Source organism: Streptomyces sp. NPDC052079 (genome assembly GCF_040680275.1).
Lineage (GTDB): Bacteria > Actinomycetota > Actinomycetes > Streptomycetales > Streptomycetaceae > Streptomyces.
In genome coordinates, this window is record NZ_JBFAWL010000001.1 from 654,137 (window position 1) to 710,301 (window position 56,165).

Below are 56,165 nucleotides of genomic sequence, written 5' to 3' on the forward strand. Positions count from 1 at the left end.
GGGCCGGTCCGTGTGAACGGACCGGCCCCCGCAGTCCGTTGGGGCGGACGGCCCGTCCGCCGCGGCGTTGTCGTCCGGGTCAGGCCTGGGCGGCCGGTTCCTCCTCGGTGGGCTCCTCCGGGAGGAACGCCGGGAGCCACTCCTCCAGTTCCTCCCGCAGCCGCACCGTCGCCCCCAACTGGCAGAGCACACCGATGGTGCTCAGGGTCACCCGGTGGATCAGCAGATAGGCCGGGGGAAGGTTGAGCTGCTTGGCCAGTTGGGAGGCGGGGGAACGGGGATCGGCGATCCGGGCCGCCTGGCTCCGCATCCAGCCCCGGCTGAAGGTGAATTCGTCCGCCCGTGCCGGTTCGATGATCGGCATGAGGTACTCCAGGACGGCGTCGGGGTCCAGCTCTATGGACTCCTTGACGAAGCCCTCCGAGCAGAGCATCTCGTAGACGGCCTCGGCCTCGCCGTCCAGCGTCATGCGCAGGGCCTCGCCGATGGGCTCGGGCAGGCCGCCCGGGAGGCGGTCGACCGTGCCGAAGTCCAGTACGCCGAGGCGCCAGTCGTCCTCGCCCTCCGGACCGCCGGGCAGCAGACGGAAGTTGCCCGGATGCGGATCGGCGTGCAGCAGACCGGTGCGGGCGGGGCCGGAGAACAGGAAGCGCGCCAGGAGCTGGCCGGCCCGGTCGCGCTGTGCCTCGGTACCGTCCGAGATGATCTCCGACAGCGGGATGCCGTCCATCCACTCGGTGACCAGCACCTGCTCGCACTGATGGACCACGTCCGGTACGACGACATCGGGGTCCCCGCCGAACTCCTCGGCGTGGGCCCGCTGTGCCTGGGCCTCGAGCCCGTAGTCCAGCTCCTCCGAGACACGGTCCTTCAGCTCCGTGATCAGCGGCTTGACGTCCATGCCGGGGACGAGCGGGCCCAGCAGACGGGCGAAGCGGCTCAGCTGGTTCAGGTCGGACAGCAGGGCCTCTCCCGCGCCCGGGTACTGCACCTTGACCGCCACCTCGCGGCCGTCGTGCCAGACCGCCCGGTGCACCTGGCCGATGGAGGCCGCCGCGGAGGGCTTGTCCTCGAACTCCAGGAACAGCTTCTGCCAGCCTTCCCCCAGCCGCTCGGCGAGCACCGCGTGAACGGTTCGGGTGGGCATCGGAGGGGCCGCCTCCTGAAGCTTGGTCAGCGCCGCGCGATAGGGGCCTGCGACCTCCTCCGGCAGGGCCGACTCGAAGACCGACAGGGCCTGGCCGAACTTCATCGCCCCGCCCTTGAGCTCGCCGAGCACCTTGAAGAGCTGCTCGGCGGTGCGCTGCTGAAGCTCGCGGCCGACGAGTTCCGCGGACTCACCCACGATCCGCTTGCCGAGTCCCCACGTCGCGCGCCCGGCGAAGCCGAGCGGGAGCGCGGCCAGCTTGGCGGTTCGGGTGACCGCCTTCCGCGGAAGATCAGACATGCGCCCTCCAAATACCTGCCGGCCGCTCCGTGTCCGCCAGTCGGCGCACCGTCTCCGACGACCCGTGCACGGCCATTGTGTCGTGCGACCCCCCGCCTCCGGGGGTGTGTTCTCCCTTACCTTTCTCGCGGCTGCGTCCCTCGCCCTGCTCCGCGGCTCGTCCGGCGGCCCCGCATGGGCAGGCGGGATGCGGCCATACCGGCCGTGTACGCCAGTGCAGACCGGGAACGGACACCTCCCAGCGTGCACCGGCGCTGGACGGAACCGCGCCGTCCAGGAAGGCGAGCGCGTGTGCGGCCGCCAGTCCCGCCACCGTAGTGGCCAGTGCCAGATCGCAGGCTCCCACTCTGCGCTGCCGGCCGGAGCGCCACTGGGCGATCAGTCGGGGCCAGGTCGGGTCCCGGTCGGCGCGGTCCTGCTGGAGACAGCCGGCACAGCCCGTTTCGCCGGGCAGCACGAGCGGGCCGACCACACCGGTTCCCTCCACCACACCGACGTGAAGATGCGCAGTTCCCGAGGACACCAGACCTTCGGCGGCGGACGGATCTGGCGCGTACACGGCGACGTCGTCCCGCGGGGCGAGAACCACCAGGGAGAACCCCGGGTCGCTCCCGTCGAGGGGCGACCGGGCGCTCCGGCGCGGCGGCCGGCCGGGTGCGGCCCGGCGCACCGCGCCGCGGGCCGCCTCGTCCCTGAGGTCGCCGACGGCCTCGGCGGGCAGCCCGCCGGGCGCGACGTCCCACGGTTCGACCCGTCCGACGTCCCGCACCTCGACCCCGCCCACTCCCGCTCCCGACATCAGCGCCGCGAGCACCCCGCCCACCCGGCCCGCGCCTCGCACCTGCACGCGCATACTGCGACGCGCCGCCAGCCGGCGCAGCGGATCGCCCGGTTCGGAGGTGGTCAGGGCGAGGGAGGCAAGGTCGGGACGGAGCCGGTCGAGGATCTCGGGCTTCTCGCGCAGGGCGTCGGCGTCCGGCCCGCCGCCCTGGGAGTCGTCCAGGAGCCCGGCCCGCGACAGCCGCCGTACGAGCAGGTCGACATGACCGTCGGGCAGATGCATGCGCCGTCCCTCCTCGCGCAGGAGATCGAGGCCGCGGGTGCCGTCGAGCAGGTCGAGGAAGCTGCCCGTCGCCGTGTCCATCGGGCCCAGCGTCAGCGCGTGGGCCGGAGTCATCCCGAACTGCACGGTGTTGAGATCGCGCCAGCCGCGCCTGAGCGCGGGCTTGACCATCGGATGCATGACAGGCCCCCGTATCTGCTGGATCGTCCGGATCGTTCCCGTGGCCGGCCGGGCCCGGTCGCGCTTCGGCCGACACATGCCAGCATGCCGGGACCCGGCGAAAGCCGCCGAAAGTTGTCCACAGGCGCCCGGATTCGTCGTACAAATCCGGCGCACGGTGGGGGGATCGACAGGGAACCGTCCCGGAGCCAAGACTTCCCCGTGCACAGCGGGTACGGTCGGGGCGTGTCCGCCGACCCACTGCACCGCTCCGGAACGTCACAGCGCAGCACGAGCCAGCCGACGAACGGCTCACGGGCGAGCGCGATCGAGGTCCGCAGGAGCGCCCGTCGGCGCAGAACGGTTTCCGCGTACCGCGAGGGCGATCGCACCGTGGTGCTCATCCCCGCCCGGATGTCCGAGGCGGAGGAGCAGCGCTGGGTGAGCGTCATGCTCGACAAGCTGGCCGCCCAGGAGAGCAAACGCGCGCTCGGGGACACGGAGCTGGCCGAGCGCGCCCGACGCCTGTCGGAACAGTACTTCGACGGACGGGCCAGGCCCGCCTCGGTGCGCTGGGTGACCAACCAGAACACGCGCTGGGGCTCGTGCACCCCGTCCGAGGGCAGCATCCGTCTGTCGCACCGGTTGCAGGGCATGCCCGATTACGTCGTCGACTACGTCCTCTGTCATGAGCTGGCGCATCTGCTGGTGCCCGGGCACGGGCCCCGCTTCTGGCGGCTGCTGGAGGCGTATCCCAGGACGGAGCGGGCCCGCGGCTATCTCGAAGGTGTCGTCGCGGCCGACCGGCTGCCGCACGTGCCGGGTGCGCGCGACGCGTGAGCACCGTACCGGGATGAGCGCACCATAAGGCCCGTGCACGCGTTGTGTACCGGGTCTGTACCGACTTCATCCGGTGCCGGAGTTTGCCGTTAGCCTGGCGCGACGCACTCACATTCGGGATGGGGGACGGTCGTACGTATGGCCAGGGAATTCCAACGCGGCCACAAGGCCAGGATCAGTGATCTCACCGCCGGCACGGATCTGTACGTAGGTGTGCAGATCTCCGGCCCGGGGCTGACCTTCGACATCAGCTGCTTCGGTCTCGACGCCGACGAACGGCTCTCGGACGACCGCTACTTCGTCTTCTTCAACCAGCCGAAGTCGCCCGAGGAGTCCATACAGCTCCTGGGCGCTCAGGCGGGGGACACGGAGTCCTTCCGTGTGACGCTGGACCGGATCCCGCAGCAGATCAAGAAGCTGTCCTTCACGGCGACCATCGACGGCGCCGGGCAGATGTCCCAGGTCGGCCCCGGATACATCCGCATCGTCGCGGGCGGAGAGGAAGTGGCCCGCTACCCGTTCAGCGGATCGGAGTTCTCCACCGAGCGGGCCGTGATGCTCGGCGACTTCTACTTCAAGGACGTCTGGCGGTTCGCCGCCGTCGGACAGGGCTTCGACGGCGGGCTCGACGCGCTGCTGAGGAACTTCGGCGGTGAGGTCGCCGAGGACGAGCCGGCCGCCGCGCAGCAGCAGCCAGGGGCCGGCGGAGCCACGCCCGGCTTCGCGCCCCCCGCCCAGGCCGCCGCGCCGCCCGCCTTCGGCGCGCCCGCCGGTGGCCCCGCGCCCGCCCCGGCCCCCGCGCCCGCTCCGGCCCCCGCGCCCCAGCCCGCCGCACAGGGCTTCGCCCCGCCTCTGGGCGCCACTCCGCCTCCGGCGCCCGCTCCCTCCGCCCCGCCGGTGCACTCCGCGCCGACGATCGTCGCGCCCATGGGCACCCCGCCCGGCGGCTCCCCCGTGCCGCCCCCGGCGCCGGCGCCCGCGCCCCCCGGCCAGCAGCCGCCGTACGGTCAGCCCGCCCCGCCGCCCGGCTACGGGCAGCCGCAGGCACCGCAGGCCCCCGCCCCGCCGCCCGGCTACGGACAGCCGACGCCCCCTCCCGGCTACGGACAGCAGCCCCCGCCCGGACAGGTGCCCCACCAGCAGGCCCCCTACGGCGCTCCCCAGACGGCTCCGCAGGGCATGCCCCAGGGCGCACCGCAGAGCCCCGGCGTCATGGGCGCGCTCCAGCAGTTCAAGGAGACGCCCACCGGACAGCGCTGGACACAGCAGAACAAGAAGCTCGTCCGCGCGGACCTCGGCATCGGCGGGACGCCCGTGCTGGCCCGTCAGGGCAGCATGGTGCTCTACCAGGGCAAGGTCGACTTCAGCTACAAGGGCGCCGGGTTCTCCGGCCGTATCGTGGGCAACGCCACCGGCCAGGAGATGCAGCTGATGCGCTGCACCGGCCAGGGCCAGGTGTTCTTCGCGGAGAACTCCACGATGCTGCACCCGATCGAGCTCCAGGGCGACGCCGTGTGCGTCTCCGCGGAGAACGTCCTCGCCTTCGACGAGACCCTCCAGTACGAGGTCCGCCGCATCGAGGGACATGGCATCCCCGGCGGCGCGCTGTTCACGATGCAGTTCCAGGGCACCGGCACGATCGTCGTGAAGACCCACGGCACGCCCGTGGTGCTGCCGGTCACGCCCACCACGTTCGCCGACTGCAACGCCGTGGTCGCCTGGTCGGCCGCTTCCCAGGTGGTCGTCTCCAGCCAGGTGAGGATGCGCCGCAACGCCTACCCCGGCGACACCGGGGAGAGCGTCAACCTCCAGTTCCGCGGCGCACCAGGAAACTTCATCGTCGTCCAGCCGTACGAGATCTGAGGGAGCCCGTCATGAACCAGCCACTCGCGGGCTACGCCCCCGCCCCCGTCACCGCCCGCATGGAGAACCACGGCAACCACATGCTGAAGGTCGCCATGCAGACCGGCCACGATCTTCTCGCGCGCGTCGGCTCCATGGTCGCCTACGAAGGGTTCGTGCAGTACGAGCCCAACCCGCCGGCCGTCCGCCAGATCGCCAAGGACTGGCTCACCGGTGAGGGCGCGCCCCTGATGAAGTGCTCCGGCGACGGCCTGCTCTACCTCGCCGACTACGGCGCCAACGTCGTCGTGATCAACCTCAACGGCGACGCCATCTCCGTCAACGCCACCAATCTGCTCGCCTTCGACGCCCATCTGACTTGGGGTGTGGAGCGGGTCAAGGGCCTGGCGAAGTTCGCCGGGCAGGGCCTGTGGAACACCAAGATCTCCGGGCAGGGCTGGGTCGCGCTGACCTCGCGCGGCAAGCCGATCGTCGTCGACTGCGGCGGTGGCGAAGACGAGACGTACGTCGACCCTGACGCCCTGGTCGCCTGGTCCCCGAACCTCAAGGTGAAGGGCAAGCGCAGCTTCCGCGCCCAGTCGCTGATCGGCCGCGGCAGCGGCGAGGCCTACCAGATGGCCTTCTCCGGTCAGGGCATCGTCGTCGTCCAGCCCAGTGAGGACAGCACCGACCGTCTCCGGGTCCGGGGCTGAGGGGGAGCAACCACATCATGCAGAGCCCGCTTTTCGCCTTCAACGAACAGCAGACCCAGGATCGCTGGAGCCTGCAGAACCAGCAGATGCTCCGCGTCGGCCTCGAGGGCCACGACGACGTCCTCGCCCGCAAGGGCACCATGGTCGCCTACCAGGGACTCGTCGAGTTCGACGCCGAGTTCCAGAGCAGCAGCGCGTCACGCGCGGGTGCGCACACCGGTGAGGGACTCGACCTGATGCGCTGCCACGGGCAGGGCACCGTCTACCTCGCCAACCTCGCCCAGCGCATCCACATCATGGAGGTGGAGGGGGACGGGCTGACGGTCGACAGCAGCTATGTGCTCGCGATGGACTCCTCACTGCACCACGAGGTCATCGCCGTCGACAGCCTGTACGGCATCTCCGGCTCGGGGAAGTACCAGCTCAACATCACCGGGCGCGGCAAGGTCGCCCTGATGACCTCCGGCATGCCGCTGCTGATGCAGGTGACGCCGGACAAGTACGTCAACTGCGACGCCGACGCGATCGTCGCCTGGTCCACCTCCCTGCGGGTGCAGATGCAGGCGCAGACCCACTCCTCCGGGGTGTGGCGGCGCCGCGGCAGCACCGGTGAGGGCTGGGAGCTGAGCTTCATGGGCAGCGGCTTCGCGCTCATCCAGCCCAGCGAACTGCTGCCGCCGCAGAACGCCCAGATCGGCTCGGGTCTCGCCGCGCAGTACGGCATGGGGCAGCAGGGTGCCCGCGGCCAGAACCAGGGCAACGTCTGGAGCTGACCGGACCGAACCGGGACAGGAGTAAGGGGTGACCGCCAATTGCGGGCACCCCTTACGCGTGTCTCAGACGCCCAGTCTGGCCCGGGTCGCCCCGACCAGCCGGATCACCGACTCGTCGGCCACGTCGGCGACCTCGTCGTAGGGGAACCAGCGCACGTCGAGGGACTCGTCGCTGATCGCGTGCACGGCGTCCGGCGCGGCCACGGCCGCGTACTGGACGTCGAAATGCCAGTGGCAGGGCGGCGGGATCGGATGCCGGTCCAGACGCACGGGTCCACCGGGCAGCAGCGTCAGACCAGGGATGCCCGACTCCTCCGTCGCTTCCCGCAGGGCCGCGGCGGCGAGCGAGGCGTCCCCGGGCTCGCAGTGGCCGCCCATCTGGAGCCACATGCGCAGCTTCCTGTGCAGGGTCAGCAGCACCCGGCCGCGCTCCGGGTCGATCACCAGGGCGCTCGCCGTGACATGTCCGGCGTCACAGGCTTTCCACACGCCGTCCGGATGGGCGGCGAGATGCTCCAGATAGTCCTGACGCAGCTCCGTCTGGTCCTCGTACCCCTTGAGCACGAGGACCGCGTCGTCGTAGAGGCTCACTCGGTGCCGTCGCCCTCGTTCTTGCCCTCGTCCTCGTCCTTCTTCCTGAAATCGGGCTTGTCGGCCGCCTCGCCGAGCATCTTGTCCAGCTCGGAGAAGTCGAGGTGCTCGCGGTGCACGAACCCGTCCGGGTCGTCCAGGTCGGTGGCCGTCGGCAGCATGTCCGGGTGCGCCCACAGGGCGTCCCGGCCGTCGACCCCGGCCGCGTCGGTGAGCGAGGCCCACAGGCGCGAGGCGTCACGGAGCCGGCGCGGACGCAGCTCCAGACCGATCAGCGTGGCGAACGTCTGCTCCGCCGGACCGCCCGAGGCGCGGCGCCGGCGCAGCGTCTCGCGCAGCGCGTCGGCCGACGACAGCCGGGGCTTGGCCGCCGCGTGCACCACCGCGTCCACCCAGCCCTCGACCAGTGCCAGCGCAGTCTCCAGACGGGCCAGGGCCGCCTTCTGCTCCGGCGTGTCCTCCGGCTGGAACATGCCCTGCTGGAGTGCCTCCTGCAACTGCTCGGGGTTCTGGGGGTCGAACTGGCCGACGACGTCCTCGAGCTTCCCGGTGTCGACCTTGATGCCGCGGGCGTAGCCGTCGACCGCGCCGAACAGGTGCGAGCGCAGCCACGGGACGTGCGCGAACAGGCGCTGGTGGGCGGCCTCGCGCAGGGCGAGATACAGCCGTACCTCCTCCTGGGGGATGCCCAGGTCCTTGCCGAAGGTCTCGATGTTCAGCGGTAGCAGCGCGGCCCGGCGGGCCGGGCCCAGCGGCAGGCCGATGTCGGACGAACCGACGACCTCACCGGCGAGCACGCCGACGGCCTGCCCGATCTGCGTGCCGAACATGGCGCCGCCCATGGAGCGCATCATGCCGATCAGCGGGCCGGCCATGGCCTGCATCTCCTCCGGCAGGACCTCGCCCATCGCGGTCCCGACGCGCTCGGCGACCGGGTCGACCAGCTCCCGCCACGCGGGCAGGGTGGCCTCGACCCACTCCGCGCGGCTCCAGGCCACGGCGGAGTTGGCGCCCGACGGCAGCGAGGTGGCGTCGTCCAGCCACAGGTCGGCCAGGCGGACGGCCTCCTCCACGGCCTTGCGGTCGGCCGGGCCAACGCTCGCGTCCTTGGACCCTTCCGCGGTGCCCTGCGAGACGGTCTGCCGGGCGATCTGTTTGGCCATGTCCCAGTTCACCGGCCCGCCCTCGTAGGAGAGCATCTGGCCGAGCTGCTGGAACGCGGCGCCCAGGTCGTTCGGGTTCAAAGACCCGAACATCGCGGCGAACGGATTGTCCCCGCCGCCCGGACCGCCCAAGCCTCCGGCTCCGGGCACGCCGAAACCGAACGGGTTGGCCGGGCCCTGACCACCGCCGCTCTGCGGGTCCTTCTTCTTGCCCTCGTCGCCGTCGTCCGGCTCCTCCGGCGGAAGGCCGAATCCGAATGGGGTGTCACTCACGGGATTCCTCGCGGCTTGTAGGGCCGCCGGTTCTTTCCGGCGGCACGGCTGCCCGACAACACCACCCAGCGTAGACACCTGAAGCGGATCGGGCCTCGGTGCTTCGCCGACAGAAGGCCTGCGGCAGGATGGATGCCACCTGGTACGTACGCGTCGCTCGCGCTCGTACAGAAGACAACCGCTGGAGACGCCCGGTGAGTTCCCCAGATCCGCAGGTTCGCGCAGCGCGAAACAACTCAACCAGTCCCGCGGCGCGCGGGCCCGTCGTAGCGGTCACCGGAGCCGCGTCCGGCGTCGGCGCGCTGCTCACCGCGCGGCTCGCCGCCTCGGAGGAGATCAAGCAGGTCATCGCCATCGACGAGCGGCGCGGCGAGTGCGCCGAGGCGCGCTGGCAGATCCTGGACGTACGGGATCCGGCCATCGCGGAGAAGCTGCGCGGGGCCGACGTGGTGGTCCATCTGGCGCTCGACCTCGATCTGGAGACCGACGGCGCCGCCCGGACGGCCTACAACGTGCGCGGTACGCAGACGGTGCTGACGGCCGCCGCGGCCGCCGGGGTGCACCGCGTGGTGCTGTGCACCTCCACGATGGTCTACGGGGCGCTGCCCGACAACGAGCTGCCGCTGTCCGAGGACGCGGAACTGCGCGCCACGGCGGAGGCCACGGGCGTCGGCGACCTCCTGGAGATCGAGCGCCTCGCGCGCCGGGCGCCGCGCGCGCATCCCGGCCTCAATGTCACCGTGGTCCGCCCGGCCGTGCTGGTCGGCGGCACCGACACGGCGCTGACCAGGTACTTCGAGTCGCCCCGGCTGCTGGTGGTGGCCGGATCGCGGCCCGCGTGGCAGTTCTGCCATGTCGACGATCTGTGCAGCGCGATCGAGTACGCCGTGCTGGAGAAGGTCGACGGCGAGCTGGCCGTCGGCTGCGACGGATGGCTGGAGCAGGAGGAGGTCGAGGAGCTCAGCGGGATCCGGCGGATGGAGCTGCCGTCGGCTGTCGCGCTCGGCGCGGCGGCCCGGCTGCACCGGATCGGGCTCACGCCGTCCCCGGCCGGGGACCTGGCGTACACGATGTACCCGTGGGTGGTGAGCGGGAGCCGGCTGCACGACGCCGGGTGGCGGCCCGCGCACACCAACGAGGAGGTGCTCGCGGAGCTGCTCGAGGAGGTGTCCGGCCGGCACACGGTGGCCGGCCGGAGGCTGGGGCGCAAGGACGCCACGGCAGCGGGCGCCGCGGGCGCGACGGTGGCCCTGCTGGGCGCGGCGGCGGTGGTGCGCCGGGCCCGGAAGGCGCGGCGGCGCATCTAGACCGACAACGAGCACCGGGGTGCCGCCCGGGCGTGTCTTCCACGGATCTGCCACGGATCTGCCACGGATCCAGCACCGAGACGTCCGGCGTTCTGTAGGAGGCTCCGAAGGGCACGCGCGCGTCCCGGGCGATAGCTCTATTCCGCCTTGTCGTCGCGGTGGGGCACGATGGGGGCATGGCATCCACGCACGATCATCCAGGTGAGCAGGCCGCACAGGACCCGATCAAGCTGATCGCGATCCGCGACGCGCCGCTGTCGGTGGACGAGGTCCTCCGCGCGGTCGGCGACGACGCGGCCGGCGGGACGGCGCTGTTCGTGGGGACCGTGCGCAATCACGACGGGGGCGCCGACGTCGACGCGCTCGGCTATTCGTGCCACCCCAGCGCCGAGGACGAGATGCGGCGGATCGCCGAGAAGGTCGCCGCCGAGTTTCCCGTACGGGCGCTCGCCGCCGTCCACCGGGTGGGGGATCTCCGGGTCGGCGACTTCGCCGTGGTCGTCGGCGTGTCGTGCCCGCACCGGGGCGAGGCCTTCGAGGCCTGCCGGAAGCTGATCGACGACCTCAAGCACGAGGTGCCCATCTGGAAGCACCAGCGGTTCGTCGACGGGACCGATGAATGGGTCGGCGCGTAGCGCCGTCGTTGAGGGGCGGTGGTCGGGAGACGGGAGGGCGGGTGGGCGCCTGCTGAACGGCCCGGAACTCCGGTTGCGTAACCGTACCCCTGGCGTGAGCGTTGTCACTGCGGATGGTTAATCTGCTGATCAGTCAATGGTGCGGACGCTCATGGGGTTGGGAGGTCGGCATGGCGGCGCTTGTCTGGTTGCTGATTCCGCTGGTGGCCGCTGTCGGAGCGGGGCTGTGGGGCAGTTGGGCCAACCGGACCCGCAAGGTACCGGGCGATGGTCCCGAACTCACCGGTTACGCCCGGTTCCGCGAGGCCATGGAGAAGCCGCGCTCGGACCGCTGAAGCACGAAAGCAGCAGGTCACGGCGGGGAACGCGAGCAGGGCCGCCCGTCCGGGCGGCCCTGACGGTGCGCTGACAGACCCGTCCCGTACTGTCGAGTCATGCCACGCCGCACCGCGACGATGCTCGCCTCCACCCTGATGCTGATCGCGCTCCTGTGCGCGGGAGTCTTCATTCCCGTGCCTTATGCGGAGATGTCGCCCGGGCCGACGGTGAACACGCTGGGCGAGCACGACGGCGAGCCGGTGTTGCAGATCGCAGGGAAGAATACCTATCCGGCGGACGGCCACCTCAACATGACCACGGTGCGGGTCACCAGCGCCGACTACCGGATGAACCTCGTCGAGGCCGTCTACGGATGGCTCGCGCACGACAACAAGGTCGTGCCGCACGAGACCCTCTACCCCGACGGCAAGACGGAGGAGGAGTCCACCCAGGAGAACGCCGAGGAGTTCAGCCAGTCCCAGGAGAGCGCCAAGGTCGCGGCCCTGAAGGAGCTGGACGTCCCGGTGAAGTCCTGGGTGATCGTCTCCACGGTCGTCAAGGGATCCCCGTCCGAGGGCAAACTGCACGCCGGCGACGTGATCAAGGCCGTCGACGGAAAGCCGGTGAAGAAGCCGGCCGACGTCGCCGAACTGGTGACCGAGCACAAGCCCGGCGAGGGCGTCGTCTTCACGATCGTGCCCGCCAAGGAGCAGGCCGCCGCCGAGAAGGAGAAGCGGACGGCGACGGACACCGAGAAGGTCACGGTCACCACCACGACCTCCGACGACGCCGGCGAGGAGCGCGCCATAGTCGGGATCTCCGCCGGAACCGACCACACCTTCCCGTTCAGCATCGACATCAAGCTCGCCGATGTGGGCGGGCCGAGCGCGGGTCTGATGTTCGCCCTCGGCATCTACGACAAGCTCACGCCCGGCAGCCTCACCGGCGGCGCCTTCGTCGCCGGCACCGGCACCATCGACGACAGCGGCGAGGTCGGCCCGATCGGTGGCATCGAGATGAAGACGGTCGGCGCGCGCAACAAGGGCGCCCAGTACTTCCTCACCCCGGCCGACAACTGCGCGTCCGCCGCCAAGGACACCCCCGAGGGCCTCACCCTGGTGAAGGTGGACACCATCGACGACGCCCTGGGCGCCCTGGCGGACATCCGCTCCGGCGACACCGCCGGCCTGCCGAAGTGCGCGGCCTCCTGACCGGCTCCCCCGCAGGGGCCGCTACTCCGCGAACGTCGCGGTCAGCGCCTCCGCCAGCCCCGGCACCAGGTCGGAACCGGTGAGAACCTCCGTGGGCGAGTCCTTCTCGCGCAGTCGCAGAGCGGACTCGCGGGCGCCGTCGCGCAGCACCGCGACCGTCATCCGGACCTCCTGACGCTCCGGGTGCTCGGCCACCCACTTGGTCAGCGCGGCCTCGTCGAGGTCCTTGGGGACCTGCGCCTCGGCGGACGGCGGCAGCATCAGCCGCTCCACGGTCAGCGCGCAGCCGGCCACCGCCTCGGGCCAGGCGATGGTGCCCAGGAACTCGTCCAGCGGCTTGCCCGTTGGAATCTCGTCCTGCTCGATCGGGGTGAAGGCGGTGGTCTCCTGCTCGCCGTCCGGACCGAGCCGGCCCGCGAGCGAGGGCTGCTCGGCACGCAGCCGGGCGGTGTCGACGAGGGCGAACAGTCGGGCGGGCTGGTCCCAGCCGAGTCCGGCGGCGTACTCGTCGATCTCGAGCACGGCCCGGGTGAGCGGGTTGGCGGCCATGGGTGTGTTGGACATGGTCACAATCCTCTCTCGTTCCTCACTGGAATCGGGAACCGAGTAAAGCGTGAGTAAGTTGCATAGGTGTGGGCCCACGAACACGGGGGGCCACGACGGTCCGTGACACCGCGGGCCCGACGACTCAACAGCGAACTTCGAGGTGCCTACCTTGGCTTTCCAGATGCCGGACCGCGGCGGAGGCCCGACGGGGCCACGGATCAGAGTGGGCCGCCCGTCCCGGCGGGTCCGGACCCTGCTCATGACACTGGGCGTCCTGGCCGTCCTCGGCATGGTGTTCACCATGTTCGCGGGGTTCTGGACCGACTGGCTGTGGTATCGCTCGGTCAACTACTCGTCGGTCTTCACGACGACCCTGTGGACCAAGATCGGGCTGTTCTTCGTCTTCGGTCTGCTGATGGCCTTCGCGGTCGGCTTCAACATCTGGCTGGCCCACCGGATGCGGCCGCCGCTGAGCGCCATGTCCATGGAGCAGCAGAACCTCGACCGGTACCGGATGGGCATCGCCCCGTACAAGAAGTGGCTGCTGCTCGGCATCACCGCTCTGGTGGGCCTGATCGCCGGTGCCTCGGCGTCGAGCCAGTGGCGCACCTGGCTGATGTGGGTCAACGGTGTGTCCTTCGACCAGAAGGACCCGCAGTTCAAGCTCGACGTCTCCTTCTACGCCTTCGACCTGCCCTGGTACCGGTTCCTGCTCGGCTTCGGCTTCGCCACCACGATCCTGGCGCTGATCGCCGCCGCGCTCACCCACTACCTCTACGGCGGGCTGCGCATCACCAGCCCGGGCGCGCGCGCCACGGCCGCGGCCACCGGACACCTCTCGGTGCTCCTCGGGATCTTCGTCGCACTGAAGGCGGTCGCCTACTGGCTCGACCGGTACGGTCTCGCGGTGAAGTCCAGCGACTTCAAGGCGACCGACAGCTGGACGGGCCTCAGGTACGTCGACGCCAACGCCTATCTGCCGGCCAAGACGATCCTGTTCTGCATCGCGGTGATCTGCGCGCTGCTGTTCTTCGCCACCCTGTGGCGGCGCACCTGGCAACTGCCCGTCATCGGCTTCGGTCTGATGGTCCTGTCGGCGATCCTCATCGGCGGCCTCTACCCGGCGATCGTGCAGAAGTTCCAGGTCCAGCCGAACGAGCAGGCCAAGGAAGCGCCGTACGTCGAGAAGAACCTCAAGGCCACGCGTGAGGCCTACGGCATCGACGACGCCGACGTCGCCGAGTACCCGGGCACCAGCCAGACCGGGGACAAGGCCCGGCTGCGGCAGGACGTCTCCGACACGGCGAGCATCCGGATCATGGACCCGAACGTCGTCTCGCCGACGTTCCAGCAGCTCCAGCAGATCAGGAACTACTACGCGTTCCCGACCAACCTGGACGTCGACCGGTACAACAACGACGGCGAGGACCAGGACACGGTCATCGGTCTGCGGGAGCTCAACCTCAACGGCATCCCCAAGCGGAACTGGATCAACGACCACTTCCGCTACACCCACGGGTACGGTGTCGTCGCCGCGGAGGGCACCAGCGTGGGGTCCGGCGGCCGACCGGAGTTCACCGAGTCCGACCTGCCGTCAAAGGGCAAGCTCGGCAGGTACGAACAGCGCGTCTACTACGGCGAGCGGACGACCACGTACTCGATCGTCGGCGGTCCCCAGAAGGAGATCGACTACTCCGACGACAGCGGGGAGAAGACGTACAGCTACGAGGGCGACAGCGGGGTCAACCTCGCCAACCCGCTCAACCGGGCCGCCTACGCGGCCGCGTTCAGCGAGCCGCAGATCCTCTACTCGGGCGCGATCGGCGAGGGTTCGCGGATCCTGTACAACCGCACGCCCAAGGAGCGCGTCGAGGCGATCGCCCCGTGGCTGACCATCGACGGCGACGCCTACCCGGCGGTCGTCGACGGCCGGATCCAGTGGATCGTCGACGCCTACACGACGACCAACGGCTATCCGTACGCGTCCCGGACGACCCTCGGCGACACCACGGCCGACTCGCTGACCGCCACCAACGACCAGCGCGCGGTGGTGGCCCAGCAGAACCAGGTCAACTACATCCGCAACTCGGTGAAGGCGACCGTCGACGCGTACAGCGGCGAGGTCAAGCTCTACCAGTGGGACACGCAGGACCCCGTGCTCAAGACGTGGATGAAGGCGTTCCCGGACACGGTGGAGCCGAGGAGCGAGATCTCCAACAACCTGATGGCGCATCTGCGGTACCCGCAGGACCTGTTCAAGGTGCAGCGCGAACTGCTGACCCGCTACCACGTCAAGGACGCCAACACGTTCCTGAGCGGCAGCGAGGTGTGGCAGGTGCCGGACGACCCGACGAACAAGACGGGCGACGCGGTGCCTCCGTACTACCTGAGCATGAAGATGCCCGACCAGCGGGACCAGGTCTTCTCACTCACCACGACGTTCACCCCCAACGGACGTGACAACCTCAGCGCGTTCATGGCGGTCAACGCCGATCCCGGCACCGACGACTACGGCAAGATCAGAGTGCTGAAACTGCCGACGAGCACCACGGTCGCCGGACCCAAACAGGTGCAGAGCCAGTTCAACTCCGAACAGGACATCGCCGAGTCGATCAGGCTGCTGAGAGGCGGCGACTCGGAGGTCGAGTACGGCAACCTCCTGGCCGTGCCGCTCGACGGAGGACTGCTCTATGTGGAGCCGGTCTATGTACGCGGTGGCGGACTGAAGTACCCGCTGCTGCGGAAGGTGCTGGTGACCTACGGCGGCCAGACGGCGTTCGAGGACACCCTCGAGCAGGCGCTGGACAAGGTCTTCGCCGGTGAGGGCACGCCCGTCGAGCCACCACCCGGCGAGGACGAGGGAACCGGTGAGGACGAGGGCACCGAGCCACCGCCCGCAACCGAGAACCCCACGGTCCAGGAGGCCCTGAACGACGCCCAGAAGGCCTTCGAGGCCGGCCAGGAAGCCCTGAAGAACAACGACTGGGAGGCCTACGGCAAGGCGCAGAAGGACCTCGAGGACGCGCTCCGCAAGGCCGAGGAGGCCCAGGCGGACGCAGGAGGTGGCGGCGCCGGCGGCGGGGAGAACAGTCCCGATCCCGACAAGAGCCCGAGCAGTTAGCAAGCAGGGCAGGTCAGAAGCTCCCCTCGCGCCGTGCTACGGTTGCAGCACAACGGCGCGGGGTGGAGCAGCTCGGTAGCTCGCTGGGCTCATAACCCAGAGGTCGCAGGTTCAAATCCTGTCCCCGCTACTGAAGTCGCGCAGTCGGCGACACCAAAGGCCCGGATTCCTCACGGACTCCGGGCCTTTGTGGTGTGCGAACGCATGTGCCCGGACGCCCGACGGTCGTGCCGCCGACGGGAGTTGGGGGATGTGTGTTTGACTTGTCTCTCTGTGGGCATGTCGACAAAACGCTGTAGTGACCTCACTGACTGCGGTATACCAGGTGTACCCAGGTTGCAGGTGGTGCGACGATGGATGGTATGGGGGACAGGGCAACTCTGTACGAGCCAGGGCGTTTTGTGCAGTCCTCCCGCCGGGAGGAACCTCGCGACGGGGAGGCCGCCGACGAGGCGGCGGAGGAGCTGCGCCGGCGGCTCGCCGCCGAGGCCGGCGACATCGAGGCGATGAGCGTCCTCGGCGCCATGCTGCTGCGCCGCGGTGATCTCGACGGAGCCGAACCCCATCTGCGTGCCGCCACCGCCGCGGGCGACCGCGCCGCCGCCAATAACCTCGGTGTCCTGCTGCATCAGCGGGGCTACCCCGACGAGGCCGCCGGCTGGTGGCGGATCGCCGCCGTGGCCGGTTCCACGGCGGCGGCCCACGCCCTCGGCCGTCACCACCGCGAGCGCGGCGACGAGCCCGCCGCCGAGTACTGGCTGCGCCAGTCCGCCGAGCAGGGCCATGCGCTCGGCGCCTACGCCCTTGCCGACCTGCTGGAACACCGCGGGGACACGGCCGGGACGGAGCGCTGGATGCGGGCCGCCGCCGAGCGGGGGCACCGGGAAGGGGCCTACCGGCTGGCCCGTGCCCTGGACCGCAAGGCCGCGCGGGAGTCCGACGACGACGGCGCCCCCCTGCTCGAGGAGGCCGAGCAGTGGTACCGGCAGGCCGCCGCGCGGGGACACCGCCGGGCCGCGCTGCACCTCGGGGCGATCCTGGAGAAGCGCGGCGAGCTCAAGGAGGCCGGCCGCTGGTACCTGACGTCCGCCAAGGACGGCGAGGCACGAGCGGCCTGCGCGCTCGGCTTCCTGCTGCGCGACGCCGGGGACACCGAGAACGCCGCCGTGTGGTGGCTGCGGGCCGCGCGGGACGGCGACGGCAACGCCGCCAACGCGCTGGGCGCGCTGCACGCCGAGCGGGGCGAGACCCAGACCGCCGAGCGCTGGTACCGGGCCGCGATGGACGCCGGCGACATCAACGGCGCCTACAACCTCGGGCTGCTCTGCGCCGACCAGGGCCGCACGGCCCCGGCCGAGCAGTGGTACCGCCGGGCCGCCTACGCCGGGCACCGCGAGGCGGCGAACGCGCTGGCGATCCTGCTGCTGCGGGCCGGGGACGAGACCGGTGCGGAGCCGTGGTTCTCCAAGGCCGCGGAGGCCGGCAGCGTGGACGCCGCGTTCAACCTCGGCATCCTGCACGCCGGCCGGGGCGAGGAGGAGGCAGCGCTGCGCTGGTACGAGCGGGCGGCGGCGGCCGGGCACACGGAGGCGGCGCTCCAGGTCGGTATGGCGCGGCTGCGGGCCGGCGAGGAGGGCGAGGCCGAGCGGTTCCTGCGGTGTGCGGCGGGCGGCGGAAGCGCCGAGGCCGCGTACCGGCTGGCGACGGTGCTGGACGCCCGCAGGCCGCCGGAGCCGGCGCACGAGTTGGGGGAGCCGGTGAACCGGCGCAGCGAGTGCGAGGAGTGGTACGAGCGCGCGGCCTCGCAGGGGCACCGGCGGGCGCAGGTGCGGGTCGGGATGCTCGCGGCGGCCCGGGGAGACGTCGTCGAGGCGGCGCGGTGGTACCGGGAGGCGGCGGAGGCCGGGTCGCGGAACGGGGCGTTCAATCTGGGGCTGCTGCTGGCGCGGGAGGGGAGCGAGCCGGAGGCGGCGGTGTGGTGGACGCGGGCGGCGGACGCGGGGCACGGGCGTGCGGCGTTGCGGCTCGCGCTGGTGTATGCGCGGCGGGGGGAGCTGGCGGAGGGGCAGCGGTGGGCCGAGCGGGCGGCGGCGCTGGGGCCTCCGGCGGTGACGGAGCGGGCCGCGCGGTTGCGGGACGCGCTGCGGGAGGAGCTGTCGGCGTGACGCTGCGGGGTGTCGGCAGCTACCGAGGAAGAGATTTGCTTCTGTCGCGGGGGTTGACGTAGAGTTTCGTTTGTCGACGCGGGGTGGAGCAGCTCGGTAGCTCGCTGGGCTCATAACCCAGAGGTCGCAGGTTCAAATCCTGTCCCCGCTACTGAAACCGAGGGTCGGAATCCGAAAGGGTTCCGGCCCTCGGTGTTTTCCCTGTGGGAAGCAGCTCGTCCCCGGCCGGCGCGGGCGCCGCCCGGGGATCGTCGACTAGGCCGCCGCGCAGTTCGGGCAGACGCCGCGGTAGGTCACTTCCACGTCGGAGACCGTGAAGCCGAAGCGCTCCGTGTCGGGGAGGTCGGCCAGCGGGTTGCCGGTCGGGTGGACGTCGCGGATCGCGCCGCACTGCGCGCACACCAGGTGGTGGTGGGGGCGGTGGGCGTTGGGGTCGTAGCGCTTGGCCCGCTTGTCCGTGGCGACCTCGAGCACCTCACCGAGCGAGACCAGCTCGCCCAGGGTGTTGTAGACGGTGGCCCGGGAGATCTCGGGCAGCTTGGCGACAGCCCTGGCGTGCACCTCGTCGGCCGTCAGGTGGACGTGTTCGCCGTCGAGGACCTCGGCCACGACACGGCGCTGCGCGGTCATCCGCCATCCGCGTCCGCGGAGTCGGTCCAAAAGGTCGCTCATAGGCACCAGCCTAACAGCAGGGGGAACCAGGTCCCGAACGGGTGTGACTTTGGAGCCTTGCTTGACTTAGACAATGTCCATTGTAGGATCGAGCCCGGCTTTAGCCAAGGGTCAGGTTGGTCAGCACATGGCCTTGGTCAGCAATTCACGCAGGAGGCGTACGTGACGCAGGGACCGCTTACTACGGAGGCCGGTGCTCCGGTTGCCGACAACCAGAACAGCGAGACCGCGGGCGTCGGTGGCCCGGTCCTCGTTCAGGACCAGCTCCTTCTGGAGAAGCTGGCCCACTTCAACCGTGAGCGCATCCCGGAGCGTGTGGTGCACGCCCGCGGCGCCGGTGCGTACGGCACCTTCACGGTGACCGCCGATGTCACGCAGTACACGCGCGCCAAGTTCCTCTCCGAGGTCGGCAAGCAGACGGAGACCTTCCTGCGCTTCTCCACGGTGGCCGGAAACCTCGGTGCTGCGGACGCCGTGCGCGACCCGCGCGGTTTCGCGCTGAAGTTCTACACCGAGGAGGGCAACTACGACCTCGTCGGCAACAACACCCCGGTCTTCTTCATCCGGGACGCGATCAAGTTCCCCGACTTCATCCACACCCAGAAGCGCGACCCGTACACCGGCTCGCAGGAGGCGGACAACGTCTTCGACTTCTGGGGTCTGTCGCCGGAGTCCACGCACCAGGTGACCTGGCTGTTCGGTGACCGCGGCATCCCGGCGTCGTACCGCCACATGGACGGCTTCGGCTCGCACACCTACCAGTGGAACAACGAGGCCGGCGAGGTCTTCTGGTCAAGTACCACTTCAAGACGGACCAGGGCATCAAGAACCTGACCGCCGAGGAGGCCGAGATCCTCGCGGGCAAGGACCCCGACTCCCACCAGCGGGACCTGCGCGAGGCCATCGAGCGCGGCGACTTCCCGTCCTGGACCGTCTACGTCCAGGTGATGCCGGCGGCCGAGGCGGCCACGTACCGCTTCAACCCGTTCGACCTGACCAAGGTCTGGCCGCACGCGGACTACCCGCTGATCGAGTTCGGCAAGCTGGAGCTCAACCGCAACCCGGAGAACATCTTCGCCGAGGTCGAGCAGTCGATCTTCAGCCCCGCCCACTTCGTGCCGGGCATCGGTCCCTCCCCGGACAAGATGCTCCAGGGCCGCCTCTTCGCGTACGGCGACGCCCACCGCTACCGCGTCGGCATCAACGCCGACCACCTGCCGGTGAACCGTCCGCACGCCACCGAGGCGCGCACCCACTCCCGTGACGGCTATCTGTACGACGGCCGTCACAAGGGCGCGAAGAACTATGAGCCGAACAGCTTCGGCGGCCCGTTCCAGACGGACCGTTCGCCGTGGCGGCCCGTCCCGGTCAGCGGTGTCACCGGTGAGTCGGTCACGCCCGTCCACGCCGAGGACAACGACTTCGTGCAGGCGGGCAACTTGTACCGGCTGATGTCGGAGGACGAGAAGGAGCGCCTGGTGACCAACCTGGCGAACGCCATCTCCGGGGTCACGCGCGACGACATCGCCGATCGCGCGATCAACAACTTCCGCCAGGCGGACGAGGACTTCGGCAAGCGACTGGAGGCCGCGGTCCAGGCCCTGCGCGGCTGAGGTCGACGCTGCAGGCCCTTGTCGATCGACGGGCCGGACTCCCCTGAGGGGGTCCGGCCCGTCTCGCATGTCACTACGCCGGTACCCGCTGGGCCGGCTGCCGCTCCGGTGCCCAGCAGCGGATGATGTCGCGCACCGAGACGATGCCGGCGGGCTCGCCCCGGTCCAGGACGATCAGATGGCGGAAACCGCCGTGGGTCATGGCGACCGCTGCCTCCTCCAGGGTCCAGGCCGGGGCGGCGAAGACGACGTCGGTGGTGGTGTGGGCGTGGGCGCGCTCGGCGTCCGGGTCCTGGCCGAGCCCGAGGGAATTGAGGACGTCCCGTTCGGTGAGGATGCCGATGCCGGTGCCGTCGGGATCGAGGACCACGGCTGCGCCCACCCGGCGGGCGGACATCAGGGCGGCGGCCTGTCGGAGCGTGTGCGCGGGGCCGATGGTGAGGACCACGGTGCTCATGGCGTCACGGACGAGCATGGATGGAGCCACCTCCTTCCGGAAAACGCGAGGTCACGGGCGGGGACGCCCGCTCGTTCGCGATTTCACAAATGCACAAGTGGGGGGACTCTCAGAGTGGCAGGCAAAGCGGGGGTCAACAAGAGGGCGTGTGCGGCGGGTTGGGGGCGTGCGCGCGGATCTGCCGCCGCTCAGTAGCGCTGGTTGAGGTACCCCAGCAGCTCGTCGTGGAGCAGCCCGTTCGATGCCGCCGCGTTGCCGCTGTGCGGTCCCGGGCGGCCGTCGAGGCCCGTGAACGTGCCGCCGGCCTCCGTGACGACGATCGAGGTGGCCGCCATGTCCCAGAGCATCAGCTCCGGTTCGGCGCACAGGTCGACCGACCCCTCGGCGACCATCATGTACGGCCAGAAGTCGCCGTACGCGCGCGTGCGCCACACCTCGCGGGTGAGGTCGAGGAAGCCGTCCAGCCGCCCCTGTTCCTCCCAGCCGCTGATCGAGGAGTACGCGAAGGAGGCGTCGGAGATCTTGGAGACGCGCGAGACCTGCAGCCGGGAGGCCGACGACAGACTGCGGCCGGCGAAGGCGCCATGCCCTTGCGCGGCCCACCAGCGCCGGCCGAGAGCGGGGGCGGAGACGACCCCCACGACCGGCTGGAAACCACCCTCACCGGCCTCCATCAGCGAGATCAGCGAGGCCCAGACGGGAACACCGCGGACGTAGTTCTTGGTGCCGTCGATCGGGTCGATCACCCAGCGCCGCGGCCCCGTGCCCTCCACCCCGTACTCCTCGCCGAGGACCGCGTCCCTCGGACGGGCGCGCTGGAGATGGCCGCGGATGAGCTCCTCGGCGGCCTTGTCCGCCTCACTCACCGGCGTCATGTCCGGTTTCGTCTCCACCTTGAGGTCGAGGGCCTTGAACCGGTCCATCGTCGCGGCGTCGGCGGCGTCCGCGAGGACATGGGCGAGACGCAGGTCGTTGAGGTAGTCGGGCATGCAACGAACGGTATCTGCCGAGGTCGGTGCGGGGCTACCGGGGGCGGAGCCCGAGACCCCTTGACAGTGCCGGACGGCGCGTCAAATCTGAACGGCGGGACCGGCCGCTCGCCCCAAGGGAGGCGAAGATGCCTGCAGCGCGGGAATCTCTGCTGGACGCCGCTTACACGGCACTGGCACGCCGGCCGTGGTCCGCGGTCCGCATGGTGGACGTGGCCGCCGCGGCCGGAGTCTCCCGGCAGACGCTGTACAACGAGTTCGGCAGCAAGGACGGTCTCGCCCGGGCCCTCGTCCGCAGGGAGGCCGACGGCTTTCTGGCCGGCGTCGACCGCGCCCTCGCCGGCCACACCGACCCGCGGGACCGCCTGACCGCGACCGCCGAGTGGACGACCTCCAGCGCACGCGCGAATGCCCTGGTCCGCGCCATGCTGACCGGCTGCTGGAGCGAACGCCTGCCGATGCCGGCCCTCGCGCCCGTACCGTCCGGTTCCGTCGTGCCCGCCCAGCGCCGCGCCGACGGCCCGCTGCCCTCACCCGCCGACTTCGTCGCCCTCGTCCGCGACCGCGCCGTCGCCGCCCTGGCCGGCCCCGGCGTCCCCAGGAACGACACCGCCGACCTGGCCCGCTCCTGCGAACTCGTGGTCCGCCTCGCCCTGTCCTGCGTCGCCGCACCACCGGCCGACAACGGTGTCGCCGACCTGGTGCGCGGCGCCCTGCACCGGCAGCCGGTGCCGTAGAAACCGCTGAGACCCCTCGCGGGGGCTAGTGGGCGGACCCCGAAAGCTGCAGTCCGATCACACCGAGGATCACCAAGGTGATCGACACGATCTTCAGCGTCGAGACCAGGTCGCCCAGGAACACCATGCCGTAGATGGCCGTACCCGCCGCGCCGATGCCCGTCCACACCGCGTACGCCGGCCCCACGTCCAGCTTCTTCAGCGCCAGGGTCAGCAGACCGAAGCTGCCCAGCGCGAACGCGCAGAAGGCGATGGTCGGCCACAGCCGGGTGAAGCCGTGCGAAAGCTTCAGGCACACGGCGAAGCCGGTCTCGAGCAACCCGGCCACGATGACCAGCAGCCACGCCATGTGCAGTCCTCCCGCTGTCTCACGTACAGTGACCGCTTCGCCGGGTTCGGCAGGTTCGGGTCCGGCTCGGTGCGATTATGCACTTACCGTCCGCACCCCATGACAAACCCGCGAGGGTCAGTCGCCTTCCGTAGGCTCCCGCGTCGCCAGCAGTCGGCGCAGCGAGTACAGCCGGGCCGGGTCCGCGTGACCCTCGGCCACCCAGGCGTCCAGCGCGCAGTCCGGCTCGTCATGGCTGCACGCGCGCGGACAGCCCTCCGTGCCCGGCTCCAGATCGGGGAAGGCATGGATGACCCGGGACGGGTCGACATGGGCGAGCCCGAACGACCGCACTCCCGGGGTGTCGATCACCCAGCCCTCCGCGCCCGACAGCGGCAGCGCCAGCGCGGAGGTCGTCGTGTGCCGCCCCCGCCCGGTCACCGCGTTGACCAGGCCGGTCGTACGCCGCCGCTCCGGCGGCACCAGCGCGTTCACCAGGGTCGTCTTGCCGACCCCGGAGTGCCCCACGAACGCCGTGATCCGGCCGTCCAGGTGCTCCCGCACCCGGTCCGCGGCCGTGCCGCTCTCCAGCTCCGCACGGCTGGTGACGACATAGGGGATGTCCAGGTCGCCGTAGAGCTCCAGCAGCTTGTCGGCCGGTGCGAGGTCCGACTTGGTGAGCACCAGCAGCGGCTCGAGCCCGCCGTCGAACGCCGCGACCAGACAGCGGTCGATCAGCCGCGGGCGGGGTTCGGGATCGGCGAGGGCGGTGACGATGGCGAGCTGGTCGGCGTTGGCCACGACCACCCGCTCATAGGGGTCGTCGTCATCGGCGGTACGGCGCAGCACCGAGGTGCGCGGCTCGATCCGCACGATCCGCGCGAGGGTGTCCTTCTTGCCGGACAGGTCGCCCACGATCGCCACCCGGTCACCGACCACCGCCGCCTTGCGGCCCAGCTCGCGGGCCTTCATCGCCATCACGGTCCGGCCCTCGACGAGGCAGGTGAGCCGGCCCCGGTCGACGGTGAGGACCATTCCCTCGGCGGCGTCCTCATGCTTGGGCCTGATGTGGGTGCGCGGCCGGTTGCCCCTGCGGTTGGGGCGCGAGCGGATGTCGTCCTCGTCGGTGTGCTTGCCGTAGCGGCGCATGGCGGACCCCTATGCCCCCAGCATCCCGGTCCACAGATCGGGGAAGTCCGGCAGCGTCTTCGCCGTGGTCGCCACGTTCTCGATCTGCACGCCGTCGACCGCCAGGCCGATGACCGCGCCCGCGGTGGCCATGCGGTGGTCCTCGTAGGTGTGGAAGACCCCGCCGTGCAGCCGGCGCGGGCGGATGTGGAGACCGTCGGCGGTCTCCGTGACGTCGCCGCCGAGCTCGTTGATCTCCTTGGTGAGCGCGGCCAGGCGGTCCGTCTCGTGCAGCCGCAGATGCGCCACGCCCCGCAGGGTCGACGGGGAGTCCGCGAGCGCCGCGACGGCCGCGATGCCCGGCGTCAGCTCGCCGACCTCGCCGAGGTCCACGTCGATGCCGTGGATCGACCCGGAGCCGGTGAACACCAGACCGAACTCGGTCAGCTCGCAGGAACCGCCCATCTCCGTGAAGATCTCCCGCAGCCGGTCACCGGGCTGGGTGGTGCGGGCCGGCCAGTCCGGGACGACGACCTTCCCGCCCGTCACCAGGGCTGCCGCCAGGAACGGCTGGGCGTTGGACAGGTCCGGCTCGACGGTCAGGTCCCGGCCCAGCAGGGCGCCCGGGGTGACCCGCCAGACGTTGGGCTCGCCGCCCGACTCCGGGGTGTCGACCTGGGCGCCCACCGCGCGGAGCATGTCGACGGTCATCCGGATGTGCGGCAGGGACGGCAGCGTCGCGCCGGTGTGCCGGACCTCGACGCCCTGGTTGAACCGGGGCGCGGAGAGCAGCAGCGCGCTGACGAACTGGGAGGACGAGGACGCGTCCACCTCCACCGTGCCGCCGTCCAGGGCGCCCCCGCCCTGAACCGTCATCGGCAGCGCGCCGCGGTCGTCGTCGTCGATCCGGGCGCCCAGGTGACGCAGCGCGTCGATGACTCCGTTCAGGGGACGCTCGTACGAGCGGGGGTCGCCGTCGAACCGGACGGGACCGTCGGCCAGCGTGGCGACCGGAGGCAGGAACCGCATCACCGTGCCGGCGTTGCCGACGTCGACGGTGGCCTGGCCGTGCAGACCCGTCGGGAGCACCCGCCAGGCCTCGCCGGTGCCGTCGGGGCCCACGCCTTCCTCGATCTCGATGCCCATGGCCCGCAGGGCGCCCGCCATCAGCAGGGTGTCGCGGGAACGCAACGGGCGGCGCAGCCAGCCCGGCTCGGAGGCGAGGGCGGCGAGCACGAGGGCACGGTTGGTGACCGACTTGGACCCGGGCACGTGGACCGTCGCGTCGACGGCTCCGCTCGCGTGCGGGGCGGGCCAGAGGGCGGTGTGTGCGGGGTTCGGGGCCATGGGGCCCACTTTATAAGGAGGCCCGGGGGCAGGCCGTCCTCCGGATGCGGCTGCGCCGTGAAGAGCTACCGCCCGAACAGCTACAGCTCCAGGAGCCACCTGCCGCCGCCCAGCAGCGCGCACAGCGACACCGCGTGGAAGAGGAACAGCCACAGGCCCGCGGGGACATGCGTCAGCCGCGACAACTGGTCCGCGTCCGAGTCCCCCGCGCCGCCGCGCGCCCGCTTGGCCTGGAGCTCGAACGCCGGGCGCACCCCTCCCAGCAGCAGGAACCACACCACGGCGTACGCGAACGCCGCCTGCACCTGGGGCCCTGCCAGCCAGGACACCAGGACGAACGTGCCGCCCGTGACGAGCAGCGACACCGCGCCGTATGCGTTGCGGATCATCACCAGCATCGCTACGAGCAGCGCCGTGGCCAGCCACAGCAGCAATGTGATGCGCCCCACGCCGAGCAGCGCGGCGCCGCCGAGGCCCAGCAGCGGGGGCGCGGTGTAGCCGGAGGCGGCGGTGAGGATCATGCCGATGCCGTCCGGCTTGCCCCGGCTGACGGTCAGGCCGCTGGTGTCCGAGTGCAGGCGTATCCCCGTCAGGGTGCGGCCGGTGAGCAGGGCCACCAGGCCGTGCCCGCCCTCGTGGGCGATGGTGATGGCGTTGCGGGAGATCCGCCACGGCCCGTGCGGTACGACGACGGCGGCCGCGGCGACCAGTGTGGCGACGACCACCCATATGTCGGGGTCGGGCTGGGTGCCGGAGACCTCGTCCCAGAGGGAGCCGAGCGAGGCGGCCGCGGTGCTGACCATGCTGTCCATGCGTTTCGGATCGCTCCCTCTGGGCGTACGGGGTCCAGCAGTGTTGCACGAATGTACGGTCGATGTCTGAGACGCCGATGGAACGGAGACCGTTCCTGACCGGCAAACGGGCAGGCCAGGGGCGGCGTCCCCGATGCCCTCGGGAGCTCCCGGCCGGCCGCTGGCCCTCAGGAACCCGCCCGCTCGTGATGCCCGCGCACGGCGAGGGCGGCGGTCGGCACGGAGGCGTTGGCGACGCACCCGTCGACGTACGACCCCCTGGTCGGCACCCGCCCGCTGCCGCCGGTCCCGCCGCCGAGCGTTGTGCGCGCCGCGGGGGAGGGCGCTGGTGCCGGACGCCGGCCGGTGCGGACCTCCCTGGCCTCCTACTGCTGGACCGAGGACCGAGGTCGAATTGCGCGCCGCCGCCCGGGTGATCGCCGGCCGGGTCGATCCTCGCGGCAGGCTGCCCGTCCCCAACATTCAGCGGGCCGACGACCCGGCCAAGGTCCGCTCCGGGCGCGGCCTGTCGTACGACGACTGACGGGCGGGACCGGGCCGCGCGCCTGGTCGGCCGCTCAGGCCACGCGTCGCTCGTCCTTGGACACCGCCAGCACCCGCCCGTGCTCGTCCTCCGGCCGGCCGGGACGGGCCCGTCTCGTTCCGCTGCCGGGTCGAGCTGAGGTGCCAGGTCACCGACCCCGCCGCAGTGGTGGCACGGGGCAGCGACATGGGCGCCGCCTGGCACGGCCAGCTCCCCGGTGACCGTACGGGCGTGCAGGGCCCCCCGGTCTGGCGGACGCGACACCGCGCGGGAGGCCGGCGGAGGGGGCATCGCTGGTCTCCTACGTCCCCGGCGGCATACGACCGACCGGCGCCCGCGGCCGGCGCGGCACCCCTCCCCGGTCGCGGCCGACTCGCCCGCGCCGAAAGAGCCCGCGGAACTGCGGCCGGGGAATCGCCGAAGAGGATCGACCGGGTGCGCCCCGCCCCGGGGGAGCAGCCAGCTCGGCGGACCCGGAGGAGACGCCCCGGGCCATAGGGCCGAGGAGGTGCGCCGGCCAGGTGCCGCCCGGGTGCTGCGGCACCCTCCCCGGTTGCGGCCGGTGCGGGATCCTTCCGCGGTTGCGGCCGGTGCGGCACCCCTCCCCGGCCACCGCCGCGCGCGGGACCGGCACCGGGAACACGGCAGCCCCTCGGACCGTTGCGTCGCTTGCGTAGGGTGTGAGGGTCGTTTTACAGGTGTGGACGGGGATGGAGATGTGCGGACGGTACGCGGCGAGTCGTAGGCCCGATGATCTCGCCGGAATCTTCGGGATCGAGAAGTGGGAGCCGGGGGAGACCCTGGAGCCCGACTACAACGTGGCGCCGACCAAGGAGGTCTACGCCGTACTCGACCGTGCCCTGAAGGACGCGCAGGACCCACGCCCGGTCCGCCAGCTGCGGAAGCTGAAGTGGGGACTGGTGCCCTCGTGGTCCAAGACCCCCGAGGGCGGCGCCCGGATGATCAACGCCCGCGCGGAGAGCGTCCATGAGAAGCCGTCCTACCGCCGCGCCTTCTCCTCCCGGCGCTGCATCCTCCCCGCCGACGGCTATTACGAGTGGGTCACCGGCAAGCAAGAGCGGGACCTGGAGGTCGAGGGGAAGAAGAAGCGGCCCCGCAAGCAGCCCTACTTCGTGACGCCGGCCGACGGCTCCGTCTTCGCCATGGCCGGGCTGTACGAGTTCTGGCGGGACCGGACGCTACCGGACGACCACCCGGGCGCCTGGTGGGTGACGTGCTCCGTCATCACCACCGAGGCGGAGACCGGCCCGCTCGCCGTGTCCCCCGCGGACGGCCCGCGCGCCCTCGCCGAGATCCACCCGCGGATGCCGCTGATGCTGACCCCGGACCGCTGGGACGCCTGGCTGGACCCGTCCCGCACGGACACCGACGAGCTTCGCGAGCTGCTCGCCCCGCCGCCCCCCGGCCTGATGCGCGCCTACCCGGTCACCACGGCCGTCAGCAACGTCCGCAACAACGGGCCGGAGCTGCTGAAGGAGCTGGCCGCGCCGGAAGAGGGCACACTCTTCTGACGTGACCCACGACACCACAGAGACGGTCCAGAGCGTCGAGACGGACGCCGGTACCGCCCGCATCACCTGGCACCCTGCCGTGCGCCACGCCCGCCTCGTCCTTGCGCTGAGCCACGGCGCCGGCGGCGGCATCGGCGCCAGGGACCTCCAGGCGCTCGCCGCCGAGCTGCCCGCGCACGGGGTGACCGTCGCCCTTGTGGAACAGCCCTGGCGGGTGGCCGGCAAGAAGGTCGCCCCCGCCCCGAAGACCCTGGACACCGGCTGGCGGGGCATCTGGCCCGCGCTGACCGGCCCGGGCCTGCCGGTGATCGCGGGCGGACGCAGCGCCGGCGCCCGCGTGGCCTGCCGCACCGCCGGGGAACTCGGCGCCCACGCGGTGCTCGCCCTGAGCTTCCCCCTGCATCCGCCCGGAAAGCCGGAGAAGTCCCGGGCCGACGAGCTGCTGGGCGCCGGCGTGCCCACCCTCGTCGTCCAGGGCGGCAACGACCCGTTCGGCACCCCCGGGGAGTTCCCCGAGGGCAGCTGCGAACTGGTGGAGGTGCCCCACGCCGATCATGGTCTCGCCGTGCCCAAACGGGCGGACCTCACGCAGGACGAGGCCCTGGCGGTGGTCACGGACGCGGTCGTGCGCTGGACCGGCACGCTCGGCTGAGGCGCCGGGAATGTCAGGGCAACCTCTGCTGTTGGGAGGGACGTAACTGCCGGTCAACGGCACCACCGTCGTAGGAGAGGAAGTCTGCCGCATGGGTTCCACGTTCTGCCCGAGCCGCAGTCCCCGCGCCGACCTGGACTGGACGGTGCTGCACGCGGCCAGGACCGCCCCGATCCGGGCGGCGGGCGGACCGGATCGTCGTCTATCCTCCGATTCGGGCGAGACCGGTTATGGTCTCGCGACAACATCGGAGGAGGTGGGTCCGGTTCCCGGTACCGACGCAGGGACCGAACACGGCCAGGCGGAGCAGCCCGAGGGCCGGGGCGGCGCGGGCGCGGAGTCGGCCGCGGAGCGCAGCGCGCGCTTCGAGCGGGACGCGCTCGAGTTTCTCGACCAGATGTACTCGGCCGCGCTGCGCATGACGCGCAACCCGGCCGACGCCGAGGACCTGGTGCAGGAGATGTACGCCAAGGCGTACGCGTCCTTCCACCAGTTCCGTGAAGGCACCAACCTCAAGGCGTGGCTGTACCGGATCCTCACCAACACCTTCATCAACTCGTACCGCAAGAAGCAGCGCGAGCCCCAGCGCAGCGCGGCCGAGGAGATCGAGGACTGGCAGCTCGCCCGTGCCGAGTCGCACATGTCCACGGGGCTGCGCTCCGCGGAGTCGCAGGCGCTGGACCACCTGCCCGACTCGGACGTCAAGGAAGCACTGCAGGCGATCCCCGAGGAGTTCCGCATCGCGGTGTATCTCGCCGATGTCGAGGGCTTTGCCTACAAGGAGATCGCGGACATCATGGCCACACCCATCGGTACGGTGATGTCCCGACTGCACCGGGGCCGCCGCCAGCTGCGCGGCATGCTGGAGGGCTACGCGCGTGAGCGCGGACTGGCCCCGGCGGGTGCCGGAGAGTCGAACGAAGCGAAAGGCTCGGGGTCATGAGCTGCGGAGAGCCGCACGAGACGGATTGCAGCGAAATCCTCGATCATCTCTACGAGTTTCTCGACCGTGAGATGCCGGATGACGACTGTGTGAAGTTCGAGCACCACTTCGAGGAATGCTCGCCGTGCCTGGAGAAGTACGGGCTCGAGCAGGCGGTGAAGAAGCTCGTCAAGCGCTGCTGCGGGCACGACGACGTGCCCGGCGACCTGCGCTCCAAGGTCATGGGCCGGATCGAGCTGATCCGTTCCGGCCAGGCCGTGCCCGACCAGGACGTCACGACCTCACCGGCCGCACCGCAGGAGTCCTGACACCTCACGGTGTCGCCGCGTGTCCCCGCCCCTGTCACTCGTACGTGCTAATCCGCGGGTTATCGGCCCGTGGATGCACCTGCCCCCGGCCTAGGCTCCAGAGCCTGGCAGACGGCGGACCGAGTGCCGCGGGCACGGTCGGGGGTGGGGGCTCATGGAGGCGTTACCGGCGCGGGCCAAGGTGTATGTCGCCGGAGTCACCCTGCCGGCCCTGCTCTGTCTGGTCCCGCCGCCGGTACTGGCGGCACCGGGAGCCCTCCCGGACGTCCCCGTCCCCTGGTGGCCGGTCGTCCTGCTCGCCGCGCTGTACGCCGGATGCGAGCGCCTCGCCCGGTCACGCCTCGTCGCCGCCCCGCACCCGGGCGGCACCTTCCACCCCGTCCTGCTCGCCGGGGCCTTCCTGCTGCCGCCGTACGCCGCCGCGCTGGTCGCGCTGCCCGGGGCGCTGCTGCTTCCCGTGGAGCAGCGGCCGTACCCGGCGGCGCGCAGGCTATGGCGGGCCGCTCAGCTGGTGCTCGCCGTCTGGGCGGCTAGCCGCGTCCACACGGCGGCCGGAGGACCCGGCACGGTGGCGGACTGCGACGTACCGGGCGCGCTGGCGACGGCCGGGGCCGCGGTCCTGGCGTTCTGCCTGGTGCTCACCCTGCTCGACGGAGGCATCCCGGCGACGGCGTCCGGCGGGCCCCCGCGCGGACGGCCGACGGCGGCCCCCGCCGCGTGGTGGCGGCACTTCCTGAGGTCGCTGGCGCCGCTCACCGTGCATGGCCTCGCCGGACTCATGATGGCGCTGCTGTGGCGCAGCGCCTACGGCCCCATGGCGGCGCTCCCGGTGCTGCTGCCGATGGGCGTCTCGTGGTGGGCGTTCGCCCAGTACCACCGGGAGCGGGCCGCCCACCAGGCCACGATCCGCGCGCTCGTCCAGGCCGTCGACATCAAGGACGGCTACACGCGCGGACACAGCGAGCGCGTCGGACGGGCGTCCATGATGATCGCGCGGGAACTGGGCCTGGACGACGAACGGGTCGAGGTGCTGCGCTTCGCAGGCATCCTGCACGACGTCGGCAAGCTCGGCGTCCCCACCCGGCTGCTGACCAAGAACGGCCCGCTGACCCCCGAGGAACGCCGGGTGATCGAACTGCATCCCGAGTACGGGCACGAGATGGTGCGGGGGATCTCCTTCCTCGGCGAGGCCCGCGCGGCGGTACTGCACCACCACGAGCGGCTGGACGGCTCGGGCTACCCCTACGGGCTGGCGGGCGGTCAGATCCCCGAACCCGCGCGGGTGGTCGCGGTCGCCGACGCCTTCGACGCGATGACCTCCAACCGCTCCTACAGCAGGGCACGGCCCGTGCCCGCGGCGCTCGAGGAGCTCCGCCGGTGCGCGGGCACCCACTTCGACCCGCGGATGGTCGGCGCGCTGGCCCGCGCCATCGGCCGGTCCGGCTGGCACCCGGCGGTGACCGCCGACGACGACCGCTCCACCGCCCCGCCCGGGCCCGCCGCACCGGTGACCGACCGGTCCGGGGCACGACGGTGAGGCCGCGGCTGCACACCGTCGTGCACCTGTGTGCCGCCGTCCTCGCGACCGGCTCCCTGGGCGGCACCCTCTACCACGGCCTCGAGGAACGGGGCGCCGCCCTGGCGTTCGGGGTGCTGGTCACGGTCGGCGAGCTCACCCGGCGCAACGGGACCCGCATCCGGGAGGCCGCACCCCTGGCCGCCGCGGGCTCCCTGTCGTACGCGCTGCTCACCGAGACCGCGGGGCGGCCCACCCACCACGGCGCCGCCCAGGTCGTCACCGTGGTGCTCGCCGCGTCCCTGCTCGGCAGCGTGCCGCATGTCGGGCGCGGCGACGGGCCGGCCCTCGACCCGGCGGCCCGCCGGGTGCTGACCGTCGGCTTCGTCGCCCTGTGCTTCCAGCCCCTGGACAACCGGGGCGCCTTCGACGACTGGGGCGGCTCCGCCCACGCGCTGCTGCTGCTCGCCCTGCTGTCCCTCACCGCGCTGTGCGACGCCGTGCTCGCCGCCGCCCTGGCGCACTCCCGTACCGGCTGGCCCTTCCTGCCGATGCTGCGCGACGAACTGCGGGCCGTTCCCGGCATCGGGGCCGCCGTCATCGCCACCGGCGCGGTGATGGCGCTCGGGGTCGCGGTCGTGGGCCTGTGGGCGCTGCCCGTCTTCTCCGTGCCCCTGTTGCTCGCCCAGCTGTCCTACCGGCGGTACGCCGCCGTCCGCGCCACCTACCGGCAGACCATCGCCTCCCTCGCGCGGGCCACCGAGATCGCCGGGTACACCCCCGCCGGCCACGCCCGCCGGGTCGCCGCGCTGAGCCAGGCGGTGGGCCGGGACCTCGGACTGACCGAGCCCGAGCTGACCGTGCTGGAGTACGCGGCGCTGATGCACGACATCGGGCAGCTCAGTCTCGTCGACCCGGTCCCCGCGGGGGCCACCGCCGGCCTTCCGGTCTCCGAGCAGCGGCGGATCGCGCTGCTCGGCGGCGCCGTGGTGCGGCAGACCGGGGTCGACCCCCGGGTGGCCGGGATCGTCGAGCGCCAGGCCGATCCGCACCGGGAGCAGCCGCTCGCCGCGCGGATCGTCCGGGTGGTGAACGCGTACGAGGAGAAGTCCCGGGAAGGAGGACCCGGCGGGCCGCTGACCGCGCTGGAGGAACTGCGGCTCGCTACCGCCGGGGAGTACGCGCCGGAGGTCGTCGAGGCGCTGGCCCGGGTGCTGTCACGGAACACGGAGGGGGCCCATGCACAGGGGGACCGGACGTGATGAGAGCCTCGCCCGGGACTGTCTGACCCCGTGCGAGGCTGGGTAACCCATGGGTAATGAGCGTCCGTGTGGCCGTACGTGGTTGGATGCGAAGGAGAGGGTGTCCGGGGGCGCGGATCGGTACAGCCGGCCCACCGAACGGAACTGGCAGGCGGGAATCGTGAGGATCTTCGGCAAGGGACGGCACCGGCCCTCCGCCTCCTGGCGGCAGGCCACGGATCGCGCGTTCACGCTCATCGGCGACGGCCGGTACGAGGACGCGGGCGCGTTGCTGACACGTGCCGCCGATCTGGAACCCTGGCTCTCGGAGTCCTGGTTCAATCTCGCGCTGCTGCACAAGTTCCGGCACGACTGGGAACAGGCGCGCTCGGCCGGCCTGCGCGCCGTGGCGCTGCTCGACCGCGGCACCGGGGCTCCCGACTGGTGGAACGTCGGCATCGCCGCCACCGCCCTGCAGGACTGGCCGCTGGCGCGGCGGGCCTGGCAGGCCTACGGGCTGAAGGTGCCGGGACCGGCCACCGACTCCGGTGAGCCCCTCGGCATGGACCTGGGCAGTGCTGCCGTACGGCTGTCCCCGGAGGGGGAGGCGGAGGTCGTGTGGGGGCGGCGCCTCGACCCCGCCCGGATCGAGGTGCTGTCCATTCCGCTGCCGTCCTCCGGGCGCCGCTGGGGCGAGGTCGTCCTGCACGACGGGGTGCCGCACGGCGAGCGCAGCACCGCCGCCGGGCACACCTACCCGGTGTTCGACGAGATCGAGTTGTGGGCGCCGTCGCCGGTGCCGACGTGGGTGGTGCTGCTGGAGGCCGCCTCCGAGAGCGACCGGGACGCGCTGGAACAGCTGGCCTCCGACGCCGGTTTCGCCGCCGAGGACTGGTCGTCGTCCGTGCGGCTGCTGTGCCGGATGTGCTCGGAGTCCCGGATGCCGTCCGACGAGGGCGAGGGCGAGCACCTGGACCCGCACGACCACAGCGAGCCGGGGCACCCCGGCCCCCTCGGCCACCGTACGGACGGGCAGTTGTGGGTGCCAGAACGCGAGTGCGGGATCGCCGCGCCGGCTTCGCTGGTACGGGGGCTGCTGGACGGGTGGGTCGCGGACAGCCCGGACTCGCGGGACTGGCGCGATCTCGAAGAGGTCTGTTAGGGGCGGGCGCGCAGAGCGTTCCCCGTACCCTGTATCAGCATCACCCCCGGATTTTCCCAGGAAGGCACACCTCCGTCATGGCTCAGCAGGACACCGATCAGCAGCACGCGGGCGTGCTCCCCGTCGACGACGAGGGGTACGTCATCGACACGGAGGACTGCGAGGAGCGCGAGGCGGCCTGGCGCGAGCGCGGCACCTCGCGTCCGATCACGGTGGTCGGCAACCCGGTGCTGCACAAGGAGTGCAAGGACGTCACCGACTTCGGCGAGGAGTTGCAGCAACTGGTCGCCGACATGTTCGCCAGCCAGCGCACGGCCGAGGGCGTGGGCCTGGCCGCCAACCAGATCGGCGTCGACCAAAAGGTCTTCGTCTACGACTGCCCGGACGACGAGGGCGTGCGCCACGTCGGCGTGATCTGCAACCCGAAGCTGGTCGAACTGCCCGCCGAGCAGCGCCGGCTCGACGACAACAGCGAGGGCTGTCTGTCGGTGCCGACCGCCTACGCGCCGCTGGCCCGCCCCGACTACGCCGAAGTGACCGGACAGGACGAGAAGGGCAACCCGGTCCGGGTACGCGGCACGGGCTACTTCGCGCGGTGTTTGCAGCACGAGACGGACCACCTCTACGGCTACCTGTACATCGACAGGCTCTCCAAGCGTGAGCGCAAGGCGGCGCTGCGGCAGATGGCCGAGAACGAGCCGCGCTACCCCGTGGTCGCCAACGACTGACGACCCGACGCAGCCCCTCCGTTTCCTCGCGCACGGCGCCCGACCGGACACCACTCCGGTCGGGCGCCGTTCGTCTGTGCGTGCCGAAAGGTAGTGAAAGAAGCAAATCCGTTCCCACAGCGGTCAGTTGTGGTGCTGAATGGAGGTGCGGCGATACGCAGGCGTGCGCCCGGCTCGGGGGGCGGGCGCACGCCAACTGGCGGCTGAGAGGGGATTGTTCGTGCATGCTTTGTCACACGGCACCACATCGACACCGACCACCATCGCGGTTCCACCGGCGCTGTCTCTTCCGGTGATCGAGACGGCGTTTCCCCGGCAACTCCACCCGTATTGGCCGAAGCTTCAGGAAACGACCAGGGCGTGGCTGCTCGAAAAGCGGCTCATGCCGGCGGACAAGGTGGAGGCATATGCCGATGGCCTGTGCTACACCGACCTTATGGCGGGGTACTACATAGGCGCCCCCGACGAGGTCCTGCAGGCGATAGCGGACTACAGCGCGTGGTTCTTCGTCTGGGACGACCGGCACGACCGCGACATCGTGCACGGCCGCCCCGCCGCCTGGCGGCGGCTGAAGAACCTGCTGCACAGGGCCCTCGACAGCCCCAACGACCATCTGCGTCACGAGGATCCGGTGGTCGCGGGGCTCGCGGACGGCGTACGACGGCTCTACGCCTTCCTGCCGGGCAGCTGGAACGCCCGGTTCGCCCGGCACTTCCACGAGGTGATCGAGGCGTACGACCGGGAATTCGACAACCGCACGGAGGGGGTCATCCCCACCGTCGAGGAATACCTGGAACTGCGTCGCCTCACCTTCGCGCACTGGATTTGGACGGATCTCCTGGAACCCAGTGCGGGCAGTGAACTGCCGGACGGAGTGCGAAAGAATCCGGCCTACCGGAAGGCGGCGCTGCTCAGTCAGGAATTCGCCGCCTGGTACAACGACCTGTGCTCGCTGCCGAAGGAAATCGCGGGCAGCGAGGTGCACAATCTCGGCATCAGTCTCGTCACGCACGAGGGACTGACACTCGAAGAGGCGATCGCCGAAGTAAGGCATCGCGTCGAGGAATGCATCCGCGAATTCCAGAATGCGGAGAGCGAGGCATTACGGTTCGCCGACTCCCTCGACGACGGCACCGTCGGAGGAAAGGAAACGAGCGCCGCCGTTCGCACCTGTGTCGGCAACATGCGGAACTGGTTCAGCTCCGTCTACTGGTTCCACCACGAGTCCGGCCGGTACCGGATCGACAGCTGGGACGACCGGTCCACGCCCCCGTACGTCAACAACGAAGCGGCAGGTGAGAAATGACCGTCGAGTCGGTGAATCCCGAGGCGTCCGCGACGACCGCACTGTCCGAGCCGCCCCTGGCCGGCGGAGGAGTCCCCCTCCTCGGCCACGGCTGGAAGCTGGCCCGCGATCCGCTGGCCTTCCTGTCCGGGCTGCGCGACCACGGAGACGTCGTGCGCCTGAAACTGGGACCGAAGACGGTGTACGCCGTCACCGCCCCCGCCCTCACCGGGGCGGTGGCCCTGAGCCCCGACTACATCATCGCCGGACCCCTGTGGGAGTCCCTGGAGGAGCTGCTCGGCAAGGAGGGCGTCGCCACCGCCAACGGCGCGCTGCACCGGCGCCAGCGCCGCACCATCCAGCCCGCCTTCCGGCTCGACGCGATCCCCGCCTACGGGCCGATCATGGCGGAGGAGTCGTACGCGCTCGTGGACCGCTGGCGCTCCGGCGAGGCGCTGGACATCACGGCGGAGTCCTTCCGGCTGGCCGTCCGGGTCACCGCCCGCTGCCTGATGCGCGGCAGCTGCGTGGGCGACCGGGCCGACCGCATCTGCACCGACCTCGCCACGCTGTTCAGCGGCATGTACCAGCGCATGGTGGTACCGCTCGGACCGCTGTACAAGGTGCCGCTCCCGGCCAACCGGGAATTCAATCGGGCCCTGTCCGATTTGCATGTCCTGGTGGACGAGATCGTCGCCGAACGACGGGCAAGCGGTCAAAAGCCGAACGATTTGCTGACGGCTTTGCTGGAGGCGAAGGACGACAATGGCGAGCCCATAGGTGAACAGGAGGTGCACGATCAGGTCATCGCCATCCTCACCCCCGGCGCCGAAACCATCGGATCCACGGTGATGTCCCTCCTCCTGGTTCTCACCGAGCACCCGGAACTGGGCGACAAGATCCGCGACGAGGTGAAAACCGTCGTCGGTGACCGCCCCGTCGCATTCGAGGACGTCCGAAAGCTGACGTACACCGCGAATGTCATCACCGAGACCCTGCGGTTGTATCCGGCCGTCTGGATATTGACGCGCCGCGCGGTGGCCGACACGGAACTCGGCGGATACCGCATTCCCAAGGGGGCGGACCTCATCTACAGCCCGCACGCCGTCCAGCGGGACCGGCGGTCGTACGAGCGGCACGAGGAGTTCGACCCGGACCGCTGGCTTCCCGAACGGTCCAAGGACGTACCCAAGTACGCGATGAGCCCGTTCAGCGTGGGCAACCGCAAGTGCCCCAGTGACCACTTCTCGATGGCCGAACTCACGCTCATCACCGCGGCGGTCGCCTCCGCCTACCGGTTCGAGCACGCGCGCGGCTCCGACCCCCGGCCCCGGATCGGCATCACGCTCCGGCCGCGCCGGCTGATGCTGCGGGCGCTGCCCCGCTGACCTGCCGGCCGGCGCGCGGTCAGGCGGCCTCCGGGCCCCGGAACGCGCGCCGGTAGGCCTGCGGGGTGGTGCCCACGGCGCGCACGAAGTGGTGGCGCAGCGCCGCCGCGTTGCCGAAGCCGGTGCGGCCCGCGATCGCGTCCACCGTCTCGTCCGTCGCCTCCAGCAGATGCTGGGCCAGCAGCACCCGCTGGCGCAGGATCCAGCGATACGGCGTGGTGCCGGTCTCCTGCTGGAAGCGGCGGGCGAAGGTGCGCGGGGACATATGGGCGCGGGCGGCGAGCTGCTCCACGGTGACCTCCTCGTCGAGGTGCCGCTCCATCCACACCAGCACTCCGGAGACGGTGTCGCCCCCGGGCGGAGGCAGCGGGCGCTCGATGTACTGGGCCTGGCCGCCGTCGCGGTGCGGGGGGACCACCATGCGCCGGGCGATCTTGTTGGCGACCTCCGGACCCTGCTCCTTGCGCACCAGATGCAGACAGGCGTCGATCCCGGCGGCGGTGCCGGCGGAGGTGATCACCGGGTCCTCGTCGACGTAGAGCACGTCCGGTTCCACGGTGAGATGCGGATAGCGCCCGGTCAGCTCCTCCGCGTGCTTCCAGTGGGAGGTGACCCGCCGACCGTCGAGGAGCCCGGCGGCGGCGAGCACGAACACCCCGGAGCAGACGCTGAGCACCCGGGCACCCCGGTCCACGGCCCGGCGCAGGGCGTCCAGCAGCTCGGGCGGGAACTCCTGGGAGACGTAGGAGGCACCGGCGGGCACGGTGATCAGGTCCGCCGTCTCCAGACGCTCCAGGCCGTGCTCGAGCCGCAGCGCGAAACCCGTGGTGCAGCGCACGGTCGGGCCGTCGGCCGAGACGACGGCGAAGTCGTAGCCCGGCAACCCGTCGTCACTGCGGTCGACGCCGAAGACCTCGCAGACGACACCGAGTTCGAAGGGATTCACGCCGTCGAGGACGACGGCGGCCACGTTTTTCAGCATGGCTCCAGTGTGCCTCGCCTTTGGCAGTAAATCGAGGGTACCCGGCAGTCCTGCCACTGCCGGTCAGGAGTGTTGCGCGCGACAGTGGTGACATGGATACGACGCAGACGGAAGCACTGATCGCGATGGTGGCCGTTCTCGGCCTGTTCGTCCTCACGACCCTCCCCGCCCTCCTCGGCATCGCGCGTGACCGCCGGATCGACCGGCAGATCAAGCGGGCCGAGGAGGCCCGCGCGGCCGCCGAGCGCCCCGTCGCCCCGCCGCCGGCCCGCCCGGAGGAGGGTGCCGCCCCACACCGCACCGCAAGGGCGGCATGAGACGGCACTGGGGTGCACAGGTCCCCCGAGGTCCCCGTCAGAAGTCCTCGTCCAGGTCGACCGTGCCCTCCACGGCGACCTGGTACGCGGACGGACGCCGCTCGAAGAAGTTCGTCAGCTCCTGGACGCCCTGGAGCTCCATGAAGGAGAACGGGTTCTCCGAGCCGTACACCGGCGCGAAGCCCAGCCGCACCAGCCGCTGGTCGGCGACGCACTCCAGGTACTGCCGCATCGACTCGGTGTTCATGCCCGGCAGTCCGTCCCCGCACAGATCGCGCGCGAACTGCAGTTCCGCCTCGACCGCCTCGCGCAGCATGTCGGTGACCTGCTGCCCGAGTTCCTCGTCGAAGAGGTCCGGCTCCTCCTTGCGCACGGTGTCGACCACGTCGAAGGCGAAGGACATGTGCATCGTCTCGTCGCGGAACACCCAGTTGGTGCCGGTAGCCAGCCCGTGCAGCAGGCCCCGGCCGCGGAACCAGTACACGTAGGCGAAGGCGCCGTAGAAGAACAGCCCCTCGATGCACGCGGCGAAGCAGATCAGGTTCAGCAGGAAGCGGCGGCGGTCCGCCCGTGTCTCCAGCCGGTCGATCTTCTCCACCGAGTCCATCCACCGGAAGCAGAATTCGGCCTTCTCCCGGATGGACGGGATGTTCTCCACGGCCGCGAAGGCCGCCGCCCGGTCGTCCGGGTCGGGCAGATACGTGTCCAGCAGCGTCAGATAGAACTGGACGTGCACCGCCTCCTCGAACAGCTGCCGGGAGAGATACAGCCGCGCCTCGGGCGAGTTGATGTGCTTGTACAGCGTCAGCACCAGGTTGTTCGCCACGATCGAGTCGCCCGTCGCGAAGAACGCGACCAGCCGTCCGATCAGGTGCCGCTCCTTGGGACTGAGCTTCGCCAGATCGGCGACGTCCGAGTGCAGGTCCACCTCCTCCACATGCCAGGTGTTCTTGATGGCGTCCCGGTAGCGCTCGTAGAAGTCCGGGTAGCGCATGGGGCGGAGCGTCAGCTCGAAGCCGGGGTCGAGCAGGTTCTTGTCGGTCATCACTGGCAGGCCTCGCAGGACTCGGGGTTTTCCAGGGAGCAGGCGACCGCTTCGGGCTCGGGCGTCCGCTCGACGGGGACGGGGATGGGGACGGTGGCGCGCGCCGCCCGGGCGATCCGGGTCGCCGGGCGGGAACGCAGGTAGTACGTGGTCTTCAGGCCCTGCTTCCAGGCGTAGGCGTACATCGAGGAGAGCTTGCCGATGGTCGGTGTCTCCAGGAACAGGTTGAGCGACTGCGCCTGGTCCAGATACGGGGTGCGGGCGGCGGCCATGTCGATCAGACCGCGCTGCGGGATCTCCCACGCCGTGCGGTACAGCCGGCGCACCTCCTCGGGGATCCACGCGAAGTCCTGCACTGAGCCCCCCGCCTCGCGCAGTGCCTCACGGGTGCGCGCGTCCCACACGCCGAGCGCCTTCAGATCGTCCACCAGGTACGAGTTCACCTGGAGGAACTCCCCGGACAGCGTCTCGCGCTTGAACAGGTTGGACACCTGCGGCTCGATGCACTCGTACACCCCGGCGATCGACGCGATGGTGGCGGTGGGCGCGATCGCCAGCAGCAGCGCGTTGCGCATCCCGGTGGCCGCGATCCGCGTCCGCAGCGCCGCCCAGCGCTCCGGCCAGGCCGGCTCGACGTCGTAGTGGTCGGGGTGCAGCACGCCCCGCGCGGTGCGGGTCTTCTCCCACGCGGGCAGCGGGCCGTCGCGTTCGGCCAAATCGGCGGAGGTCTCGTAGGCGGCGAGCATGATCCGCTCGGCGATCTTCGTGGACAGGGCCTTCGCCTCCGGGGAGTCGAAGGGCAGCCTCAGCCGGAAGAAGACGTCCTGCAGGCCCATGGCGCCGAGACCCACGGGCCGCCACCGGGCGTTGGAACGGCCCGCCTGCTCGGTCGGGTAGAAGTTGATGTCGACGACCCGGTCGAGAAACGTCACGGCCGTACGCACCGTCGCGTCGAGGCGCTCCCAGTCGATGTCCCCCCGCTCCACGAAGGCACCGAGGTTGACCGACCCCAGGTTGCAGACCGCCGTCTCCCCGTCGTCGGTGACCTCGAGGATCTCCGTGCAGAGGTTCGAGGAGTGGATCACGTGGCCCGCGGTCGCCGTCTGGTTCGCCGTCCGGTTGGCGGTGTCCTTGAACGTCATCCAGCCGTTGCCGGTCTGCGCGAGGGTGCGCATCATCCGGCCGTACAGCTCCCGCGCGGGGAGCGTCCTGCGCGCCAGGCCCTTCGCCTCCGCGGCCCGGTACGCCGCGTCGAACTCCTCGCCCCACAGATCGACCAGCTCCGGGACGTCCGCCGGGGAGAACAGCGACCACGGCCCGTCGGCGTCCACCCGGCGCATGAACTCGTCCGGCACCCAGTGCGCGAGGTTCAGGTTGTGCGTACGGCGGGCGTCCTCACCGGTGTTGTCGCGCAGCTCCAGGAACTCCTCGATGTCGGAGTGCCAGGTCTCCAGGTAGACCGCCGCCGCGCCCTTGCGCCGCCCGCCCTGGTTCACGGCCGCGACCGAGGCGTCCAGCGTCTTCAGGAACGGGACGATGCCGTTGGAGTGCCCGTTGGTGCCGCGGATCAGCGAACCCCGCGAGCGGATACGGGAGTAGGCCAGGCCGATGCCGCCCGCGTGCTTGGAGAGCCGGGCGACCTGGTGATAGCGCTCGTAGATGGAGTCCAGCTCGTCCTTGGGGGAGTCCAGCAGATAGCAGGACGACATCTGCGGGTGACGGGTACCGGAGTTGAACAGGGTGGGGGAGGACGGCAGATACTCCAGGCGGCTCATCAGCGTGTACAGCGCCGCGACCTCCTCCACCGCGCGGGCGCTGTCGTCCTCGGCGAGACCGGCGGCGACCCGCAGCAGGAAGTGCTGCGGCGTCTCGACGACCTTGCGGGTGACCGGGTGCCGCAGCAGATAGCGGCTGTGCAGGGTGCGCAGGCCGAAGTAGCCGAAGCGGTCGTCCGCGCGGGGGTCGATCAGCGCGTCGAGCCGGTCCCCGTAGAGCCGGACGAACGCGGCGGTCCGGTCGGCGACGAGACCCTCGCGGTGCCCGGTCGCGACGGACCGGGTGAACGAGGTGACGCCCTGGGAGGCGGCCTCCGCGCGGATGCCGATGGTCAGCAGCCGGGCGGCGAGCCGGGAGTAGGCGGGGTCCTCGGAGATGAGCCCGGCCGCCGCCTCGGTGGCCAGTTCCCGCAGCTCCGGCTCGCCGGCATCCGTGGACCGGCCGCGCAGCGCGGCGGCGGCGACCCGGCCGGGGTCGGCGTCGGGCAGGTCGGCGGTCAGCTCGGTCAGGGTCCGCAGCAGCGCGGCACCGGGGCCGCCGCTCTCCTCGGTCACGCCGGTCGCTGAAGCCGGATCGGCTGGCGCGATGGTCACGTGGGGCTCTCCCTCGCTCGGCACGGGGGCCTCGAAGAGCGCAGGGGGCAGCACACGAGCGCACGGGGCGTCGCGTCCACCGGCCCATTCCGCGAGGCCCGGACGTCAGGGCACCCGACCGGACGGCCGGGCGCACTGTCGGCAGGTCCTCGGACTGACGCCCATGCGCCCGCGAGTGGGCAGGCATGGGTACACCGTTGCGGGACAGTTCCGGATTCGCACCGGATTCCCCTGCGGCGACAGCGAGCATGAGCATACATCTTGTGCCCGGTGTCGCCGACAGACCCATATGTTGTGCCGGGTCGGTGTCAGAGCGTCAACTCGTAGGTGAGGAGCAGGATGTCGTCCAGCTCCGGCAGCGGGTTCCAGTCCCGCTCCGGGGTGCGGGTGAAGCCCAGCCGCTCGTAGATGCGGTGGGCGGAGTGCATGGTGCGCTGGGTCGACAGCACGATCCGCGCACACCCCTCGATCGCCCGTGCCCGCTCGACACAGGCGCGCACGAGAGCCTCCCCGGCGCCGCGGCCGCGGCCCGCGCGGGCCACCGCCAGCATCCGGATCTCCGTCTCGCCCGGCCCCGCTATGTCGGCCATCGGCCCGGGGCCCGGCACGAAGGTCACCCCGCCCAGCAGCGCCCCGCGCTCCGTGGCGACCAGTACCTCGGCCGCGGCCGCCCGCTTCGCCACGTCGCGCAGCTCGCCGAGGTACGCGTCGCTCTCCCCGAAGTCCAGCAGTCCGTCCAGCAGATAGGCCCCCGCGGTGATCTCACCGAGCTCCTCGTACTCGCCGGCCCGCACCGGCCTGATGACGATGTCCATGGGGGGAGTGTGCCGGACGGGTACGACGACGGGCCGCCGGATGTCTCCGGCGGCCCGTCGTGCGATGCGGCTACGGCGTCAGTGGCTGCTGCCCGCCGTGGCCGGCGGAAGCTCCACCTGGACTCCGGGGTCGCCCGCGTCCACCGTGTAGTCCTCCGGCTTGGTCTGGTCGATGCCCTCGGGCGCCTTGAGGGCCCGCAGGACGAAGGTCAGGACGACCGTGACCACGACGTTGAGCACGAAGGCGGTGAGACCGATGTAGCCGATCTCGCCGATGCCCGGGATCTCGTCCGACGACCCGCCGAAGTGCTTCTGCGTCGGCGAGGCCACCCCGTACGCGGCGGCGGTGCCGTAGATCATGCCGACGGCCCAGCCGCCGATCAGCGCCCAGCGGTGGAACCAGCGGGTGAACAGGCCGCCCACCAGCGCCGGGAAGGTCTGCAGGATCCAGATCCCGCCGAGGAGCTGGAAGTTGATCGCGACCGTCTTGTCCATGGTCAGGACGAAGAGCAGCGCGCCCACCTTCACCAGCAGGGACACGATCTTGGAGACCTGGGTCTCCTGATGGGGCGTCGCGTCCGGCTTGATGAAGTCCTTGTAGATGTTGCGGGTGAACAGGTTCGCCGCCGCGATGGACATGATCGCCGCCGGCACCAGCGCGCCGATGCCGATCGCCGCGAAGGCCACGCCCGCGAACCAGTCCGGGAACATGTTCTCGAACAGCTGCGGAATGGCCAGCTGGCCGTTGCTGACCTTGACCCCGGCCGCGATGGCCATGAAGCCGAGCAGCCCGAGCAGCCCCAGCATCAGCGAGTACAGCGGCAGGATCGTGGTGTTGCGGCGGATCACCTCACGGCTGCGCGAGGACAGCGTCGCGGTGATCGAGTGCGGGTACATGAACAGCGCCAGCGCGGAGCCGAGCGCCAGCGTGGCGTACGTCCACTGGTTCGCCTCGTCCGGTACCAGCGCACCGCGCGGTTTGCCCGTGGCCGGGTTGGTCTGGCTGTAGGCCTCCCGCGCGGAGGCGAAGATCTCGTCGAAGCCGCCCAGCTTGACCGGGATGTAGATGATCGCCACCACGATGACGATGTAGATCAGCGTGTCCTTCACGAAGGCGATCAGAGCGGGAGCGCGCAGCCCCGAGGAGTATGTGTACGCGGCCAGCACACCGAAGGCGAGCAGGATCGGCAGGTCCTTGACGAACCAGTTGGTGTTCTCGCCGCCGCCGACGCCCATCACGTCCAGCACGGCCTGGATACCGACCAGTTGGAGCGCGATGTAGGGCATCGTCGCCAGGATGCCGGTGACCGCGACGGCCAGTGACAGGCCCTTCGAGCCGAACCGGCCGTGTACGAAGTCGGACGTCGTCACATAGCCGTGCTTGTGCGACACCGACCAGAGCCGGGGCAGGAAGGTGAAGATCAGGGGGTACACCAGGATCGTGTACGGCACCGCGAAGAAGCCGGCCGCGCCCGCCGCGTAGATCGCCGCCGGTACGGCGACGAAGGTGTAGGCGGTGTACAGGTCGCCGCCCAGCAGGAACCAGGTGACCCACGTTCCGAAGGAGCGCCCGCCCAGGCCCCACTCGTCGAGACTGTGCTCGTTCTCGGCCTTGCGCCAGCGCGCGGCCATGAACCCCATGGCCGTGACGAGCAGGAAGAAGAAGATGAAGACGGCCAGTGCCACGCCGTTCACGCCGTCGTTCACTGCGACGCACCGCCCTTCGAGGCCGAGCGGGCGCGCTGGTCACGCCGCCACAGATGGAAGGCGATCATCGTCAGCGCGGTGGAGATCAGCACCCACAGCATCTGGTACCAGTAGAAGAACGGGATACCGATGAGAACGGGGTCGGTCTTCGCGTACGAACCGACCCACAGCAGGGCCACGAACGGTGCGACGAGACACAGGGCGATGACGACGCGCACAGGCGTCACCACCGGCCCTCCTGGGTTTTCTGGAGCTTGCGACATCAGACGGCTACCGTCCCCTCACTGATCACCGGCGGTCATGCGCGGCAATGTAGGTGAGGGCGCGGCGCGGTCGTAACCCCTCGCCTGCAGAGCGGTATTCAGGCGCCACCCAACCGAGAGGCAACAGCAACGAAAACCTTGTCAACCACCCCATGTGTCCGGACATGACGGCACTTTCGCGTGGTCCCGCGGCTCAGTCCTGGGGACGCTTCAGACGCGCGACGAACTTGTAGCGGTCGCCCCGGTACACCGACCGCACCCACTCCACCGGCTGCCCGTCGCGGTCCCGCGAGTGCCGGGACAGCATCAGCATCGGCAGGCCCACGTCGGTGCCCAGCAGGCCGGCCTCCCGCGGGGTGGCCAGGGACGTCTCGATCGTCTCCTCGGCCTCCGCCAGATGGACGTCGTACACCTCGGCGAGGGCGGTGTAGAGGGAGGTGTACTTCGTCAGGCTGCGGCGCAGCGCGGGGAAGCGTTTCGCGCTCAGATGGGTGGTCTCGATGGCCATCGGCTCACCGTTGGCCATACGCAGCCGCTCGATGCGCAGCACCCGGCCGCCGGGCGTGATGTCGAGCAGCCCGGCGAGCCGGTCGTCGGCCGTGATGTAGCCCAGGTCGAGCAGCTGCGAGGTGGGTTCCAGCCCCTGGGCGCGCATGTCCTCGGTGTATGAGGTGAGCTGGAGCGCCTGGGAGACCTTGGGCTTGGCGACGAACGTGCCCTTGCCCTGGATGCGCTCGAGTCGCCCCTCGACCACCAGCTCCTGGAGCGCCTGGCGCACGGTGGTGCGCGAGGTGTCGAACTCCGCCGCCAGCGTGCGCTCGGGCGGGACCGGCGTGCCGGGCGGCGCCGTTTCGGTCATGTCCAGCAGGTGTTTCTTCAGCCGGTAGTACTTGGGCACACGCGCCGTACGGACCGTAGTCCCACCCTCGTTCTCCGCACTGCTGACGTCGGTGCTCATGCTCTGCCTTCCCGGCTCCGGATGCCGAAACGACCGACATCCCCATCGGCCACGGCTGACATCGTGGCACGGCTCGGGGCGGGGGTGTGCCCCGCACGCTCCGTGATCCCCTTTGTATACCCCTGGGGAAGGGGCTGGTCCAGACCACGCACGGCGGTCAGATGCCCTGCCACTCCGGCTTGTTGGCGTAGGTGTGCCGGAAGTAGTCGGCGAGCTTCAGCTTGGACGCGGCGGCCTCGTCGACGACGACCGTGGCATGGGGGTGCAGCTGCAGCGCGGAGGCCGGGCACACCGCCGCCACCGGCCCCTCGACGGTGGCGGCGACCGCGTCCGCCTTGCCCTCGCCGGTGGCCAGTAGCACCAGGTGGCGGGCCTCCAGGATGGTGCCGATGCCCTGGGTGATGACGTGGTGGGGGACCTGCTCGATGACGCCCCCGAAGAAGCGCGCGTTGTCCACCCGGGTCTGCTCGGTCAGCGTCTTGATCCGGGTGCGGGAGGCCAGGGAGGAGCACGGCTCGTTGAACCCGATGTGCCCGTCCGTGCCGATCCCGAGCAGCTGGAGGTCCACACCGCCGGCCTCGGCCAGCTCCCGCTCGTACGCCTCGCAGGCCCCCTGCACGTCCTCGGCCGTGCCGTCCGGGCCCATGAAGGCGTCCATCCCGATCCCGAGCGGCTCCAGGACCTCGCGCCGGAGCACCGAGCGGTAGGACTCGGGGTGGTCGGCGGGCAGTCCCACGTACTCGTCGAGCTGGGCGATCCGGGCCCGGGAGGTGTCCACGGCGCCGGACTTCACCCGGTGTGCCAGCGCCTCGTAGACGGGCAACGGCGTGGAACCCGTGGCGACGCCCAGCAGGGCGTCGGGCTTGCGCCGCAGGAGCTGTGCCATGGCCTCGGCGATGAGCTCGCCACCCGCCTTGGCGTCCGTAACGATGACAACTTCCACGGTGGGCCTGCCGATCTTCAGGAGGTCTCGACTGGTTCTGGCGCCCGGGTACCCCGGGGCAGGTGGTTTAGACCAATCTCAATCTAGCAGAGAGGCCCCCGCCCTCCCAGGCGAAACCGCCGCCCCTGGAGAGCCGTCGGCCGAATTCGCCCGGCCGTCCGGCCCCGCAGGGGACTCCTACCGGTTAGGCTGCCCGGTGGACGCGCGTGCCTTCGGGTGGGCGCCCACATGACAGCGAAGAACGGCGTCCCAGCGCATTTACACGGGTAGTGGTCTAGTCCACAATGCGTAGCGGGACACAGTAAGCCTGCCTTCCCCGCACAGGAAGGTTGGACCGAGGATCCGGAGCTCTCTGCCCTGACGGCCCCGGTTCCTCATCCTTCGGCCGACCGGGACCGCACACCCCACGGCCGATACTGCTCCGGGCTGCGGTGCCGAAGAGGGTTGAGGGTCCCTCTCAGGCGCCGCGGCCCGCGGGTGTTTTCCGGGGCGCCACCGACCCCCGGGTACGCTCGCTGACGTGCCCTCCATGAACGAGCTCGTACGCCAGCACACCGCCCTCGACGACACCGACCTCGAGTGGCTCCATCTGCTGGTCTCGGAGTGGCAGCTGCTCTCCGACCTGTCCTTCGCCGACCTGGTCCTGTGGGTCCCCACCCGGGACGGCACCCGCTATGTCTCCGTCGCCCAGATGCGGCCCAACACCGGCCCGACCTCGTACCAGGACGACATGGTGGGCCACCTCGTGCCGCGCGGCCGCCGGCCCATGCTGGACGTGGCCCTGGACGAGGGCCGCATCGTGCGCGAGGGCGACCCGGAGTGGCGCGAGGAAGTGCCCGTACGGGTGGAGTCGATCCCCGTACGGCGTGAGGGGCGCGTCCTCGGCGTCATCGCGCGCAACACCAACCTCCTCACCGTGCGCACCCCGAGCCGGCTGGAGCTCACCTATCTCCAGAGCGCCTCCGACCTCGCGCAGATGATCGCGGCCGGAGCCTTCCCGTTCGCGAACCAGCAGCTGGAGATGGACGCCTCGCCCCGGGTGGGCGACGGGCTGATCCGCCTCGACGCCGACGGCATCGTCCAGTACGCCTCGCCGAACGCGCTCTCCGCCTATCACCGCATGGGGCTCGCCGCCGACCTGGTGGGGCATCACCTCGGGCAGACGACCGCCGAACTGGCGCCTTCCCACGGCCCGGTGGACGAGGCGCTGGCCAAGGTGGCCAGCGGCTGGGCGCCGCGCGAGTTCGAGATCGAGGCGCACGACGGGGTGATCCAGTTCCGGGCCATCCCGCTCAAGCCGAAGGGCACCCGGATCGGGTCACTGGTCCTGCTCCGGGACGTCACCGAACTTCGCCGCCGCGAACGTGAGTTGATCACCAAGGACGCGACCATCCGGGAGATCCACCATCGGGTGAAGAACAATCTGCAGACGGTGGCGGCGCTGCTGCGCCTCCAGGCCCGCCGCATCGGTTCCGAGCGCGGGCGCGCGGCGCTGGAGGAGGCCGTCCGGCGGGTGGGCTCCATCGCGATCGTGCATGAGACGCTGTCCCAGAACCTGGACGAGCGGGTGGAGTTCGACGAGATCGCCGACAGGGTCCTCGCGATGGTCGCCGAGATCTCACCGGGCAAGGTGACCGGCCGGCGGTCGGGCCGCTTTGGGATACTCGACGCCGAGGTGGCCACCCCGCTGTCGATGGTGCTGACCGAGATCCTGCAGAACGCCCTGGAGCACGGCTTCGCCGAGGGGGAGACCGGCACGGTCGAGGTGTCCGCGGTCCGCGGCGGCACCTCGAAGGAGGCCCGACTGCTGATCACCGTCCAGGACGACGGCGTGGGTCTGCCCGAGGGCTTCGACCCGCGCACCGCGGGCAACCTCGGTCTGCAGATCGTACGGACGCTGGTGGAGGGTGAGTTGAGCGGCACCTTCGACATGGTCCCGGCCCCGGGCCGGGGGACCAGGGTGCTCCTGGACATCCCGGTGCGGTCGCACAAGTAGCGGGGCACCGCTCGCGCGGACGGCACAGCAAAAGACTCACAGACGGCACAGCAAAAGACCCCGGACCGTGAAGTGGTCCGGGGCTGATGCTCGTTCCTCGGGTTCCCCTGCTCGAGCGGTGCCGAGCACTGCGGGGGAACTGCGCGCTGCGGCTCGGGGGCGGGAGATGCATACGCGATGTATGCGCCGCCAAGCTCAGGCTGTCAGCAGGGGGGTTGTCAGGCGGAGGCCTGACGGGCCCGGTTGCGGGCGGCGCGGCGCTTCATCGCGCGACGCTCGTCCTCGCTGAGACCACCCCAGACGCCGGAGTCCTGACCGGACTCGAGCGCCCACTGGAGGCAGTTCTCGATCACCGGGCAGCGACGGCAGACGGCCTTGGCTTCCTCGATCTGCAGCAGCGCGGGACCGGTGTTGCCGATGGGGAAGAACAGCTCGGGGTCTTCCTCGCGGCAAACGGCGTTGTGACGCCAGTCCATGGCTGCTACCTCTCCTTGGTTAACTGCAAGTGCTTGTGAATGTGAACGCTTTCACGAATCCCCCAACAAGGGAAGGGCCGACCACCAGGTTTCCCCGGCGTGGGTCCTTGGGTTTGTAGAGGGGTTCCGGTGATCTGTGGAGGCCGGTGTTGCGGGCCGTCCCGATCGCCACGTAGAGACTCGCAAACCTCGGCGGCGGATACAACCCCTTCCGAAAAGTTTTTTTTGATTCTTCGGTGTCGACTAGGTCACAGCCGTACTTCCATGGGGTGGATCCTGGCCTAAACGTTCGAGTGAAAGGACTTTGGCCCTTTCTGCTCACACAATCACACGCAGTGCACGGCGTACGCCTGTGAACGTCACGCTGGTTCGCAGCCCCAGGTGGTCACCGTCCATCTGGAGGGGCAGCGGCACCTTCGAATGCAAGGTGAAGCGGGTCAGATCGTGCCGGGAGACCGCGTGCTTCCCGCGCGGTCCGCGCTCCGGGGACGAAGTGAGCAACTGGGTGCCATACCGGGCAACCGCGGCGTTGGACATCCGGCTGAGACCGAAGAGATCCAGGCCGGTATCGAACGACGCCTTGGGCGACGCGTAGATCGGGCGATTGCCGAGAAACGTCCACGGCGAGGTGTTCGAGACTATGGACAGCACCAAGTCGGTGACCGGTTCCTCGCCCGGGTGCTCCAGGGTGATCACCCCGTTCCGGCGGTGCGGATCACCGAGCAGCTGACGGACCACCTGGCGCATGTACAGCGCGTGCGTGGACTTCCTGCCGCGCTCGCGCTGCTGCTCCACCCGGCCGACCACACCGGCGTCGAAGCCCAGCCCCGCGTTGAAGGTGAACCAGCGGGACGGCACGGCCTCGTCCTCCGAGCCCGGTGTGCCCGAGGTCAGACCCAGGCCCACGGTGCGCTGCCGGCCCTCGCGCAGCGCGTCCAGCAGGACGCCCGTCGCCTCCACGGGCTGGTTGGGCAGCCCCAGGGCGCGGGCGAAGACATTGGTGGAACCGCCGGGCACCACGGCGAGGCCGGGCAGGTGCTCGGGGTCGGGGCCCGCGTGCAGCAGGCCGTTGACGACCTCGTTGACCGTGCCGTCCCCGCCGAGGGCCACCACCAGGTCTATCTCGTCGCTCTCCGCGGCCTGCCGGCCCAGGTCGCGTCCGTGCCCCCGGTACTCGGTGGTGACCGCCTCCAGCTTCATCTCGCTGGCGAGGGCGTGGATCAGCACATCGCGCGTGCGCGCACTTGTGGTGGTTGCCGCCGGATTGACCACGAGAAGAGCACGCATGACGTGCAGGGTACCTACTGAGCGGTACCGGGCCCAGACCGAGGCCGGACCGGACCGAAAACCGGGGCGTGAACCTGGCCACGGAAGGCCCCCGCGGCGAGGGCTACCCTTCAGGGGTGAGCAGTGAGCAGACCCCCACCATCACCTCGGACGACACCGGCCCCCGCCCGCGCCGCCTGACGTACGCCGCGGCGCTCGCCGCCCTGGAAGGGCTCGCCCTGGTGGCCGGCGGCGCGTGGCTGCTGGTCCTCGGAGTCGCCGGCGAACCGGACGACCGCGGGCAGGCCGTCACCGGCGGAGTGACGCTGATCGTGCTCGCCCTGCTGCCGCTGCTCGCCGCGCGGGGGCTGCTCGCCCGCCGGAGCTGGAGCCGCGGCCCCGCCGTCATCACGCAACTCATGGCGCTTCCGGTGGCCTACAACATGCTGCGCTCCGACGGTGTGGCCATCCCCGCGGGCATCGCACTGGCCCTGGTCTCCATCACCGCCCTGTTCCTCCTGCTCAACCCCGAAACGACCCAGGCACTGGGCATCCGGGGCCCGGGCAACACAAACGCCTGACCCCGGCGGGCTGACAGCCGCCCTCCGCGGCCGGCTGCCGCAAATCCGCGGGCAGTCGTGCCGCTGGGGCGATGGGGGTCCCCCCGCTCGAGCGAAGCCGAGAGTGGGGGAGGGTGGGCGCGACGGCACCCCGCTTGCGCCGGGCTGCGCACACACCCCCCGGGCACCCGCGCGGCCGGCGTTCAGGCGCCGGGGGGCGAAAAAGCTTGGCCCTGACGGGAGGCAGCCCCGTCCCGCCTCACTCCTCCACGAGCAGCTTCTCCCGCAGCTGGGCCAGGGTGCGGGCCAGCAGCCGGGAGACGTGCATCTGCGAGATGCCGACCTCCTGCGCGATCTGCGACTGGGTCATGTTGCCGAAGAAGCGCAGCAGCAGGATCCGCTTCTCGCGCGGCGGCAGATCCTCCAGCAGCGGCTTCAGCGACTCCCGGTACTCCACGCCCTCCAGCGCCTCGTCCTCGGCGCCGAGGGTGTCGGCGACCGCCGGGGACTCGTCGTCGGTGTCGGGGACGTCCAGGGACAGTGTGGAGTACGCGTTGGCGGACTCCAGGCCCTCCAGGACCTCCTCCTCGGAGATGGCCAGCTTCTCGGCCAGCTCGTGCACCGTGGGGGACCGGCCGTGCAACTGGGACAGCTCCGCCGTGGCCGTGGTCAGTGCCAGCCGGAGCTCCTGGAGCCGGCGCGGCACCCGCACCGCCCAGCCCTTGTCACGGAAGTGCCGCTTGATCTCGCCGACCACCGTGGGCGTGGCGTACGTCGAGAACTCCACGCCCCGGTCCGGGTCGAAGCGGTCGACCGACTTGATCAGCCCGATGGTGGCGACCTGGGTGAGGTCGTCCAGCGGCTCGCCGCGGTTGCGGAAGCGGCGCGCGAGATGCTCGACGAGCGGCAGATGCATGCGCACCAGCCGGTTGCGCAGCTCCGCGTACTCCGGAGTGCCGTCCTGCAGCGTGCGCAGCTCGAGGAACAGGGCGCGCGCCCCGCTGCGGTCCTGCGAGTCGTGGTGCGCGTACGCGCCATGGTTGCCCGGCCCGCCCGGTGTGCTCCGCGCGCTCCGGGCGCCGGACGCCTGCGGCGCCTCGTCCTCGGCGTGTCGCTCGTGCTCGCTCATCGTCCCGCCCGTCGCCCTTCCCCGAGCGCTCGCCTCGTCCCCCGCCTCCCGCGCGGGGGCGCCCCCGTGGCCCGGACCGGTCCCGGCATGCCCGGCCGGAGGCGTGCCCCACACGGCACCGCCGGGCTGCCCGCCGCCCGGGAGGACGGTCTCCACGGAGTCGTCCTCCGGATGCGGCCGGGCCTGCTCGGGGATGCCGTCGATGCCGTCCGGCACGCGCTCGGCCGGCAGCTCCCGTGTGCCGCGTTCTTCGTCCCGCACCGGCCCGTCCTCGCTCCTCACGCCGGCCCGGGTCCCGCGCCGCGCTGTTTGTAGAGGCTGATCGACACCGTCTTGTCCTCGTCCACGGCCGAGGAGACCTTGCCCGCGAGCGCGGACAGGACGGTCCAGGCGAAGGTGTCCCGCGAAGGGGCGTGACCGTCCGTGGTCGGCGCCGAGACGGTCACCTCGAGCGAGTCGTCGACGAGCCGGAAGACACAGCTGAGCACCGACCCCGGCACGGCCTGCTGAAGCAGGATCGCGCAGGCCTCGTCGACCGCGATGCGCAGGTCCTCGATCTCGTCGAGGGTGAAGTCCAAACGGGCCGCGAGGCCGGCCGTGGCCGTACGCAGCACCGACAGGTAGGCCCCCGCGGCCGGCAGCCGGACTTCCACGAAGTCCTGGGTCGCGGGCTCGCCTGCGATGTGGGACACCCTCACCTCCAAGGTGGTACAAGCGTTTCAGGGCCGGTTCGCCCTCGGGTAACGCGCTACGTGGTTCAGCGGTGACGCTATCGCGCTCTCGGCGCTCCTGTCCCGGGACCCCAACCCGCTGCTGTCACTCATAGTAAAACCGTGGATACGCTGCGTGGCTAGGGGTCTGCGGCCCCAAAAGGGAAGAGCGCGCGCCGCATTGACGTACCCAGACGTCAGACGGTCGAACCGTCCGGCACCGGGACCGCCTCGGGTCACACGAGTACGTGATCGACGAAGCACCAGCGCCAGTCCTCGCCGGGTTCCAGGCTCCGCATCACCGGGTGGCCGGTTTCTCTGTGGTGCTCCGTGGCATGCCGGCGCGGCGAGGAGTCGCAGCATCCCACGTGGCCGCAGGTGAGACAGAGGCGCAGCTGCACCGGATCGGTACCGGCGCGCACACACTCCGGACATGTCTGACCGAGCGGCATGGGTTCCGGGTGCGGCAGCGCGTCGGCGTGCGTGCACTGTTTCATGAGTGCCAGATTACGACGCGCCCGTGGGTGACCGCGCGGAAAAACGAGGGTGGGCCCGGCATGGATGTGATGCCCCTTCTGCTGCTGGTGGCGGGCAGTGCCGCGATCGCGGCCGCCGCCCGGCGCACGCCGGTGCCGGCGCCGCTGCTGCTGGTCGCGGCCGGCCTGGCGGTCAGCTACCTCCCCGGCGTGCCCAATTACACCCTCGACCCGGACATCGTGCTGCCGCTCCTCCTGCCGCCGCTGCTGTACACGGCGGCGACCGAGAGCTCCTACCTCGACCTGCGGGCGCAGCTGCGGCCGGTGGCGCTGCTGTCCGTGGGGTACGTGCTGTTCGCGACCTTCGCCGTCGGCTGGGTGCTGCATCTGCTCGTGCCTGCCCTGCCGCTCACCGCGGCGCTGGTGTTCGGCGCCGTGGTGGCCCCGCCGGACGCGGTCGCGGCGACGGCGGTGGCCCGCCGGGTGGGCCTGCCGTCCCGGATCACCACCATCCTCCAGGGCGAGTCCCTGCTGAACGACGCCACCGCGATCACCGCCTTCCGGGTGGCGCTGGCGGCCGCCGTCGGCGAGGGCGCGACCTGGGCCGGGGGAGTGGGGGAGTTCCTGCTCGCGGCGGTCGGCGGGGCGGCCGTCGGCCTGGTGCTGATGGCACCGCTGCACTGGCTGCGCGTTCATGTGAAGGAGCCGCTGCTGCAGAACACGCTCTCCCTGCTGATCCCGTTCGTCGCGTACGCCACCGCCGAGCAGGTGCACGCCTCCGGTGTGATCGCCGTCGTGGTCGTCGCCCTCTATCTGGGGCACCGCGCGTGGGAGGTCGACTTCGCCACCAGGCTCCAGGAGGAGGCGGTGTGGAAGATGGTCGCCTTCGTCCTGGAGTCCGCGGTGTTCGCGCTGATCGGGCTGCAACTGCCCGTCGTCCTCAAAGGGCTCGGCCCGCACGCGGGCGCGGAAGCCGCCTGGTACGCCCTCGTCGTCTTCGTGGTGGTCGTCGTCGTACGGTTCCTCTGGGTGTACCCGGCGACCTGGCTGCCTCCGATGGTTTCGGCGAAGATCCGCGAACGCGAGGGGAAACCCGGCTGGAAGGGCCCCTTCGTGATCGCGTGGGCCGGCATGCGCGGGGTGGTCTCGCTGGCCATCGCCTTCTCGATCCCCCTCACCGCCGAGGGCGAGGACTTCCCGCACCGCAACCTGCTGCTCTTCCTGACCTTCACCACCGTCATCGGCACCCTGGTCGTGCAGGGCCTGACGCTGCCCCTGCTGGTCCGCCGGCTGAAGCTCCCGAGGCCTGACACGCGGGCCGAGACGCTGGCGGAGGCCAACGCCCAGGCCCAGGCGTCCAGGGCCGCCGAGCAACGCCTCGACGAGCTGCTGTCCGACGACCGCAACGCCCTGCCGGGCCCCCTCGCCGACCGCCTGCGCTCCGTCCTGGAACGCCGCCGCAACGCCGTCTGGGAACGGCTCGGCCAGGTCAACCCTGTCACCGGGGAGTCGGTCGACGACACCTACCGGCGGCTGTCCCGGCAGGTGATCAGCGCGGAGCGCGAGGTGTTCGTCAGGCTGCGCGACGCCCGCTACATCGACGACGAGATGCTCCGGACCCTGCTGCGCCGCCTGGACCTGGAGGAAGCGGCGGCGTACCGGGAGGCGAGCTAGCCAGGCACTGCCGTTGGGGGCGTCAAGCGGGGAACGGGCGGCCCGTGATCACCGCGGCGACCGTGCTCCCGCGCGGGAAGGCGTTCTCCTCGGCCAGGGCGACAAGGGCGTAAAGCAGTTTGGCGACATAGACGCGTTCCACGGGGACACCGTGGCGGTGCTCGAAGTCCTCGGCGAACGCCGTGAGTTCGGGCGTGGTGCGCGCGTAGCCGCCGAAATGGAAACGGTCGTCGAGGCTCCACTCACCGCGCGGGCCGCCGAACGCCCCGGTCTGCAGGTCCCGTATCCGGTCGCCGAGGAAGCCGCCCCTGAGCACCGGTATGCCCAGCACGCGCATGCCGGCACCGGCACCGGCGGCCAGTCCCGCGAGCGTGCCGCCGGTGCCGCAGGCGACAGCGGCCACGTCCGCGTGACCGGTCAGTTCCGTCCCAAGGGCCCGGCAGCCGCGCACCGCGGCGGGGTTGCTGCCGCCCTCGGGCACCACGTACGCGTCCACGGCGTCCGCCGCGCGCAGGACGGCGGCCAGGATCCCCGGGTCGCTCTTGCGGCGGTACGCCGACCGTTCGACGAAGTGCAGCCGCATGCCGTCGGCCGCGCAGCGGGCCAGCGACGGATTGAGCGGGCGCCCTGCGAGTTCCTCGCCGCGCACCACACCGACCGTGGGCAGGCCGAGCAGCCGGCCGGCGGCGGCCGTGGCCCGCAGATGGTTGGAGTAGGCGCCGCCGAAGGTGAGCACGGTCCGCCCGGCCGCCGCCGCGAGGTTCGGCGCGAGTTTGCGCCACTTGTTGCCGACCAGCTCCGGGTGGATCAGATCGTCCCGCTTCAGCAGCAGCCGGACCCCACGCCGGGCGAACCGCTCGTCCACGACCTCCCGCAGCGGCGAGGGCAGCCGCGGCCGCAAGCCCGCGAGGGCGCCGGAGCCGGGGTCGTCGGAGCTGGTCACACGGCCAT

52 protein-coding genes, 2 tRNA genes, 1 pseudogene and 1 riboswitch are annotated in these 56,165 nt (G+C 71.0%); of the genes and pseudogenes, 29 read left to right on the forward strand and 26 right to left on the reverse strand.

The features are described 5' to 3' along the window. Nucleotides 1-79 precede the first annotated feature (79 nt). Entirely contained in the window at nt 80-1,447 is a 1,368-nt protein-coding gene (locus AB0L56_RS03165; protein WP_361029176.1) for an AarF/ABC1/UbiB kinase family protein, read from the reverse strand. Beyond that, entirely contained in the window at nt 1,440-2,690 is a 1,251-nt protein-coding gene (locus AB0L56_RS03170; protein ID WP_365418306.1) for a TOMM precursor leader peptide-binding protein, read from the reverse strand. The genes AB0L56_RS03165 and AB0L56_RS03170 overlap by 8 nt, the downstream gene beginning before the upstream one ends. A gap of 225 nt (nt 2,691-2,915) precedes the next feature. Between AB0L56_RS03170 and AB0L56_RS03175 the strand changes: the two genes are divergently transcribed. The 4 genes from AB0L56_RS03175 to AB0L56_RS03190 all read left to right on the forward strand — a co-directional run bounded on the left by AB0L56_RS03175 (nt 2,916) and on the right by AB0L56_RS03190 (nt 6,837). After that, nucleotides 2,916-3,509 (forward strand): M48 family metallopeptidase, encoded by a 594-nt coding sequence (locus AB0L56_RS03175; protein WP_361029170.1) that lies wholly within the window; start codon nt 2,916-2,918, stop codon nt 3,507-3,509. Between the two features lie 138 nt (nt 3,510-3,647). Beyond that, nucleotides 3,648-5,372 (forward strand): TerD family protein, encoded by a 1,725-nt coding sequence (locus AB0L56_RS03180; protein WP_365418310.1) that lies wholly within the window; start codon nt 3,648-3,650, stop codon nt 5,370-5,372. A gap of 11 nt (nt 5,373-5,383) precedes the next feature. Continuing rightward, nucleotides 5,384-6,064, forward strand: coding sequence for an AIM24 family protein (locus tag AB0L56_RS03185; RefSeq protein WP_361029164.1), 681 nt, complete (start codon nt 5,384-5,386; stop codon nt 6,062-6,064). A gap of 17 nt (nt 6,065-6,081) precedes the next feature. Further along, complete coding sequence (locus tag AB0L56_RS03190) at nt 6,082-6,837, forward strand: AIM24 family protein (protein WP_365418314.1); 756 nt, start codon at nt 6,082-6,084, stop codon at nt 6,835-6,837. A 63-nt stretch (nt 6,838-6,900) separates the two neighbouring features. Here AB0L56_RS03190 and AB0L56_RS03195 read toward each other — a convergent pair whose 3' ends face one another. Together AB0L56_RS03195 and AB0L56_RS03200 are read right to left on the reverse strand one after the other, a co-directional pair. Further along, a complete protein-coding gene (locus AB0L56_RS03195) occupies nt 6,901-7,428 on the reverse strand; it encodes an NUDIX hydrolase (RefSeq protein WP_361029158.1) in 528 nt (175 codons plus the stop codon). After that, complete coding sequence (locus AB0L56_RS03200) at nt 7,425-8,864, reverse strand: zinc-dependent metalloprotease (RefSeq protein ID WP_365418317.1); 1,440 nt, start codon at nt 8,862-8,864, stop codon at nt 7,425-7,427. The genes AB0L56_RS03195 and AB0L56_RS03200 overlap by 4 nt, the downstream gene beginning before the upstream one ends. Before the next feature lie 194 nt (nt 8,865-9,058). Between AB0L56_RS03200 and AB0L56_RS03205 the strand changes: the two genes are divergently transcribed. The 4 genes from AB0L56_RS03205 to AB0L56_RS03220 all read left to right on the forward strand — a co-directional run bounded on the left by AB0L56_RS03205 (nt 9,059) and on the right by AB0L56_RS03220 (nt 12,335). After that, the gene (locus tag AB0L56_RS03205) at nt 9,059-10,171 is read left to right on the forward strand and encodes an SDR family oxidoreductase (protein ID WP_365418320.1); all 1,113 of its coding nucleotides are present in this window, start codon (nt 9,059-9,061) and stop codon (nt 10,169-10,171) included. 176 nt (nt 10,172-10,347) lie between these two features. Further along, the gene (locus AB0L56_RS03210) at nt 10,348-10,806 is read left to right on the forward strand and encodes a molybdenum cofactor biosynthesis protein MoaE (protein ID WP_365418322.1); all 459 of its coding nucleotides are present in this window, start codon (nt 10,348-10,350) and stop codon (nt 10,804-10,806) included. A gap of 170 nt (nt 10,807-10,976) precedes the next feature. Beyond that, complete coding sequence (locus tag AB0L56_RS03215) at nt 10,977-11,141, forward strand: hypothetical protein (RefSeq protein ID WP_361029146.1); 165 nt, start codon at nt 10,977-10,979, stop codon at nt 11,139-11,141. Nucleotides 11,142-11,240: 99 nt separating this feature from the next. After that, nucleotides 11,241-12,335, forward strand: coding sequence for a PDZ domain-containing protein (locus AB0L56_RS03220; RefSeq protein ID WP_365418325.1), 1,095 nt, complete (start codon nt 11,241-11,243; stop codon nt 12,333-12,335). A 21-nt stretch (nt 12,336-12,356) separates the two neighbouring features. Here the strand turns inward: AB0L56_RS03220 and AB0L56_RS03225 are convergent, their stop codons facing one another. Further along, entirely contained in the window at nt 12,357-12,899 is a 543-nt protein-coding gene (locus AB0L56_RS03225; protein ID WP_361029140.1) for a PPA1309 family protein, read from the reverse strand. Nucleotides 12,900-13,041: 142 nt separating this feature from the next. Between AB0L56_RS03225 and AB0L56_RS03230 the strand changes: the two genes are divergently transcribed. The 4 genes from AB0L56_RS03230 to AB0L56_RS03245 all read left to right on the forward strand — a co-directional run bounded on the left by AB0L56_RS03230 (nt 13,042) and on the right by AB0L56_RS03245 (nt 18,318). Beyond that, nucleotides 13,042-16,002: a UPF0182 family protein gene (locus AB0L56_RS03230; protein ID WP_365418327.1), complete on the forward strand. Its 2,961-nt coding sequence runs from the start codon at nt 13,042-13,044 to the stop codon at nt 16,000-16,002. Nucleotides 16,003-16,058: 56 nt separating this feature from the next. Beyond that, nucleotides 16,059-16,132 (forward strand) — tRNA-Met (locus AB0L56_RS03235). Between the two features lie 223 nt (nt 16,133-16,355). Beyond that, a complete protein-coding gene (locus tag AB0L56_RS03240) occupies nt 16,356-18,167 on the forward strand; it encodes a tetratricopeptide repeat protein (RefSeq protein ID WP_361029134.1) in 1,812 nt (603 codons plus the stop codon). A 77-nt stretch (nt 18,168-18,244) separates the two neighbouring features. Continuing rightward, a tRNA-Met gene (locus AB0L56_RS03245) sits at nt 18,245-18,318 on the forward strand. A gap of 104 nt (nt 18,319-18,422) precedes the next feature. On the opposite strand, the gene AB0L56_RS03250 is transcribed toward AB0L56_RS03245, so the two are convergent. Beyond that, nucleotides 18,423-18,839 carry a Fur family transcriptional regulator gene (locus AB0L56_RS03250; protein ID WP_190161507.1) on the reverse strand — a complete coding sequence of 139 codons (417 nt, stop codon included), beginning with the start codon at nt 18,837-18,839 and terminating at the stop codon, nt 18,423-18,425. A 162-nt stretch (nt 18,840-19,001) separates the two neighbouring features. Between AB0L56_RS03250 and AB0L56_RS03255 the strand changes: the two are divergent. Continuing rightward, nucleotides 19,002-20,452 (forward strand): annotated as a pseudogene (locus AB0L56_RS03255) (catalase). A gap of 73 nt (nt 20,453-20,525) precedes the next feature. Here AB0L56_RS03255 and AB0L56_RS03260 read toward each other — a convergent pair. Together AB0L56_RS03260 and hisN are read right to left on the reverse strand one after the other, a co-directional pair. Next, nucleotides 20,526-20,927 carry a CBS domain-containing protein gene (locus tag AB0L56_RS03260; protein ID WP_361029125.1) on the reverse strand — a complete coding sequence of 134 codons (402 nt, stop codon included), beginning with the start codon at nt 20,925-20,927 and terminating at the stop codon, nt 20,526-20,528. 170 nt (nt 20,928-21,097) lie between these two features. Beyond that, on the reverse strand, nt 21,098-21,898 hold the full coding sequence (gene hisN, locus AB0L56_RS03265) for a histidinol-phosphatase (RefSeq protein ID WP_361029122.1): 801 nt from the start codon (nt 21,896-21,898) through the stop codon (nt 21,098-21,100). 128 nt (nt 21,899-22,026) lie between these two features. Between hisN and AB0L56_RS03270 the strand changes: the two genes are divergently transcribed. After that, entirely contained in the window at nt 22,027-22,635 is a 609-nt protein-coding gene (locus AB0L56_RS03270; RefSeq protein ID WP_361029119.1) for a TetR/AcrR family transcriptional regulator, read from the forward strand. 25 nt (nt 22,636-22,660) lie between these two features. Here AB0L56_RS03270 and AB0L56_RS03275 read toward each other — a convergent pair whose 3' ends face one another. From AB0L56_RS03275 to AB0L56_RS03290, 4 genes are all read right to left on the reverse strand, one after another. Continuing rightward, nucleotides 22,661-22,984 (reverse strand): multidrug efflux SMR transporter, encoded by a 324-nt coding sequence (locus AB0L56_RS03275; RefSeq protein ID WP_106412534.1) that lies wholly within the window; start codon nt 22,982-22,984, stop codon nt 22,661-22,663. A gap of 117 nt (nt 22,985-23,101) precedes the next feature. Continuing rightward, entirely contained in the window at nt 23,102-24,112 is a 1,011-nt protein-coding gene (rsgA, locus tag AB0L56_RS03280; protein WP_361029116.1) for a ribosome small subunit-dependent GTPase A, read from the reverse strand. 9 nt (nt 24,113-24,121) lie between these two features. Continuing rightward, entirely contained in the window at nt 24,122-25,438 is a 1,317-nt protein-coding gene (aroA, locus tag AB0L56_RS03285) for a 3-phosphoshikimate 1-carboxyvinyltransferase (RefSeq protein ID WP_365418334.1), read from the reverse strand. 80 nt (nt 25,439-25,518) lie between these two features. After that, nucleotides 25,519-26,241, reverse strand: coding sequence for a M50 family metallopeptidase (locus AB0L56_RS03290; protein ID WP_361029257.1), 723 nt, complete (start codon nt 26,239-26,241; stop codon nt 25,519-25,521). Nucleotides 26,242-26,644: 403 nt separating this feature from the next. On the opposite strand from AB0L56_RS03290, the gene AB0L56_RS03295 reads away from it, so the two are divergent. The 11 genes from AB0L56_RS03295 to AB0L56_RS03345 all read left to right on the forward strand — a co-directional run bounded on the left by AB0L56_RS03295 (nt 26,645) and on the right by AB0L56_RS03345 (nt 37,528). Next, entirely contained in the window at nt 26,645-26,773 is a 129-nt protein-coding gene (locus tag AB0L56_RS03295) for a hypothetical protein (protein ID WP_361029261.1), read from the forward strand. Nucleotides 26,774-27,489: 716 nt separating this feature from the next. Further along, complete coding sequence (locus AB0L56_RS03300; protein ID WP_365418855.1) at nt 27,490-28,305, forward strand: SOS response-associated peptidase; 816 nt, start codon at nt 27,490-27,492, stop codon at nt 28,303-28,305. Between the two features lies 1 nt (nt 28,306). After that, entirely contained in the window at nt 28,307-28,957 is a 651-nt protein-coding gene (locus AB0L56_RS03305; RefSeq protein WP_365418337.1) for an alpha/beta family hydrolase, read from the forward strand. A gap of 256 nt (nt 28,958-29,213) precedes the next feature. Further along, complete coding sequence (sigR, locus tag AB0L56_RS03310; protein ID WP_361029251.1) at nt 29,214-29,900, forward strand: RNA polymerase sigma factor SigR; 687 nt, start codon at nt 29,214-29,216, stop codon at nt 29,898-29,900. Continuing rightward, nucleotides 29,897-30,208, forward strand: coding sequence for a mycothiol system anti-sigma-R factor (gene rsrA, locus AB0L56_RS03315; protein ID WP_361029107.1), 312 nt, complete (start codon nt 29,897-29,899; stop codon nt 30,206-30,208). The genes sigR and rsrA overlap by 4 nt, the downstream gene beginning before the upstream one ends. Nucleotides 30,209-30,362: 154 nt before the next feature. Next, nucleotides 30,363-31,745 (forward strand): HD-GYP domain-containing protein, encoded by a 1,383-nt coding sequence (locus AB0L56_RS03320; protein ID WP_365418340.1) that lies wholly within the window; start codon nt 30,363-30,365, stop codon nt 31,743-31,745. Then, entirely contained in the window at nt 31,742-32,986 is a 1,245-nt protein-coding gene (locus AB0L56_RS03325; RefSeq protein WP_365418343.1) for an HD domain-containing protein, read from the forward strand. The genes AB0L56_RS03320 and AB0L56_RS03325 overlap by 4 nt, the downstream gene beginning before the upstream one ends. 160 nt (nt 32,987-33,146) lie before the next feature. Then, nucleotides 33,147-34,127: a hypothetical protein gene (locus AB0L56_RS03330; protein WP_365418345.1), complete on the forward strand. Its 981-nt coding sequence runs from the start codon at nt 33,147-33,149 to the stop codon at nt 34,125-34,127. Between the two features lie 77 nt (nt 34,128-34,204). Further along, the gene (gene def / locus AB0L56_RS03335; RefSeq protein WP_361029095.1) at nt 34,205-34,855 is read left to right on the forward strand and encodes a peptide deformylase; all 651 of its coding nucleotides are present in this window, start codon (nt 34,205-34,207) and stop codon (nt 34,853-34,855) included. 220 nt (nt 34,856-35,075) lie between these two features. Then, complete coding sequence (gene cyc1 / locus AB0L56_RS03340) at nt 35,076-36,161, forward strand: epi-isozizaene synthase (RefSeq protein WP_365418858.1); 1,086 nt, start codon at nt 35,076-35,078, stop codon at nt 36,159-36,161. Then, on the forward strand, nt 36,158-37,528 hold the full coding sequence (locus AB0L56_RS03345) for a cytochrome P450 (protein WP_365418349.1): 1,371 nt from the start codon (nt 36,158-36,160) through the stop codon (nt 37,526-37,528). Before cyc1 ends, AB0L56_RS03345 begins: the two co-directional genes overlap by 4 nt. Nucleotides 37,529-37,547: 19 nt before the next feature. On the opposite strand, the gene AB0L56_RS03350 is transcribed toward AB0L56_RS03345, so the two are convergent. Next, nucleotides 37,548-38,510, reverse strand: coding sequence for a helix-turn-helix domain-containing protein (locus tag AB0L56_RS03350; RefSeq protein WP_361029090.1), 963 nt, complete (start codon nt 38,508-38,510; stop codon nt 37,548-37,550). Between the two features lie 92 nt (nt 38,511-38,602). Between AB0L56_RS03350 and AB0L56_RS03355 the strand changes: the two genes are divergently transcribed. Continuing rightward, on the forward strand, nt 38,603-38,827 hold the full coding sequence (locus tag AB0L56_RS03355; RefSeq protein WP_365418352.1) for a hypothetical protein: 225 nt from the start codon (nt 38,603-38,605) through the stop codon (nt 38,825-38,827). A 37-nt stretch (nt 38,828-38,864) separates the two neighbouring features. Here the strand turns inward: AB0L56_RS03355 and AB0L56_RS03360 are convergent, their stop codons facing one another. From AB0L56_RS03360 to nagB, 7 genes are all read right to left on the reverse strand, one after another. Beyond that, nucleotides 38,865-39,872: a ribonucleotide-diphosphate reductase subunit beta gene (locus tag AB0L56_RS03360; protein WP_361029084.1), complete on the reverse strand. Its 1,008-nt coding sequence runs from the start codon at nt 39,870-39,872 to the stop codon at nt 38,865-38,867. Next, nucleotides 39,872-42,241, reverse strand: coding sequence for a ribonucleoside-diphosphate reductase subunit alpha (locus AB0L56_RS03365; RefSeq protein WP_365418355.1), 2,370 nt, complete (start codon nt 42,239-42,241; stop codon nt 39,872-39,874). Before AB0L56_RS03365 ends, AB0L56_RS03360 begins: the two co-directional genes overlap by 1 nt. A 122-nt stretch (nt 42,242-42,363) precedes the next feature. Further along, a riboswitch (cobalamin riboswitch) is annotated at nt 42,364-42,535 on the reverse strand. Between the two features lie 14 nt (nt 42,536-42,549). After that, nucleotides 42,550-43,056: a GNAT family N-acetyltransferase gene (locus tag AB0L56_RS03370; RefSeq protein WP_365418357.1), complete on the reverse strand. Its 507-nt coding sequence runs from the start codon at nt 43,054-43,056 to the stop codon at nt 42,550-42,552. A 78-nt stretch (nt 43,057-43,134) separates the two neighbouring features. Continuing rightward, a complete protein-coding gene (gene mctP / locus AB0L56_RS03375) occupies nt 43,135-44,763 on the reverse strand; it encodes a monocarboxylate uptake permease MctP (RefSeq protein WP_365418360.1) in 1,629 nt (542 codons plus the stop codon). Further along, nucleotides 44,760-45,026 carry a DUF3311 domain-containing protein gene (locus AB0L56_RS03380; protein ID WP_361029073.1) on the reverse strand — a complete coding sequence of 89 codons (267 nt, stop codon included), beginning with the start codon at nt 45,024-45,026 and terminating at the stop codon, nt 44,760-44,762. The genes mctP and AB0L56_RS03380 overlap by 4 nt, the downstream gene beginning before the upstream one ends. Nucleotides 45,027-45,219: 193 nt before the next feature. Then, nucleotides 45,220-45,984, reverse strand: a complete 765-nt coding sequence (locus AB0L56_RS03385; RefSeq protein WP_365418364.1) for a GntR family transcriptional regulator — start codon at nt 45,982-45,984, stop codon at nt 45,220-45,222. A 157-nt stretch (nt 45,985-46,141) separates the two neighbouring features. Then, nucleotides 46,142-46,927 carry a glucosamine-6-phosphate deaminase gene (gene nagB / locus AB0L56_RS03390; protein ID WP_365418367.1) on the reverse strand — a complete coding sequence of 262 codons (786 nt, stop codon included), beginning with the start codon at nt 46,925-46,927 and terminating at the stop codon, nt 46,142-46,144. A 529-nt stretch (nt 46,928-47,456) separates the two neighbouring features. Here nagB and AB0L56_RS03395 point away from each other — a divergent pair. After that, nucleotides 47,457-48,923, forward strand: a complete 1,467-nt coding sequence (locus AB0L56_RS03395; RefSeq protein ID WP_361029245.1) for a PAS domain-containing sensor histidine kinase — start codon at nt 47,457-47,459, stop codon at nt 48,921-48,923. Nucleotides 48,924-49,141: 218 nt separating this feature from the next. Here AB0L56_RS03395 and AB0L56_RS03400 read toward each other — a convergent pair whose 3' ends face one another. Both AB0L56_RS03400 and AB0L56_RS03405 read right to left on the reverse strand, forming a co-directional pair. Continuing rightward, a complete protein-coding gene (locus AB0L56_RS03400; RefSeq protein ID WP_037937783.1) occupies nt 49,142-49,399 on the reverse strand; it encodes a WhiB family transcriptional regulator in 258 nt (85 codons plus the stop codon). Nucleotides 49,400-49,717: 318 nt separating this feature from the next. Next, nucleotides 49,718-50,686, reverse strand: a complete 969-nt coding sequence (locus tag AB0L56_RS03405) for a diacylglycerol kinase family protein (protein ID WP_361029064.1) — start codon at nt 50,684-50,686, stop codon at nt 49,718-49,720. Nucleotides 50,687-50,802: 116 nt separating this feature from the next. On the opposite strand from AB0L56_RS03405, the gene AB0L56_RS03410 reads away from it, so the two are divergent. Next, on the forward strand, nt 50,803-51,246 hold the full coding sequence (locus AB0L56_RS03410; RefSeq protein WP_365418371.1) for a hypothetical protein: 444 nt from the start codon (nt 50,803-50,805) through the stop codon (nt 51,244-51,246). A 238-nt stretch (nt 51,247-51,484) separates the two neighbouring features. Here AB0L56_RS03410 and AB0L56_RS03415 read toward each other — a convergent pair whose 3' ends face one another. From AB0L56_RS03415 to AB0L56_RS03425, 3 genes are all read right to left on the reverse strand, one after another. Continuing rightward, nucleotides 51,485-52,615 carry an RNA polymerase sigma factor SigF gene (locus AB0L56_RS03415; protein WP_365418374.1) on the reverse strand — a complete coding sequence of 377 codons (1,131 nt, stop codon included), beginning with the start codon at nt 52,613-52,615 and terminating at the stop codon, nt 51,485-51,487. 17 nt (nt 52,616-52,632) lie between these two features. Continuing rightward, nucleotides 52,633-53,046, reverse strand: coding sequence for an anti-sigma regulatory factor (locus AB0L56_RS03420; protein ID WP_166002247.1), 414 nt, complete (start codon nt 53,044-53,046; stop codon nt 52,633-52,635). Nucleotides 53,047-53,300: 254 nt separating this feature from the next. Next, nucleotides 53,301-53,561 carry a UBP-type zinc finger domain-containing protein gene (locus AB0L56_RS03425; protein WP_365418377.1) on the reverse strand — a complete coding sequence of 87 codons (261 nt, stop codon included), beginning with the start codon at nt 53,559-53,561 and terminating at the stop codon, nt 53,301-53,303. A 60-nt stretch (nt 53,562-53,621) separates the two neighbouring features. On the opposite strand from AB0L56_RS03425, the gene AB0L56_RS03430 reads away from it, so the two are divergent. Beyond that, nucleotides 53,622-55,214 (forward strand): Na+/H+ antiporter, encoded by a 1,593-nt coding sequence (locus AB0L56_RS03430; RefSeq protein WP_365418380.1) that lies wholly within the window; start codon nt 53,622-53,624, stop codon nt 55,212-55,214. 22 nt (nt 55,215-55,236) lie between these two features. Here AB0L56_RS03430 and AB0L56_RS03435 read toward each other — a convergent pair whose 3' ends face one another. Continuing rightward, nucleotides 55,237-56,157 (reverse strand): pyridoxal-phosphate dependent enzyme, encoded by a 921-nt coding sequence (locus tag AB0L56_RS03435; protein WP_365418383.1) that lies wholly within the window; start codon nt 56,155-56,157, stop codon nt 55,237-55,239. Between the last annotated feature and the right edge of the window lie 8 nt (nt 56,158-56,165).

Bases quoted from the DNA above. Each gene is read 5' to 3' on its own strand.
- AB0L56_RS03165 (WP_361029176.1), bottom strand. From the start codon at position 1,447: ATGTCTGATCTTCCGCGGAAGGCGGTCACCCGAACCGCCAAGCTGGCC.
- AB0L56_RS03170 (WP_365418306.1), bottom strand. From the start codon at position 2,690: ATGCATCCGATGGTCAAGCCCGCGCTCAGGCGCGGCTGGCGCGATCTC.
- AB0L56_RS03180 (WP_365418310.1), top strand. From the start codon at position 3,648: ATGGCCAGGGAATTCCAACGCGGCCACAAGGCCAGGATCAGTGATCTC.
- AB0L56_RS03185 (WP_361029164.1), top strand. From the start codon at position 5,384: ATGAACCAGCCACTCGCGGGCTACGCCCCCGCCCCCGTCACCGCCCGC.
- AB0L56_RS03190 (WP_365418314.1), top strand. From the start codon at position 6,082: ATGCAGAGCCCGCTTTTCGCCTTCAACGAACAGCAGACCCAGGATCGC.
- AB0L56_RS03210 (WP_365418322.1), top strand. From the start codon at position 10,348: ATGGCATCCACGCACGATCATCCAGGTGAGCAGGCCGCACAGGACCCG.
- AB0L56_RS03215 (WP_361029146.1), top strand. From the start codon at position 10,977: ATGGCGGCGCTTGTCTGGTTGCTGATTCCGCTGGTGGCCGCTGTCGGA.
- AB0L56_RS03220 (WP_365418325.1), top strand. From the start codon at position 11,241: ATGCCACGCCGCACCGCGACGATGCTCGCCTCCACCCTGATGCTGATC.
- AB0L56_RS03225 (WP_361029140.1), bottom strand. From the start codon at position 12,899: ATGTCCAACACACCCATGGCCGCCAACCCGCTCACCCGGGCCGTGCTC.
- AB0L56_RS03240 (WP_361029134.1), top strand. From the start codon at position 16,356: ATGGATGGTATGGGGGACAGGGCAACTCTGTACGAGCCAGGGCGTTTT.
- AB0L56_RS03250 (WP_190161507.1), bottom strand. From the start codon at position 18,839: ATGAGCGACCTTTTGGACCGACTCCGCGGACGCGGATGGCGGATGACC.
- AB0L56_RS03260 (WP_361029125.1), bottom strand. From the start codon at position 20,927: ATGCTCGTCCGTGACGCCATGAGCACCGTGGTCCTCACCATCGGCCCC.
- hisN (WP_361029122.1), bottom strand. From the start codon at position 21,898: ATGCCCGACTACCTCAACGACCTGCGTCTCGCCCATGTCCTCGCGGAC.
- AB0L56_RS03270 (WP_361029119.1), top strand. From the start codon at position 22,027: ATGCCTGCAGCGCGGGAATCTCTGCTGGACGCCGCTTACACGGCACTG.
- AB0L56_RS03275 (WP_106412534.1), bottom strand. From the start codon at position 22,984: ATGGCGTGGCTGCTGGTCATCGTGGCCGGGTTGCTCGAGACCGGCTTC.
- rsgA (WP_361029116.1), bottom strand. From the start codon at position 24,112: ATGCGCCGCTACGGCAAGCACACCGACGAGGACGACATCCGCTCGCGC.
- aroA (WP_365418334.1), bottom strand. From the start codon at position 25,438: ATGGCCCCGAACCCCGCACACACCGCCCTCTGGCCCGCCCCGCACGCG.
- AB0L56_RS03290 (WP_361029257.1), bottom strand. From the start codon at position 26,241: ATGGTCAGCACCGCGGCCGCCTCGCTCGGCTCCCTCTGGGACGAGGTC.
- AB0L56_RS03300 (WP_365418855.1), top strand. From the start codon at position 27,490: ATGTGCGGACGGTACGCGGCGAGTCGTAGGCCCGATGATCTCGCCGGA.
- rsrA (WP_361029107.1), top strand. From the start codon at position 29,897: ATGAGCTGCGGAGAGCCGCACGAGACGGATTGCAGCGAAATCCTCGAT.
- AB0L56_RS03320 (WP_365418340.1), top strand. From the start codon at position 30,363: ATGGAGGCGTTACCGGCGCGGGCCAAGGTGTATGTCGCCGGAGTCACC.
- def (WP_361029095.1), top strand. From the start codon at position 34,205: ATGGCTCAGCAGGACACCGATCAGCAGCACGCGGGCGTGCTCCCCGTC.
- AB0L56_RS03345 (WP_365418349.1), top strand. From the start codon at position 36,158: ATGACCGTCGAGTCGGTGAATCCCGAGGCGTCCGCGACGACCGCACTG.
- AB0L56_RS03350 (WP_361029090.1), bottom strand. From the start codon at position 38,510: ATGCTGAAAAACGTGGCCGCCGTCGTCCTCGACGGCGTGAATCCCTTC.
- AB0L56_RS03355 (WP_365418352.1), top strand. From the start codon at position 38,603: ATGGATACGACGCAGACGGAAGCACTGATCGCGATGGTGGCCGTTCTC.
- AB0L56_RS03360 (WP_361029084.1), bottom strand. From the start codon at position 39,872: ATGACCGACAAGAACCTGCTCGACCCCGGCTTCGAGCTGACGCTCCGC.
- AB0L56_RS03370 (WP_365418357.1), bottom strand. From the start codon at position 43,056: ATGGACATCGTCATCAGGCCGGTGCGGGCCGGCGAGTACGAGGAGCTC.
- AB0L56_RS03380 (WP_361029073.1), bottom strand. From the start codon at position 45,026: ATGTCGCAAGCTCCAGAAAACCCAGGAGGGCCGGTGGTGACGCCTGTG.
- AB0L56_RS03385 (WP_365418364.1), bottom strand. From the start codon at position 45,984: ATGAGCACCGACGTCAGCAGTGCGGAGAACGAGGGTGGGACTACGGTC.
- AB0L56_RS03395 (WP_361029245.1), top strand. From the start codon at position 47,457: ATGAACGAGCTCGTACGCCAGCACACCGCCCTCGACGACACCGACCTC.
- AB0L56_RS03400 (WP_037937783.1), bottom strand. From the start codon at position 49,399: ATGGACTGGCGTCACAACGCCGTTTGCCGCGAGGAAGACCCCGAGCTG.
- AB0L56_RS03405 (WP_361029064.1), bottom strand. From the start codon at position 50,686: ATGCGTGCTCTTCTCGTGGTCAATCCGGCGGCAACCACCACAAGTGCG.
- AB0L56_RS03425 (WP_365418377.1), bottom strand. From the start codon at position 53,561: ATGAAACAGTGCACGCACGCCGACGCGCTGCCGCACCCGGAACCCATG.
- AB0L56_RS03430 (WP_365418380.1), top strand. From the start codon at position 53,622: ATGGATGTGATGCCCCTTCTGCTGCTGGTGGCGGGCAGTGCCGCGATC.